Consider the following 54,465-nt stretch of genomic DNA (forward strand, 5'->3'; position numbering starts at 1 on the left):
TCCCACAGGACAACCATTACGAGATATTGTGGATAGGTAAGATCCAGCTCGTCGAGTAGTGGCTTGTAGACGCGCGTAAACGCGTGGTTCGCGGAATAGATTGCAAAGCACAGGAAATTATCGATTTTCATCAACTCTTCGGGAGAGGGGATATTTGCCTTCGCCATCGCTGTCTTTCCGTATTCGCCGAGGCAGCACAGTAAATCGTTCGCGATATAATCGCAAGGTATTGACATCGATGTGCTGGCGCAATAAATATCGTGCACGATTTAATCGTTGCCTAATTAAGAGGCGGGGACGGGCGTCTTATCGCAAAGGTTACATCGCAACGATCCCATTTGCCGCCACGAAGCGAAGGAGCAATTCCATGACAAAGGTTCAAGACAGCGCGACCGCCGTTTCCAGAAGGGAGATGCTGGCGGGAGCACTCGGCGCCGCCAGCGCGGCCGCCGCATTCGCAGCCGCCCGGCCAGCCGCAGCGGACACAGCAAAGCCATCAACAACGGAAGGAGCAAGGACCATGGGAAGCAGGATCACCACGCGCGACGGCGTTGAAATCTATTACAAGGACTGGGGTCCGAAGGACGGGCCGGTCGTCATCCTCAGCCACGGCTGGCCGCTCTCGTCCGACAGTTGGGAAGCCCAGGCCTTCCATCTCGCCAATAATGGGTTCCGCGTCGTCACTCATGATCGCCGCGGCCACGGCCGGTCCAGCCAGCCCTGGGACGGCAACGACATGGATCACTATGCCGACGACCTTGCCGACCTGATCGAGCAACTGGACCTGAAAGGTATCTTTCTAGCTGGATTCTCGACCGGCGGCGGCGAGATTACCCGCTATATCGGTCGTCACGGCACCAGCCGCGTTGCAAAGGCCGGGTTGATTTCGGCGGTGCCGCCGCTGATGGTAAAGACCGACAAGAATCCGGGCGGCCTCCCGAAAGAGGTGTTCGATGGCTTGCAGGCGGCGAGCCTCGCCGACCGCTCGCAGCTCTACAAGGACATCGCTTCCGGTCCCTTCTTCGGCTTCAACCGTCCGGGTGCGAAGCCGTCGCAGGGGATGATCGACAGCTTCTGGCTGCAGGGCATGGCGGGGGGCCACAAAAATACCTATGACTCGATCGTCGCCTTCTCGCAGACCGACTTCACCGAGGACCTGAAGAAGTTCGACGTGCCGACGCTCATCATCCATGGAGACGACGACCAGATCGTGCCGATCGACGCCGCCGCCCGGGCCTCGAAGACGCTCATTCCGCACGCGGATCTGAAGGTCTATCCGGGTGCGCCGCATGGCATCACGGACACCCACAAGGATCAGTTGAACAAGGACCTGCTGGAGTTCGCCCGCTCCTAGGATGGCGCGTGCCAAAATTGTTGTTCGGAGGGCGCCGCAAACCGGCGCCCTCTTTTTTGGTGGGCCCTCAGCCTCTTCAAAGTTGGCCGGTCCGACGAGTTTCTTTCGGCGGACCCGATTGTGCTTGTGAAACAGCGACTTGACATTGATCATGCCATTTCGGACGATGCCGCATGACGATGCACGTCGCAGGGGCGTGCCGGCTGGGGATATCTGAACACCTTGAATGACGCGGCGATCATCGCTCCGCAAAGGGCGTGGGGAAAAGGGCGGCTTGTTGCCAAGTCCGAACGCGGACGCACGCGCATCGCCGAACTCTATCAGGAAGGTTGCGCCAAGATCCGCTTGCCGAAGACCTTCGATGCCTCGATGGAGGCGGTGCTCATCAACTCCTCGGGCGGCGTAACCGGCGGCGACCGGCTCGAATGGGATTTCGAAGCCGGCGAGGGGACCGAGCTCACGCTGACGACGCAGGCCTGCGAGAAGATCTACAAGGCGAGCGCCGGTACGGCCTCAATCGCCACGTGCATATCCGTCGCCGCCGGAGCGCGGGTCGATTGGCTTCCGCAGGAAACGATCCTCTTCGACCGCGCCTCGCTGTCGCGCTCGCTCGAGGTAGAACTGGCGCCCGATGCAAGCTTTCTCGCGGTCGAGGCGGTGCTTCTCGGCCGCAAGGCGATGGGCGAGGCGGTGCATGCCGGGCTGTTTCGCGATCGTTGGCGCGTGCGGAGCGGCGGCAGATTTGTCCATGCCGAGGATCTGGCCCTTGCCGACGACATCGCAGGGCTTGCCGCCCGGCCAGCGACGCTCGGCGGTGCGGCTGCCTTCGCAACCTTGCTTTATGCCGCGCCCGATTGTGAAGCGATGCTTTCGAAGCTGCGTGCAATGCTCGCGCCGGTGGTAATGGCTGGTGCCAGCCACTACAAGGTCGGCGGCTGCGACAAGCTCGTTGCCCGTGTCGCCGCGGTCGATGGATTTGCGCTCAGAAAAATCCTGATCCCGCTCATTTCGCACTTGCGTGAGGACGCATCTGTGCCGAAAGTCTGGACTCTCTGATCCCGCAATCAATCCGGATAGCGACGCATGAATCTCACTCCGCGCGAAAAAGACAAGCTGTTGATTTCCATGGCGGCAATGGTCGCGCGCCGACGACTGGAGCGAGGAGTCAAGCTCAACCATCCGGAGGCCATCGCCCTCATCACTGATTTCGTCGTCGAGGGTGCGCGCGACGGCCGGTCCGTCGCTGAGTTGATGGAGGCGGGCGCCCATGTGCTGACCCGCGACCAGGTCATGGAAGGCATCCCCGAGATGATCCACGACATCCAGATCGAGGCGACTTTCCCGGATGGGACGAAGCTCGTCACCGTTCACGAACCCATCCGCTAGGAGACTATGATGCTGAGCCTGCGCCCGAACTGCGAATGCTGCGATCGCGACCTGCCGCCCGAAAGCCGGGAGGCCGTGATCTGCACTTTCGAATGCACCTTTTGCACTGATTGCGCCGAGGGGAAGCTCGGCGGGACCTGCCCAAACTGCAGCGGCGAACTGGTCCGCCGTCCCGTCCGGCCGGCGGCGATGCTCAAGAAATATCCGGCTTCGAGCGAGCGCGTGCTGAAGCCGCAAGGCTGCGCGCCGGAAAAGGCCGCGTAAGGAGAGACGAGCATGATTCCAGGCGAGATCATCGCAGCCGCGGGCGACATCGAACTCAATGTCGGTCTTCCGACGACCACCATCGAAGTCTCCAATTCCGGCGACCGGCCGGTTCAGGTCGGCAGCCATTATCATTTCGCGGAAACGAACGCCGGCCTGATCTTCGACCGTGGTGCGGCGCGCGGCAAGCGGCTCGATATCCCGGCGGGCACGGCGGTGCGTTTCGAACCGGGGCAGACGCGGCAGGTGACGCTGATCCCGCTTTCCGGCAAGCGCGAGGTTTTCGGGTTCCGTCAACAGGTCATGGGCAAGCTATGAGAGCAGCCGCATCCGCCCTTGGCCTGCTTTTCATTCTCACGACCTTTGCGCTCGCTCAGGAACAGCCTGAGGTGAATTGCCAAGAGGCGGTAGCGCAGATGGATTTGAACATTTGCGCCGATCGGGAATACCAGGCCGCGGATGCGGACCTGAACAAGATCTACAAGCAGGCGATGACCGCGATGCAGCAAACCGACAAGGAGCTCGGTGATATCGACGCGGCTTATATCGGTGCCATCGCGGCATTGAAAAAGGCGCAGCGGGCCTGGATCGGCTACCGCGACGGCCAGTGCGAGCTCGCCGGCTTCGAGGCTCGGGGCGGTTCGATGGAGCCCATGCTCGTCTCGGGCTGCCTCGCAGAGCTGACCCGAAAGCGCACCGCCGAACTCAAGGAACTTCTCGAGGCGCAAGGAAACTGAGTGTTGCTGGGCCGGCGCGTCATGATCGTGGGAAATGGCGAGGTGCCGGAGGGTGCTGCCGCGACGATCGACGCAGCCGACCTGGTAGTCCGCTTCAACGATTGCCGCTCGGTCGGCCGGGGCGGCGCCCGGACCGACATCGTCGCCGTCTGCAACACGGGCCGCCCGGCACTTGCAATGCTCGGCGGTGGCCGCTGGAAGACGAGCGAGCCGGTGCGCCAGGCACGTGAAATCTGGAGCGTGCGTTCCGCTGCTAAGTTCGCGGCGATGCGGGCAGCGCTCGCCAAGACCCATCCGGACCTCGACGATTTCTGTGACGACTACACCGCCGGCTTCGAGGCCTTCACGCGGGCGACCGGCCGACGGCACCGGGTCGTCCCGATCGAAGCGCACGAGCGGCTGGAGCAAGATCTCGCCCGTTTCGCGCCGCCGCCTTACGTCGCTCCATCGAGCGGTCTGGTGGTGATCGCCGACATCCTGTCCGACGTCGCTTCCGCCGGCGACGAGATCGTGCTCGCCGGCTTCGGTCACAGCGGCTGGGAGTGGCATCCCTTCGCCGCCGAGCGGCGTTATGTCGATGCGCATGCCGCCGCAGGCCGCCTCCGCCGCCTCAATCCATTGCCTTCGTCAGACTTGTCCCAAGGAGCCTGAACCATGTCCTACAAAATGTCGCGCGCGGCCTATGCCAACATGTTCGGTCCGACGGTCGGCGACAGGGTGCGGCTTGCCGACACGGAGCTCTTCATTGAGGTTGAGAAGGACTTCACCACCTATGGCGAAGAGGTGAAGTTCGGCGGCGGCAAGGTCATCCGCGACGGCATGGGCCAGAGCCAGGTGACGCGCGAGGGCGGCGCGGTCGATACGGTCATCACCAACGCGCTGATCGTCGACCACTGGGGCATCGTCAAGGCGGATATCGGCCTGAAGGACGGGCGGATCGCGGCAATAGGAAAGGCCGGCAATCCCGATACGCAGCCGGGCGTGAACATCATCGTCGGACCGGGCACCGAGGCGATCGCCGGCGAGGGCAAGATCGTCACGGCCGGCGGCATGGACAGCCATATCCATTTCATCTGCCCGCAGCAGATCGAAGAGGCGCTGATGAGCGGGCTCACCTGCATGCTCGGTGGCGGCACGGGCCCCGCACATGGCACGCTGGCGACGACGTGCACGCCGGGGCCGTGGCATATCGCGCGTATGATCGAGGCCGCCGATGCCTTCCCGATGAACCTTGCCTTCGCCGGCAAGGGCAACGCCTCGCTGCCGGGCGCGCTCGTTGAAATGGTGCTCGGCGGCGCCACCTCGCTGAAGCTGCACGAGGACTGGGGAACGACACCGGGAGCGATCGACTGCTGCCTGTCGGTGGCGGACGAATACGACGTTCAGGTGATGATCCACACGGACACGCTAAACGAGAGCGGCTTCGTCGAGGACACGATTGCGGCGATCAAGGGCCGGACCATTCACGCCTTCCATACGGAAGGGGCGGGCGGCGGCCACGCACCGGACATCATCAAGATCTGCGGCCAGCCGAACGTCATTCCGTCCTCGACCAACCCGACGCGGCCCTACACCCAGAACACGCTGGCCGAGCATCTCGACATGCTCATGGTCTGCCACCACCTGTCGCCGTCGATCCCCGAGGACATCGCCTTTGCCGAAAGCCGCATCCGCAAGGAGACGATCGCCGCGGAGGACATTCTCCACGATATCGGCGCCTTCTCGATCATCTCCTCCGACAGCCAGGCCATGGGCCGTGTCGGCGAGGTGGCGATCCGCACCTGGCAGACGGCCGACAAGATGAAGCGCCAGCGCGGCCGGCTGAAGGAGGAGACCGGCGACAACGACAATTTCCGCGTCAAGCGCTATGTCGCCAAATACACGATCAACCCGGCGATCGCCCATGGCCTCAGCCATGAGATCGGTTCGCTCGAAGTCGGCAAGCGCGCCGACCTCGTCATCTGGAACCCTGCCTTTTTCGGCGTGAAGCCGGATATGGTGCTGCTCGGCGGAACGATCGCGGCCGCGCCGATGGGCGACCCGAATGCTTCGATCCCGACGCCACAGCCGGTCCATTACCGGCCGATGTTCGGCGCCTATGGCCGAAGCCGGACCAATTCCTCCGTCACCTTCGTCTCGCAGGCTTCGCTCGACGCCGGCCTCGCGGGAAGGCTCGGCGTCGCCAAGGAGCTCGTCGCCGTCCAGAATACCCGCGGCGGCATCGGCAAGGCCTCGATGATCCACAACGGCCTCACACCGCATGTCGAGGTCGATCCGGAAACCTATGAGGTGCGCGCCGACGGCGTGCTGTTGACGTGCGAGCCGGCGACCGTGCTGCCGATGGCGCAGCGGTATTTCCTGTTCTAGACATTCCGGACGAACTGGCAGCCATGCGGCCGTCGCATGCCTGCCATGCGCCGCCGCCCGATCGGCGCTTTGATGCTGCACTGCAGCGGAATCTTCGATAGAAGGGGCCTTCCCTTTCGCCGGCTGCTCTTCCTCCCAAGACTTGACGGCCGGCTGCCCACTCGAAGGAGATGATGATGCTCGGCAGAAAAGTTCCCGTTGTAACCTTCCGCACCCGCGTCCGCGACGAATCCGTCGGCGGTTCCAATCCGTTCCGCTGGCAGGATGTCTCGTCGAACGACTATTTCGCCGGCAAGCGCGTCGTCTTGTTCTCGCTGCCGGGCGCCTTCACCCCGACCTGCTCGACCTACCAATTGCCGGATTTCGAGAAGCTGACGCCCGAGTTCCGCGCTCTCGGCATCGACGAAATCTATTGCATCTCGGTCAACGACGCCTTCGTCATGAACGCCTGGGGCAAGTCTCAGGGGCTGGAAAACGTCAAGCTTATTCCGGATGGTTCGGGCGAGTTCACGCGCAAGATGGGCATGCTGGTCGCCAAGGACAATCTCGGCTTCGGAATGCGCTCCTGGCGCTACGCCGCCATCGTCAACAACGGCACGGTCGAGCAGTGGTTCGAAGAGGAAGGCTATTCCGACAATTGCGATAGCGACCCCTATGGCGTCTCCTCGCCGCAGAACATTCTCGAGGCGCTGAAGTCGCAGAAGATCGCTGCCTGATCCGGCATTGTGATCGTATAAGCCCCGCTGCCGCACGCAGGTTGGAAAGTCGTTCGGATTTCCCTCTTGCTGCTGGCGCCGGGGCTTTTTCTTGTTAATGTGAAGCCCGTCAGAGGCACGGAACTCAAATGGTTTACGTCATCGCATATCTGAAGGCGCATGCGGGCAAGGGCGACGACGTCGTGGCCCGTGCCGCACCGCTGATCGAGGCCACCCGCAAGGAGGAGGGCTGCATCAGCTACGATCTCTATCTAAAGCCCGCCGAGCCGAACGCGCTGGTCTTCGTCGAGACCTGGAAGAGCCGGGCGGCCCTCGATGCGCACTTCGCCGAACCGCATCTGAAATCCTTCCAGGCGGCGATGGCCGACCTGCTCGTCGAAGCGCGTATCGAGGTCGTGCATCCGGAAAAGGTCGAGGTCATCTGACGTGCCCTATCGTTCGACGGAGATCCTCTCTCCGGGTGCCGCCGACAAGGCGCCGCTTCACCGGGTGACGCTCACCCACGACCAGCGGCATCTGCGCCGCAAGCTCCTGCATCTCGAAAACGAGGATGTGGTGATGCTCGACCTCAAGGAGCCGGTAATGCTTGCCGACGGCGACTTGCTGGTGCTGGAGGGCGGCGGCTATATCGAAGTGAAAGCGGCTGAGGAGGCGCTCTACGAAATCCTTCCGCGCGACAGGCTGCATCTGGTCGAACTCGCCTGGCATCTCGGCAACCGGCACCTGCCGGCAGCGATCGAGGAGGGGCGGATCTTGATCGCCCGCGATCCCGTCATCCGCGCCATGCTCGAAGGGCTCGGAGCGACGGTAAGCGAAGTGGTCGAGCCGTTCCAACCCTTGCGGGGCGCCTATCACGGCACCGGCCATAACCACCATGGGCACGGTCGCCACCACGACCATGGCTGACGATGCGGCCACGCAGGCTCTATTGCGCCTCGTCACCTGGCTCTCGCCCGCCTTTCCGGTCGGCGCCTTTTCCTATTCCGGCGGATTGGAGCAGGCGGTTCATGACGGCCTCGTTACAAGTGCCGGCGATCTGCGGCAGTGGCTGGAAACGCTGGTGAACCGCGGGCCGATCTGGAACGACGCGCTGCTTCTGGCGGAAAGCTATCGCGGCCATGACGATCCAGCCCGGCTACGGGCGGTCGGCGAACTTGCCGAGGCGCTTGCCGGCTCCCGCGAGCGACACATGGAAACCATGCTTCTTGGCGAGGCGTTCCTTGCCTCCGCCGGCCACTGGCCGCACCCGGTGCTGGAGACGCTCGGATCGACGGCCGCCTATCCGGTGGCGGTCGGTGCTGTCGCCGGTGCGCATCGGACCGGACTTGAGCCGACGATCGCGGCCTTTCTCAACGCAACGGCCTCCAATGCTGTATCGGTTGCCATCCGTTGCGGCGTCATCGGCCAGCGCGACGGCGTCGGCTTGCTTGCCGGGCTGGAGGCGGCGATCGCGGCGGTAACCGTTCGCGCCGCGCGCGGCTCGCTCGACGATCTTGGCTCGGCCGCGATCATGGCCGATATTGCATCGCTCAGACATGAATCCCTGCATTCGCGCCTGTTTCGTTCGTGATGCATGTCGCCAAAAAGTGGCAATGGTTTTGGGCCAACGACATGGGAAGACTCAGGCGCCCGGAAAGGACATAGAAAATGCCATCGAAAAACGGTCCCCTTCGCGTCGGCATCGGCGGCCCTGTCGGGTCCGGCAAGACGGCGCTGACCGACAAGCTGTGCAAGGCGATGCGCGAGAAATATTCGGTCGCCGTCGTCACCAACGATATCTACACGAAGGAGGATGCCGAGGCGCTGGTGCGGATGCAGGCGCTCTCTTCGGAGCGGATCGTCGGCGTCGAGACCGGCGGCTGCCCGCACACGGCGATTCGCGAGGACGCCTCGATCAATCTTCAGGCGATTGCCGACCTTAACTGCCGCATCCCCGATCTCGACGTCGTCTTCATCGAATCGGGCGGCGACAACCTCGCTGCGACCTTTTCGCCCGACCTGGCGGACCTGACCATCTATGTGATCTCCGTCTGCCAAGGGGAGGAAATCCCGCGCAAAGGCGGCCCGGGGATCACCAGGTCGGATCTGCTGGTGATCAACAAGAAGGATCTCGCTCCTTATGTGGGCGCCGACCTCGAAGTTATGGAGCGCGATGCGACACGCATGCGCGCCGAAAAGCCCTTTGTCTTTTCCGACATGAAGCGCGGCGACGGCATCGAACGGATCGTCGAGTTCCTGACGGTGCAGGGCGGGCTCTAAACTCGGGACCTTAGAACTGTTCGAGCGCCTGACGGTCGCGAATTTCGATCACCCGGCCCTTCACCACGACCCGATTGACGAAGCGTGGAGAAGGCGCGCGACAGCGCCTCGGGGGCGAGGCCGAGTTTGCCAGCGAGCACGCACTTCTGAAACGGCAGGCGGAAGGAGAAGCTCTCGGAACTGTTCTGGCAATGGCTCAGAATGTAGTTCGCGACTCGCTGAGGTGCGGTGAGAAGCCGGTCTTCGGCAAGGCAGTCCTCGGCCAGCTTGCCGTGGTGACAAAGAATTTCGAGAAGCGCCTGGGCAACGGCCGGGTCTTCGGCGGCCAGCCGGCGCAGCTTGCCGCCTTCCAGCCGGGCGATGATCGAGTGTTCGGCGGCCTGGGCATTGGCGGTCGCGCGGCGATCCAGGAACATGGCGTTGACGCCGATCAATTCGCCTTTCGGGAAGACTGCGACACCGGCTTCGCGCCCGTACCTTGCCCAGGCGATAGAGGCGGACGAGCCCCGAGAGGACGACCAGCACATCGTCGAGCGGCTCGTTCTGGCGAAATAGCGTGACGTGCGCTTCGTGCGTCGAAACTGTCGCGCCCTCGACAATCGCCTCTATCGCGGATCGCGGCAGCCGCGAAAAGAATCGCGCATTGAGGAGGATGGCCCGGTCGCTGGAGGTCAATCGCAAGGTCTTCATACCGCTCGTCCGAAAAATCGTGACTAAGCTAGCGGTTTCGCGCCGGTCCTAACTTGACCCGTATCAAACAACTTGGCGAGAAGAGGCGCTGCTGCTTGTCCCTGCTCGGAACGGGTGCAGCAGTAGTTCTTAGAAAATACGGCTTACTCGGCGGCGAGTGCCGGATGGCTGATGACCTTGCGGTCGGACTTGCCGCGCCGCTCGGCCTCCAGCGCCTTGACACGCTCCTCCAGGCTTTCGATCGTCGTGCCCTGTTCTGCGGCAAGCTTGCTGAGCGCCTCGCGGTCGAGCGGCAGGTCTTCTTCCTCCTTCTTGCCGACCATGCGGCCGAAGGTCCAGGCGAGAAGACGCGACAGGTCGTCCATGATCAGGAAGAAGGAGGGGACGACGACGAGGCTGAGCACCGTCGAGACGATGATGCCGCCGATGACCGCGATCGCCATCGGCGCCCGGAACGAGCCGCCTTCGCCGACGCCGAGTGCAGAGGGGAGCATACCGGCGGACATAGCGATGGAGGTCATGACGATCGGCCGGGCGCGCTTGCGGCCAGCCTCGATCATCGACAGCGTCCGGTCCATGCCGTGATGCATCATCTCGATGCCGAAATCGACGAGCAGGATGGCGTTCTTGGTGACGATGCCCATCAGCATGAGGATGCCGATCAGGACGGGCATGGAGAGCGCATTCTGCGTGAGGATCAAAGCGGCTGCCACGCCGCCGATCGCCAGCGGCAGCGAGAACAGGATAGTGAATGGCTGGATGACGTCCTTGAACAAGAGGATGAGCACGACCAGCACCATCATCAGACCCAGCAGCATCGCATTGCCGAAGCTCTGCTGCATTTCCGCCTGCACTTCGGCGTCGCCACTTTCGAGGAACTCGACGGTCCCCGGCAGCTTCGCTTCGGAGGCGATCTGCTTGAAGCGGGCCGACGCGGTGTCGAGGGCGACGCCTACGGGCAGATCGGCGCCGAGCTTCACAACGCGGTTGCGGTCATAGCGTTTGATGGAACTCGGCCCTTCTCCATAGTTGATGTCGGCGACGCTCGCGAGCGGGACTGTCGCACCGGACGCCGTCTGTACCCTGAGATTGCGGATCGCAGCCAGATCTGTCCGGAAATCGCGGTTGAGCTGGACCCGGATCGGGATCAGCCGCCCGTCGAGCGCAATCTTCGTCAGTTGTGCGTCGATATCGCCGATCGTGGCGACGCGGATAACTTCCGAGATCTGCGCCGTGGTGATGCCGAGGCGGGACATCTGCTCATCGCGCGGACGAATCTGCAGTTCCGGCCGCGGCAGGGCACCGTCGGGGCTGACATTGGCGAGCAGCGGATCCCTGCGGAGCTTCGCTTCGAGCGTGGCGATGGCCGTCTCCAGATCCGCCTCGTTGTTGGAAAGCAGGTTGAACGACAGGTCGCGCTCGCCGCGATCGTTCAACTTGGTAACGCGGAGATCCGGGATCGATTGCAGCCGCGCGAAGATTTCCTTCTCGATCTGAGATTGCGGCTTGGTGCGGCCAGCCGGCGGCAGCTTCGGCAGATACTCACCGATCAGCGGCGTGCGCCCGATAACGTCGTTGACGACCTTGTTGACAAGCGAGTGATCGAGCTTCTTGAGCAGCACGGTGACGGCGGCGCGGCGCAGTTCGAGATCGCCCTTCGGCGAGGCGCCCCCGAGGACGAAGACGTTCTCGACTCCCTCGATATCCTTGATGCGGTTGTAGATTTCCGTGGTCGTCCGGTCCGTGTCCTCGAGCATCGCATCGGGCGGCAGTTCAATCGACAGGCTGACGCGCGAATTGTCCTCCGGCGGCAGGAAACTACCGGGCACGAAGGCGATGAGCGCGGCGACGGAGCCGATAGTGAGCAGGATTGCCACGACCAGCGTGGAGTAGCGCGTATACCAGCGTTTCGTGGTGAAGTGCACGACCCGCGTGTACTGCCGCATCATGAAGCCGTCATCATCGTGGTGACCGCCGCCGACATCCGTCGGCTTCATCAGATAGGCCGCCATCACCGGCGTGATCAGGCGGGCGACGAGCAGCGAGAAGAAGACCGAGACAGCGACCGTCAGCCCGAACTGGATGAAGTATTGCCCCGGAATGCCTGGCATGAAGGAAACGGGCACGAAGACCGCGATGATGGTGAAGGTGGTGGCGATGACCGCAAGGCCGATCTCGTCGGCTGCCTCGATCGCCGCCTTGTAGGGCGACTTGCCCATGCGGATATGGCGCTCGATATTCTCGATCTCGACGATTGCATCGTCGACGAGAATGCCGGTTGCGAGCGTCATCGCCAGGAAGCTCACGAGGTTCAGCGAGAAGCCAAGGAGCTCCATGACCCAGAAAGTCGGGATGGCTGAAAGCGGCAGAGCAACCGCTGAGATCAAGGTGGCGCGCCAGTTGCGCAGGAACAGCATAACGACGATGACGGCGAGCAGAGCACCCTCGATCAGCGTATGTATCGCCGCCTCGTAGTTGCCATAGGTGAAGTAGACCAGATCGTCGACCATCTCGATGGTGACGTCCGGATGCTTGGCGCGGATCTCGTCGAGGGTCTTGGCGACTGTTTCGGCGACGCTCACCTCGCTCGCCCCCTTGGCACGGAACACCGCGAAGGTAACGCCCGGGTGGCCGTTGAAGCGCGAGAAGGACTTCGGCTCCTCGTAGGTATCGGTAACCTTGCCGAGCTCCGACAGACGCACGAAGCGTCCGTTCGGCAGCGAGATCATCGTGTTGGCGAGCTGGGAAACGTCGCGCGCGTCGCCGAGCGTACGGATCGCCTGTTCGCTGCCGCCGACCTGACCGCGGCCCGAGCCGAGATCCATGTTCATGCGGCGGAGCTGGCCGTTGACGTCAGCCGCGGTGATCCCGAAGGAATTCAGCCGGTCGTCATCGAGCTCGATGCGCACTTCGCGGTCGGACCCGCCATAGCGGTCGACCCGACCGATGCCGCTTTGGCCCTGGATGGCGCGCTTGATCGTGTCGTCGACGAACCAGGACAGCTCCTCGAGCGTCATGCCGGGCGAGGAGACGGCAAAGGTCTGGATGGCCTGGCCTTCCACGTCAACCTTGGAGACGATCGGCTCCTCGATCGAGGTCGGCAGGTCGCCGCGGATGCGGTCGATCGCGTCCTTGACATCCTGAACGGCCTGTTGCGTGGGCACTTCCATGCGGAAGATGACTGCGGTGGTGGATGTCCCGTCGGTAATCGTCGACTCGATATGGTCGACGCCGGAGATGCCGGCTACCGCGTCCTCGATTTCCTTGGTCACCTGGGTCTCGAGTTCGGCGGGGGCGGCTCCGCTCTGCGCCACGACGATCGAGACGATCGGGACGTCGATGTTCGGGAAGCGGGTGATCGGCAGCGAATTGAAGGACTGCCAGCCGAGCACGACGAGCACGAAAAACGCCAGAATCGGCGCGACCGGATTGCGGATGGACCAGGCGGAGAAGTTCATGGTCTCTGTTCCCGTCAATTGGTTATCGGCTGGTCGGACTTGACCGGATTGATCCGGTCGCCGTCACGCACGTAGGCGCCGGCCTTGGCCACGGCCTGCTCGCCCGGCTTGAGGCCGGAAAGGATCTCGACAAACTGCCCGTCCTGGATGCCGGTCTCAACCGGAACCAGCCGAACGATGCCGTCTTCGACCTTGCGAACGATGGTCTTGCCGTCTTCCGATGTAACGGCGGTTTGCGGCAGGACGACCGTCTGCTTTTCTTCGACCGTAATGACCGCGCTCGCGTACATGCCGGCGCGCGCCTCGGTCGTGTCGGTGAGGCTGATGTGAACCTTGCCGAGCCGCGTGTCTTGATCGATCGTCGGCGCGATCAGGCGGATCTTGCCCGCGACGGTCGCATTGCTTCCGGCGAGCTTCACCGTTGCGGGTTGCCCGACGGCAAGCTTGACGATATCGGACTCGGCGACATCGGCCTTCATCTCGATCGCACCGTCGCGGATCATTGCGAAGAGCGGTTCCCCATTGCCGCTGGCGATCGCGCCGACCTTGGCGTTCTTTGCCGAGATCACGCCGCTGACCGGGGCCTTTACCTCAGTACGGGCAAGCCTGAGGTCGATATCGTCGATCTGCGCCTGGACAACCTTGATGTCCGCTCTGGCGACGCCCACCGATTGCTCGGCCGAGCGAAGGCGGGCGCGCGTGGCGGCGGCGAGTGCCTTCAGGCGGTCCGCCTCGGCGGTCGAGACCGTGCCGTTCTCCGAAAGCCGTACGGCGCGATCGGCGACGCGCGTCGCCTCTTCGGAATTCGCCGTCGCCTCGGCAAGCTGGGCTTTGAGCTGCGCGAGCGAGGCTTCCGCCTTGGCGAGATTGGCCTCCAGCTGACTTTTCTGCAGAAGCAGCGCGTCGTCGTTGAGGACGACAAGGATGCTACCCTCTTCGACGCGATCGCCGACATCGACATTCAACGAGCGGATGGAAAGCCCGTCGACGAGCGGTGCAACATAGGTTTCCTCGACCGCCTGGATCGACCCGGTGGCAAGGACGCGGTCGCTGATCTTGCGTTCTGCCGCTTCCGTCACGACGATCGATGGCAGTGCCTGCGACGGCTGCGGCTTTGCGGCCTCCTCGGCCGAGACGCCCGAAAACGTGCCGAGCGTGATTGCTGCACATGCGCCGAGAAGAGGAAAGAGTTTCTGAGCCATCGGCATATTGTCCTGACAGAAGTAAATCATGCTGCCTCGCCGCTCATCAAGGGCGAAGCTCCGCCTGCAATCATGCTATTTCCCGCGTGTTCCGCCGGCATTGCCGACCGGTGCGATCCACGCGTTCAAAATGCCCGACCCAGAGCATCAAATCGAAGGTACCGACGCGGGAGAAATTACTCAAGGAAGCGAAACCAGAGAAAACCGGTTCCTCCCTGCGCCTCGTCTCCAGTCAATCGTTCCGGGCTATGTAAGCGCGGTAGCAAATGCTTACAAGAGGCCGGAAACGATGGTGCCTCAATATTTCTCCCTGGTGATCTGCCGGGAGGCTATAGTGGAGCGAGTTAAATGCAAGCTTAACAACTGGGGCGGGTTGCCCAAAAGCGCGCGGCATACCGCCGCGCGCTTCTCGGTCTGACGCAAGCCGCGGCCTATTTCAGCGCTCCGTCGGTGATCTCGTGGGTCCAGGCGCCTTCCGGCTCCTTGGAGATGACCGGATCGGACCCGCCGGAGAGCAGCGACTGGACCGTGCGCTTGTAGTCGGCCTCGTCGAGCGCGCCGTTCGAACCTGCCGTCAGCTTGGCGATTTCGCCCATCATGCGCTTCTGGTGCTTCTCCGTCTGGGCGCCGGTCGAGTCGTTTTCGAGCACGATATCCGCGGCCTCGTCCGGGTTCTCCTCGGCATATTTCCAGCCCTTCATCGAGGCGCGGACGAACTTCACCATCTTCTCCTTGAAGGCCGCGTCCTTGAGCTTGTCCTCGAGGACATAGAGGCCGTCCTCGAGGGTGGCGACGCCCTGGTCCTCGTATTTGAAGGTGACGAGATCCTCCGCCTTGATGCCCGCGTCGATGACCTGCCAGTATTCATTGTAGGTCATCGTCGAAATGCAGGCCGCCTGCTTCTGGATCAGCGGGTCGACGTTGAAGCCCTGCTTCAGGACGGTGACACCGTTCGGGCCGCCATCCGTCGGGATTTTCAACTGCGACATCCAGGAGAGGAACGGGTACTCGTTGCCGAAGAACCAGACGCCGAGCGTCTTGCCTTTGAAATCCTCGGGGGTCTTCACGCCCGATTCCTTGAGACAGGTGAGCATCATGCCGGATTTCTTGAAGGGCTGGGCGATGTTGACGAGCGGCACGCCCTTTTCGCGGGTGGCGAGAGCGGACGGCATCCAGTCGACGATGACATCGGCGCCGCCGCCGGCGATCACCTGCGGCGGAGCGATGTCCGGACCGCCCGGCTTGATGTCGACGTCGAGGCCCTCTTCCTCGTAAAACCCCTTGTCCTTGGCGACGTAGTAGCCGGCGAACTGGGCCTGCGTCACCCATTTCAATTGCAGCGTGACCTTGTCGGCGGCATTGGCATGGAAGGCGGCAAGCGAAAAGGCGCCCGCTGCCAGCAGAGATGCAAGTTTTTTGTTCATGTCAGTTCCCTCTTATCATTGCTTGATTGTCAGGCTCGGCCACTGCGGATGGACGGATGCCAGAAGGTGACGGCGCGCTCGATGAGCGCGACCACCCCGTAGAAGGCGGAGCCAGCCACCGCCGCAACGGCGATTTCGGCCCAGACCATGTCGACGTTCATGCGCCCCACTTCCGTGGAGATCCGGAAACCCATGCCGACAATGGGCGTTCCGAAAAACTCGGCCACAATCGCGCCGATCAGCGCCAGCGTCGAGTTAATCTTGAGTGCGTTGAAAATGAAAGGCCAGGCGGCGGGCAGCCTCAGCTTGACGAGCGTCTGCCACCAAGTCGCCGCATAGGTGCGCATCAGGTCGCGCTCCATCTGGCTGGCGACAGCAAGGCCGGAGACGGTGTTCACCAGCATCGGAAAGAAGGTCATGATGACGACGACGGCCACCTTCGATTGCCAGTCGAAGCCGAACCACATGACCATGATCGGGGCGACGCCGATGACGGGGAGGGCGGAGACGAAATTGCCGAGCGGCAGCAGGCCTTTCTGGAGGAAGGGAGAGCGGTCGATGAGGATTGCCACCAGGAAACCGAGGCCGCAGCCGAGTGCATAGCCGGTCAGCACGGATTTCAGGAAGGTCTGGCGGAAATCGGCAGTCAGCGTCGGTACCGAATTGACGAGCCGCGCCCAGATCATCGACGGCGCCGGCAGCAGCACAGACGGGATGGCAAAGCCGCGAACGATGCCCTCCCACAGGACCAGGATCGTGACGCCGAAAAGGAGCGGCACGGCGGAGCGCGCCGCATTGTTGGCCGCTTCGCTCTCAAAGCGCTGGCGGACCAGCCATTCGTTGACGGCCCAGGCGACCAGCCAGAAGAAAACAGCGCCGGCGAGAGCGGTAAAATTCATGGCTTGGCTCCCATGCGCTTGAGGACGGCCGTGTGCGCGAAGCCGACGATCATCACGAGAACTGCCGCTAGGGCAGCCGCCATGAACAGCGCCGCCCAGATTTGCACGGTCTGGCCGTAATAGGAGCCTGCAAGCAGTCGCGCACCGAGCCCCGCCACGGCCCCGGTCGGCAGTTCGCCGACAATGGCGCCGACGAGCGAGATGGCGACGGCGACCTTCAGCGAGGTGAAGAGATAGGGCATGGAGGAGGGCCAGCGCAGCTTCCAGAAAGTCTGCGCCGCCGAGGCATTGTAGGTGTGCATCAGGTCGAGCTGGATCGTTTCGGGACTGCGCAGGCCCTTGACCATGCCGACCACCACCGGGAAGAACGACAGATAGGTGGAGATCAGCGCCTTCGGTAAGAGGCCGGCGATGCCGATCGCATTCAAGACGACGATGATCATCGGCGCGATCGCCAGGATCGGTATCGTCTGGCTGGCGATCACCCAGGGCATCAGCGAGCGGTCCATGGCGCGATTGTGAACGATGCCGACGGCGAGAAGCACGCCGAGCGCTGCGCCGATGCCGAAGCCGAGCAGGGTGGCCGAAAGCGTGATCCAGGCATGGTAGACGAGGCTGCGCTTCGAGGTGATCGCCTTGTTTACTGTCGTGTCCCAGATTTCGGCGATGACCTGGTGCGGTGCGGGCAGCACCGGCCTTTCCTGCACCATCGTGTTCCTGACGAGGTCGGAAAACGCGATCTCGGTGCCGGCACGCGCCGCCGTGTCGCGCTCGAAGGGCGCGTTGAGGAAGATGGCGGCGACGTACCAGACGGCGATAAGAACCAGGACGACGGTGCCGATCGGCAGCAGTTTGTCGCGGGGGAAGCTCGGCTTATGCATCGGCGCCTCCGCCGCTCAACGGCTCGGCGCGCCAAAGATAGAGAATATCGGGCAAGCCTTCCTCGTTGTCGCCGCTCGTTCGGCGTATCGGCACGAAGCCCTGGCGTTCGTAAAAGCGCTGGGCGCGGGCATTTTCTGCAAAGGTCCAAAGCTTGAGCTCGCCCTTTGCTCGCCTCTTCGCTTCGCTGAGTAGCGCGGCCCCAATTCCCGCGCCCCTGTAGGATGGATCGAGATAGAGCGCCGACACAAATTGCTCCTCGGCGAGGGCGAGAAAGCCTGCAATTTCGCCTCGAGACTCGGCAATGATGATGACCGTGCCCTTCGCAAAGAGCGTTTCCCGGTAATAGCGCTCTACATCGGCGGGCCCGTGGATCCTCGGCATCCAGACCGTAGCATCTACCCAGCGATTGAAGATGTCGGCGCAGGCTTTCATGTCCGCCAAGGTTGCATCCCGACAGCGAACCTGGGCGGCGCAGGCACTATTCATCATAGCTGTGCCCCGCTCTCAGGCCTTCCCGCACCCGGTGGGCAATCTCCAAGAACTCCGGCGTTTCGCGGATGCCGAGCGGCCGTTCCCTCGGCAGCGTCGATTCGATGATGTCGGTCACCCGGCCGGGGCGCGGGCTCATCACGACGATTTTGGTCGAGAGATAGACGGCCTCCGGGATCGAGTGGGTGACGAAACAGATCGTCTTGTTCGTCTGCGCCCAGAGCTTCAGGAGCTGCTCGTTCAAGTGATCGCGGACGATCTCGTCGAGGGCGCCGAAGGGTTCGTCCATCAGCAAGAGGTCAGCGTCGAAGGCGAGCGCGCGGGCAATCGAGGCGCGCTGCTGCATGCCGCCGGAAAGCTGCCAGGGATATTTCTTGCCGAAGCCGGTAAGGTTGACGAGCTCCAGCGTCCGTTCGATCCGCGCCTTCTGCTCGTGCCCGGAATGGCCCATGATCTCGAGCGGCAGGGCGATGTTCTTCTCGATCGTCCGCCAGGGATAGAGCGCGGCCGCCTGGAACACGTAGCCATAGGCGCGATTGTGGCGAGCCTCCTCCGGCGTCATGCCGTTGACGGCGATAGTGCCGGCGGTCGGCTTCTCGAGATCGGCGATGATGCGCAGGAATGTCGTCTTGCCGCAGCCGGAAGGGCCGATGAAGGAGACGAAGTCCCCCTTGGCGACGTCGAGGTTGACGCCCGTCAGCGCATTGACCGGCCCGTCGCTGGTCTGAAACGTCAGGCCGAGATTTCGGGCCGAGACCACGGAGGCGGGATTGGATGTCATGGATGGATTCTCATTATGTCTTGCCTGTGCCAGACTGCTATCCGGGCCAGCAACTTGCAATCGCGGATTTGCCGCGGAAGGCTCCTGTTCAAGGTTTTTCAGCGAATTCTGGAGAACGGTCATGTCTCGATCATCCCATCCTGGCTGTCGCGTCGTGCGGCCGGGCAGCGGCTATGCCGGCAAGCAGGGGCTCAACTATTTCGAAGGCATCGCCGCCGAGACGGTGGGCTCCACCGGCATCTGCATGCATTTGTTGACCATGCCGCCCGGTGCGCGCGCCAAGGCGCATCTCCACGAGAGCCATGAGACGGCGATCTACGTGCTTGCCGGCGAGGCGCATACCTGGTTCGGCGAGCGGCTCGAGGAGCATGTGATCGTCAGGGCCGGCGAGATGTTCTACATCCCGGCCGGCGTGCCGCATCTGCCGGCCAATCTTTCCGACAGTCCCTGCACGGCGGTCATCGCCCGGACAGATCCGAAGGAGCAGGAGAGCGTCGTGCTGCTGCCGGAACTCGATGGACTGGTTCCGGCCGATCCTCTCACACGTGGCGGATGACGAACGCAGCATCCGAAATCCGTCACACGCCGGTCGCCGGAATGCCCGTGCGCTGCACGGCGCGCGGTGCGGTCACTTCCTTCCAGGTCGACAGCGCCGTGCTGACCGCCGGGAAGGGGTCGCGCCGGACGAATTCGCCGTGGCCTTCCTGCGTTTTCACCGCCCCTTCCTCGATCGCCACGACGCCGCGCGTCAGCGTGAAGCGCGGCAGGCCGGTGACCGTCTTGCCCTCGAAGACATTGTAGTCGATCGACGATTGCTGATTGTTCGCCGAGATCGTCTTCGAGCGCTTCGGGTCCCAAACGACGAGGTCGGCATCGGCGCCGACGAGGATCGCGCCCTTCTTCGGATAGATGTTGAGGATCTTGGCGATGTTGGTGGACGTCACCGCAACGAATTCGTTCATGGTGATGCGGCCAGTATTGACTCCGTAGGTCCAGAGCATCGGCATGCGGTCCTCAAGACCGCCGGTGCCGTTCGGGATCTTGGTGAAATCGCCGACGCCGAAGCGCTTCTGCGCCGTCGTGAAGGCGCAATGATCGGTCGCCACCACCTGCAGCGAACCGGAGGCAAGGCCGGCCCACAGGCTATCCTGATGCTGCTTGTTGCGGAAGGGTGGCGACATCACCCGGCGGGCCGCATGATCCCAGTCTTTGTTGAAATACTCCGTCTCGTCGAGCGTCAGATGCTGGATCAGCGGCTCGCCGAAGACGCGCATGCCCTTGGCGCGGGCCCGCCGGATCGCCTCATGCGCCTGCTCGCAGGAGGTGTGGACGATATAGACGGGACAGCCGGCCATGTCGGCGATCATGATGGCGCGGTTGGTGGCCTCGCCCTCGACCTCGGCCGGCCGCGAATAGGCGTGCGCCTCGGGGCCGCTATTGCCCTCGGCAAGCAGCTTCGCCTGGAGCTGGGCGACGACGTCGCCGTTTTCGGCGTGGACCAGTGGCAGGGCGCCGAGCGCGGCGCAGCGCTGGAAGGACGAGAACATCTCGTCGTCGTCCACCATCAGGGCGCCCTTATAGGCCATGAAGTGCTTGAAGGTGTTGATGCCCTTGTCCTTGACGATCGCCTCCATCTCGTTGAAGACCTGCTCGCTCCACCAGGTGATCGCCATGTGGAAGGAATAGTCGCAATTGGCGCGGGTCGACTTGTTGTCCCACATGGTCAGCGCCTCGAGCAGCGACTGGCCGGGCGAGGGAAGCGCGAAATCGACGACCATGGTCGTGCCGCCGGCAAGCGCCGCACGGGTGCCGCTCTCGAAATCGTCGGAGGAGTAGGTGCCCATGAAGGGCATTTCGAGATGCGTATGCGGATCGATGCCGCCCGGCATGATGTAGCAGCCGGTCGCATCCAGCGTGTCGGTGCCGGTGAGATTGGGGCCGATTTCGACAATCTTGCCGCCTTCGACCTTGATGTCGGCCTTGTAGGTCAGGTCGGCGGTAACGACGGTTCCACCCTTGATGACAGTGCTCATTGGTTATCTTCCTCTGGATGGTGCTTCGGCAGCCGGGGCCACCAAGTAAAAAGGGCGGAACTTGTCGTCCCGCCCGCAAACTCACTCGACGACCTCGGCCGTTTCCAGAACAGCGTGGAAGAGAACGTCCGCGCCGGCGGCGGCCCATTCCTTGGAAATGTCTTCCGCCTCGTTGTGGCTGAGTCCATCGACGCACGGGCACATGATCATCGTGGTCGGGGCGACCTTTGCCGCCCAGCAGGCATCGTGGCCGGCGCCGGAGATGAGGTTCATATGGCTGTAGCCGAGCTTCTCGGCGGCGCCGCGGACAGTGGACACCAGCTTCGGATCGAAGGTGACCGGGTCGAAATGGCCGACCGCCTCGATCGAACAGCCGACGCCGAGCGGTTCGCAAATCTTCGGCGCTTCGGCTTCGATCCGGGCGCGCATCCCATCGAGCTTGGCCTGGTCCGGCGAGCGGATGTCGACGGTGAAGACGACCTTGCCCGGCAGCACATTGCGGGAATTGGGCGAGAAGAACATTTGGCCAACCCCGCCGACGGCGCCCGGTTGGCTTTCCATGGCGACGGTCTGCACCATTTCGAGGATACGCGCCATGGCGAGGCCGGCATTGACACGCATGTTCATCGGCGTTGAGCCGGTATGGGCCTCCTTGCCGCTCAGCGTGAACTCCAGCCACCACAGGCCCTGACAGTGGGTGACGACGCCGATCTGCTTGTTCTCGGCCTCGAGGATAGGTCCCTGCTCGATGTGATATTCGAAATAGGCATGCATCTTGCGGGCGCCGACCTCCTCGTCGCCCACCCAGCCGATGCGCTTCAATTCGTCACCGAAGCTCCTTCCCTCCGGGTCCTTGCGGGCATAGGCGTAATCGAGCGTATGGACGCCGGCGAAGACGCCGGAGGCGAGCATTGCCGGCGCGAAGCGGGCGCCTTCCTCATTGGTCCAGTTGGTGACGACGATCGGATGCCTGGTCTTGATGCCGAGGTCGTTCAGCGTGCGGATGACCTCGAGGCCGCTCAGGACGCCGAGCACGCCGTCATACTTACCGCCGGTCGGCTGCGTGTCGAGATGGGAACCGATATGGACGGGGAGGGCATCCGGGTCGGTGCCCGGACGGGTCATGAACATGGTGCCCATCTTGTCGACACCCATGGAGAGCCCGGCCTTTTCGCACCAGGATTGGAACAGCCGGCGGCCCTCGCCGTCGGCGTCCGTCAAGGTCTGGCGATTGTTGCCGCCGGCAACGCCGGGGCCAATCCTCGCCATTTCCATCAACGAATCCCACAGGCGGTCGGCATTGACGCGCCTATTCTCGCCAGGTGCAGCCATGGCGCTCTCCTCTTTTGCCGGCTAGGCCCTCCCCGGGGATAGCCATGTTCCCGTCGGTCAAATCGGAGCTTTCCTTTGCGCCCTTCGATCAGCCGTTGCCTTTGTCGGCAATCTGACTGATAATTTGACCGGTTGGTAAACATTACAACTTCCGTGGCGGCACTCAAGCCGGAAAAAGAAAAAAACCAGTTTGTTGCCCAAATAAATGGCGCGTCCGAAATTTGGGCAAAACGCGACGGTGCGGGCATCGGCAGGGGGAGAGATGGTACTTCCGAGAGCGGCGAAAACCCAGAGGCGCACGCGTATCCAGGAGGAGAAGGAGGAGCGGATCCTCGAAGCCGCGCTTGAGGTCTTTTCCGCGAGCGGCTTCCGCGGTTCGACCATCGACCAGATCGCCGAGGTGGCGGGCATGTCGAAGCCCAACCTGCTCTATTATTTCCGGACGAAGGAAGCCATGCACCGCGCCTTGATCGACCGCGTCCTCGATACCTGGCTCGATCCGCTGCGCGAATTCAACGCCGAGGGCAACCCTGTCGCCGAGATCCGCAGCTACATTCGCCGCAAGCTCGAAATGGCGCGGGATTTCCCACGGGAAAGCCGATTGTTCGCCAATGAGGTGCTGCAGGGCGCTCCTCATATCGAGGACGAGCTGAAGGGGCCGCTGAAGCAATTGGTCGACGAAAAGGCCGAGGTTATCCGGGCCTGGGCGAAGGCCGGCAAGATCGCCAATTGCGATCCCTATCACCTGATCTTTGCCATCTGGTCGACGACGCAGCACTACGCCGATTTCGACGTACAGGTGCGGGCGGTGCTCGGCCAGGAGCACGCAGGCGAGGGGCGCTTCGAAGATGCGGCGCGCTTTCTCGAGCGGCTGTTCGTCGACGGGCTACAGGTGCGCGAGTAGCGGTCGACATTGAATTGCAATGGCGGTGCCGTCCCTCATCCCGCTGCCGACCTTCTCCCCGCAAGCGGGGCGAAGGGGTATGCCGCGCCGCCTCAAGTCCGCTCTCCCCGGGCGCCGGAGAGGTGCTAGTTTTTGGTTAAACCCGAGGAGAGGGCCAGAACCGGCTCTTGTGCTCACGTTGGCCAATATAGCTATCCCTGTGCCGGGATGATCTTGGCAATGCGCGCGGCATCGTCGACGATCCAGGTCTCGAGCGTCGCCTTTCGGCCGCGCAGGCTGATATCCAATCGCCTGTCGCCCTCGAGACTGAGGCCGGCGCGTTTGACGAGTTCGACGGAGACGGCAAGCTCGGCATCGTGCTCCTTGGCCAGGCCCTCGAGCCGGCTCGCGGTGTTGATGGTGTCGCCGACCGCCGTCAGCGAGGTCGCCTGACCATAGCCCATCTCGCCGACGATGGCCGGTCCGGCATGGAGGCCGATCGCGAGCCGGAGCGGCCGTTCGAGCTCGTCCCCGAAGGTCTGGTTGAGCGCGCGAATACCCGTCGACAGCCGCGAGGCGGCGGCGAGCGCCTGGCGGCATGCTTCGGGCAGCGGCGACTTCAGCCCGAAGATCGCCAGCGCTCCGTCGCCGATGAATTTGTCGATGACGCCGCCGGAACTCTCGACCGCCTCGCCAACCATCTCGAAGTAGCGGTTGAGCAGGAATACCGTATCGTAGGGCAGCTTGTGCTCGGCAATGCGGGTGAAGTCGCGCAGGTCGCAGAAGAGCACGGCCACGCGCCGCTCGCGCCCGCCGCCGTTCTGCCGGGCAAGCTGCGTCTTGATCCCGAGGCTGTCGGTGTCGAGGATGGGGACGACGGTGACGTTGTGAGTGGGCCGGAACTGGCAGGCCAGCCGGACATTGTCGGGGGCACCGATCCGGCCAAGCGTGGCACGTTCCGCGGCCTCGGGCGCCGGCTGCCCGTCGAGACCCTCGATGACCCGCACCCGGCAGGTCGAGCATCGGCCGCGGCCGCCGCAGACCGAGACATGCGGGATGCCGGCGGCGCGGCTTGCCTCAAGCACGCTGAATCCGATCCCGACCGCCGCCACGCGCCCATCCGGATAGCGGACGCGGATACGGCCCCGCGCCGGCAGCGCGCGCAGCGCCAGGGTCCCGCCGATCAGGCCGGCAAAGCCGCCATAGAAGGCGAGCCGGATGTTTTCGGCGAGGGCCGGATCGAGGCGCGGCCGCTCGCTGACATAGGCCCGGTCGCCATAGCCGCCATGCTCAGCATAGTCGCGACCGAGAGAACGGGCGCCGTTGACGAAGCCGAGCAGCGCGAAGATCGGCACGAGCAGAGCAACGGTATAGAGCAGGAACTCGTAGCGCGGAAACCAGTCACGCCCGCGCATCCAGAACCAGGCGCCGAGGCAGGCGTGGCTCCAAACAAAAAGAAGAGCAATCGTCTGTCGGGTCGTGCCGATCGAACTCGACCAGAGGGCGCGCAGGATGGCCGGGTAGTCGGCATCGACCCCGGTCAGGAGCGGCTCAACCCGGGTGGCGACCACATGGGGGATCAGCAGGAAAGGCAGGCTCAGGCCGAAGATGATCTTCACGGCCTCTCCGACCGGCATCCTCAGCGTCTGGCGGCGATAGAGACTGTCGAGTGCCATCAGGAAGTGCAGGAGTAGCGCGCCGTAGAGCAGGACGGTTCCGGGTACGCTCTGCCAAACGATCGTGAAGACCTGCCGGCCGGCTTCCATCGCGCCGATCGAGATCAGGCCGAGGGAGTGATTTGTGAAATGCGTTAGCACGAAGACGCTGAGCACGGCGCCGGAAATCAGGTGCGTCTTCTTGCGTGTATTGGCGGAAAGGATCGTCAAACAGTCTGCCCGGGGTCTGCCGGCGGCGACCGGCCGCTGCTGGTTTTCCCCTTATCGACCAGTTTGCCGGTGGCGACAACTTACGTTTTCTACACAATCTGTTTCGCGTTCGTGTTCGCTCGGCGATACCACGCCAGGGGCTTGGCCCGACAAATCTATTCCATGATGCGCGGCAGTCCGGCGGCGAGAGCATCGATCGCCAGGCGCAGTTTCGGCAGCAGGTGCCGTGTTTGCGGCCAAACGGCATGGACCTTGAAAACGAGACCCGGCCGATCCGTCAGAACCCGGACGAGCTCGCCGCGCTGTACGCGCTCGCGCACCAACCAGCATGGCAGCCAGGCAAGGCCCAGTCCCTCGGCCGCCGCATCGGCGATCGCCGCGAGATCGTCGAGCCGCAGCCGGGTTTTCGGCAGGATGGTGTCTGCGGCACTGCCTTCGGCGGGGAACGACCATGGCCGCTGTTGGCCTGCGCGGCAGTAGACCACGGCGTCGTGATCTGCGAGGTCCGCCACGGTCTGGGGCGCACCGGATGCCGCGAGATAGGCCGGCGAGGCACAGACCGTCATGCGCTGTTCGGCGATCACCCGCGTCATCAGGCCGGAATCATTGCCCAATACATTGTTGCGGATCGCGAGGTCGAAACCGTCGTCGAGCAGGTCGACCACGCGGTCGTTGAAGGAGAGTTCGAGCTCAAGCCGGGGGTGAATGCGGACGAGGTCGCGAAAGACGGGAGCCACGCATTGGCGGCCGAAGAGCACCGGCATGGAGATCCGCAACCGGCCGCGAATCTCCTGTTTGCCGGATTCAAGTAGGGCTTCGGCCGTCCTGATCTCGCCGAGTGCTTTCTGGCAGCTCTCATAGAAGAGCTGTCCTTCGTCGGTCAGGCTCTGCGCCCGTGTCGTGCGGTGAAAGAGGCGGGTGGCGAGGCGTTCTTCAAGGCGGGCAATCGTCTTACCGACCGCGGAGCGCGAGAGGTTCAACCGTTCTGCCGCCGCAGAGAAGCCGCCGGCCTCCGCCACCTCGACAAACACCGAGATGCCATTCAGATGTTCCATTTAATTGTATCCGCCTAGGAACCAATCTCGGGAAATCTTATCGCAACTGGCGATCCTGGTTCAACACTATGCTTGTCCAATCACAACCGAAAGGAACGAGCATGTCGAAATGGATGCAGGAGTGGAGCACGGAGACGGTCGGCCCATACAACCTGAAGATCACCGAGCGCAGGATGCCGGAAACCGGCGAGTTTGATGTGCTCGTCCGCACGACGGCGGTGTCGCTCAACTACCGCGACAAGCTGATGCTGGAAAGCGGCATGGGGCTGGATCTCACCTTTCCCTTCGTGCCGGCTTCGGACATGAGCGGCGTCGTCGAAGCGGTCGGCAAGGGTGTGGCCCGCTTCCGCCCCGGCGACCGCGTCATCTCCACCTTCGCCCCTGGATGGCTCGATGGCTTGCGGCCGGGAAGCGGCAGAACGCCGGCCTACGCCACACTTGGCGGCGTGCATCCGGGTGTCCTGTCGGAATATGTCGCTTTTCCGCAAGACTGGTTCGTCGCCGCGCCGAAAAGCCTCGATGCCGCCGAGGCGAGCACCTTGCCGTGCGCCGGCCTCACCGCCTGGTTCGCGCTGGTCGAGAAGGGCCACCTGAGACCCGGCGACCGCGTCGTCGTGCAGGGCACGGGCGGCGTCGCACTCTTCGGGCTGCAGATTGCCAAGGCCGTCGGCGCCGAGGTGATCGTGACCTCGAGCAGTTCCGAAAAGCTCGATAAGGCGCTCGCCCTTGGCGCCGACCACGGCATCAATCGCCGGAGCGAAGATTGGGTAGAGTGCGTCTATGAGCTCACCGGCGACCATGGCGCCGACCACATTCTGGAGATCGCCGGCGGCGCCGGCCTCGGCCAGTCGCTGAAGGCGGTCGCGCCGGACGGGCGTATATCGGTGATCGGCGTGCTCGAAGGCTTCGAGGTTTCCGGCCCGGTTGCGCCGCTGCTCCTGAAATCGCCGGTGCTGCAGGGTATCAGCGTCGGGCATCGCCGGGCGCTCGAAGATCTGGTTGGTGCCGTCGACCGCTTGCGGCTGAAGCCGGTCATCGACAAGCGCTACAAGTTTACCGAAGTCGGTGAGGCGCTCGCGCATCTCGATCGCGGCCCTTTCGGCAAGGTGGTGATCGAGTTCTGATCGCGCCACAATGAACATGGCCGGCGGCGATTGCCGGCGGCCATGCTGTCCTGTCGACTGTGCTTACTCGGCCGCCTGGCGCGCCATCGGGTTGTTCGGGTGAGTCGTCCAGTTGGCGTAATTGGGGTCGACCGGCTTGCCGGTGCGCTTATCGAGTTCACCGGCGGCGAGCGGCTCCATGGTGATGCAATTCTGGACCGGACAGACATTGACGCAGAGGTTGCAGCCGACGCATTCCTCCTCGATCACCTCGAAATGGCGCACGCCATTGACGAACTGCGTGATCGCCTGGTGCGAGGTGTCCTCGCAGGCGATGTGACAGCGGCCGCATTTGATGCAGGCATCCTGATCGATCTTCGCCTTGGTGACGTAGTTGAGGTTGAGATATTGCCAATCGGTGACGTTCGGCACGGCGCGGCCGCAGATGTCGTCGAGCGTCCGGTGGCCCTTGGCATCCATCCAGTCGGACAGGCCGGTGATCATTTCCTGGACGATCTTGAAGCCATAGGTCATCGCCGCCGTGCAGACCTGCACGTTGCCGGCGCCGAGCGCCAGGAATTCGGCCGCGTCGCGCCAGGTGGTGATGCCGCCGATGCCGGAGATCGGCAGGCCGTAGGTTTCCGGATCGCGGGCGATCTCGGCGACCATGTTGAGGGCGATCGGCTTCACCGCCGGGCCGCAATAGCCGCCATGGCTGCCGCGTCCGTCGATCGAGGGCTCCGGCGAGAAGGTGTCGAGATTGACCGAGGTTATCGAGTTGATCGTGTTGATCAGCGACACGGCGTCGGTGCCGCCGGCCTTGGCGGCGCGGGCCGGCTTGCGGACGTCGGTGATGTTTGGCGTCAGCTTGGTGATCACCGGCATGCGCGTGTACTGTTTGCACCAGCGCACCACCATCTCGATATATTCGGGCACCTGGCCGACGGCGGAACCCATGCCGCGCTCGGACATGCCGTGCGGACAGCCGAAGTTGAGCTCGATGCCGTCGGCCCCGGTTTCCTCGACCAGCGGCAGGATCGCCTTCCAGGCATCCTCGACGCAGGGCACCATGATCGAGGCGATCAATGCCCGGTCCGGCCAGTTCATCTTCACCTGCTTCATCTCGCGCAGGTTCACGTAAAGATCGCGGTCGGTGATGAGCTCGATATTGTTCAAGCCGAGCAGGCGGCGGTCGGCGCCCCAGATCGCGCCATAGCGCGGGCCATTGACATTGACCACCGGCGGCCCTTCCTCGCCGAGCGTCTTCCAGACGACGCCTCCCCAGCCCGCCTTGAAGGCGCGCTCGACGTTATAGGCCTTGTCGGTCGGCGGCGCCGATGCGAGCCAGAACGGGTTCGGGGATTTGATGCCGACAAAATTGTTGCGAAGATCAGCCATTGTTCTCGTCCTCTCGATCCTGTTCAGGCGACGGCGCTCGCCAGCGGCGCGTCCGCAGCGAAAGCCCGGTTGATCGATTCGGCGCTATCGCGTCCCATCGCCACGGCGGAAACCGTCAGGTCCTCGCCGCCGAGCACACAGTCGCCGCCCGCCCAGACCCTGGCGAACGAGGTGCGGCCTTCTGCATCGACGACGATGCGTCCGCTCTCCATCTGCAAGGCACCGAGGCCGGAGGCCTGAAAACTCTGGCCGATTGCCTTGAAGATCTGCTCGGCGGCAATAATACCCGTTTCCCCGGTCGTCGTCAGCTTGCCTTCCTCAAGGGCCGTGTATTCGAGTTCGATGCCGGCGACCTTGCCGTCCTTCACGGCGATGCGCTTCGGCTGCAGCCAGTGGCGGATGGTGACGCCCTTGGATGCCGCGAGATCCTGCTCGAACTCGGAGGCGTTCATGTGCTCCTTGCCGCGGCGATAGCAGATCGTCACTTCCTCGGCGCCAAGCAGCTTCGCCTGGACGGCAGCATCGATCGCGGTCATGCCGCCGCCGAGCACCACGACGCGGCGGCCGACCGGAACGTCGGCCTTGGTCTTCGACTGACGGAGTGCGGCGATGAAGTCGACGGCATCCTCCACGCCTTCGGCGTTCTCGCCCTCGATCCGCAGTGCGTTGACGCCGGCGAGGCCGAGGCCGAGGAAGACGGCGTCATATTGCTCGGTGAGGTCGGCCAGGGAGAAATCGCGGCCGAGGGCCTCGCCGTGTCGCACCTCGATGCCGCCGATCGACAGGACGTAATCGACTTCCCTCTGGGCGAAATCGTCCACCGTCTTGTAGGCGGCGATGCCGTATTCGTTGAGGCCGCCGGATTTCTCACGCGCATCGTAGATCACCACGTCGTGGCCCTTGACGGCCAGTCGGTGGGCGCAGGCCAGGCCCGCCGGCCCTGCGCCGACGACGGCGATGCGGCGTCCCGTTGCGGCCGCGCGCGCATAGAATTGCTTGTTCTCCTTCATGGCGACATCGGTCGCGTAGCGCTGCAGGCGGCCGATCTCGACCGGCCGCTCCTCCGCCGTGTTACGTACGCAGGCCTGTTCGCAGAGTGTTTCGGTGGGACAGACGCGGGCGCACATGCCGCCGAGGATGTTCTGGTCGAAGATCGTCTTGGCCGAGCCGATCGGATTGCCTGTCGATATCTGCCGGATGAACAGCGGGATATCTATGGAGGTGGGACAGGCCGTCATGCACGGCGCGTCATGACAGAAGTAACAGCGGTCAGAAGCAACCAGCGCCTCGTGCCTGTCGAGCGGCGGATGCAGATCGGAGAAATTGGTTTCGTACTCCGCGAGCGGCAGCCGCCCGTAGAGAATCCCAGATTGCGTCGTTCCCATTTTTAGCTCCCAATGTATTCTCAGGATGGGGAACGGTAACACGCTTTATTTTTTTATCAAACGGTAAAATTTTGGGTGCGCTTTCCGCGAATTCCCGGTGTTGCGGGCGTTTTTGCCGGCAGCGACACGTTACGCCTTTGTTTGACAGTACACGGCAAATAATGGCAGCAAATCGGGGGAAGGAGACTCGCTGGCGATGGCGCGCAGGGCGGAGAGCAACAACAGGCTGGACGATGCGGCCCGGGCGGGCTGGCTCTACTACGTGGCCGGCCGGACGCAGGACGAGATCGCGTCGATCATGGGGATTTCGCGCCAGTCGGCGCAGCGCCTCGTGTCGCTCGCCATGGCCGAACGGCTGATCAAGGTGCGGCTCGATCATCCGATCGCCGCCTGCCTCGAAGCAGCGGCGCGGCTCAAGGAGAAATACGAGTTGCGGCATGTCGATGTCGTGCCGAGCGATCCCGGATCCAATTCGACGACCGTAGGGATCGCTGAAGCCGGGGCGGCAGAAATCGAGCGCTGGCTGAAATCAACCGAGCCGGTCGTGCTTGCGATCGGCACCGGCCGGACGCTGAAGGCGACGATCGACCAGTTGCCGTCGATGGAATGTCCGCAGCACCGCATCGTCTCCCTCACCGGCAATATCCGCCTCGACGGTTCGGCCGCCTATTACAACGTCATCTTCAGCATGGCCGACACCATCAATGCGCGGCATTTCCCGATGCCCTTGCCGGTGCTCGTCTCGTCGGCCGAGGAGCGCGAAGTGCTGCACAAGCAGAGCCTCGTCAGAATGGCTCTGGAGCTTGGCGCCGAGGCCGATGCCGCCTTTGTCGGGGTCGGCGAGCTCGGGCCGGATGCCCCGCTTTGTGCGGATGGGTTTCTGGCGCGCGACGAGATGGAGCGGCTGACGGCGGCGGGTGCCGCCGGCGAGATCTGCGGCTGGATGTTCGATCATCACGGTGAATTGCTCACCGGCAGCATCAACGAGCGCGTGGCCTCCGTGCCGCTGCCGCCGCGCGAGCGGGCCGCGGTGATCGGCATCGCCAAGGGCAAGCGAAAATACGGAGCCCTGGGAGCGGCTCTCAAGGGACGGATCATCAACGGCCTCATCACCGACGAGACAACTGCCGAGTACCTGCTAGGCGATTGAGTCTACTTCCGGGGAGCAGTCCGGCAGCGGCGTTTTACCGAATGGGCTGCGTCCTCCCGGCCCATCACCACAAAAAAATCCTCAACAAAAATGAACTCTTAGCGCGTTGGCTATTTGGCGGCGGCGAATGCGCATTGACTTTTTTTGCCAATGGGTGAGTAATTGCCCACGAGCAAAGCAAATGCTCAATTTCTTCTGGGAGGAAGTCGATGAATTTGAGAACTTTCCTGCTGGGCACGTGCTCGGCAGTCGCTTTGGCAGGCCTGGCCCAAGCAGAGACCCTGACCATCGCGACCGTGAACAACGGCGATATGATCCGGATGCAGAAGCTGACGGACGCGTTCACGTCGAAAAACCCGGACATTCAGCTCGAGTGGGTGACGCTCGAGGAAAACGTGCTGCGCCAGCGCGTCACGACCGACATCGCCACCAAGGGTGGCCAGTACGACATCATGACGATCGGCACCTACGAAGTGCCGATCTGGGCCAAGCAGGGCTGGCTCCTGCCGCTCGACAACCTCGGTGCCGACTACGACGTCGACGACCTCTTGCCGGCGATCCGCAGCGGTCTGACCATCGACGGCAAGCTCTATGCCGCGCCGTTCTACGGCGAGAGCTCGATGGTCATGTACCGCAAGGACCTGTTCGAGAAGGCCGGCCTCACCATGCCTGAGGCGCCGACCTGGGAGTTCATCGCGGACGCGGCGCGCAAGATCACCGACAAGAACAATGAGATCTACGGCATCTGCCTGCGCGGCAAGGCGGGCTGGGGCGAGAACATGGCCTTCCTTACGGCGACGGCCAACGCCTTCGGAGCGCGCTGGTTCGACGAGAACTGGAAGCCGCAGTTCGACCAGCCGGAGTGGAAGAACGCGCTCGACTTCTACGTCAAGCTGATGAACGATGCCGGCCCGCCCGGCGCCTCCTCCAACGGCTTCAACGAAAACCTGTCGCTGTTCCAGACCGGTAAATGCGGCATGTGGATCGACGCCACGGTGGCGGCCTCCTTCGTGACCAACCCGCACGAGTCGACGGTCGCCGACAAGGTCGGCTTTGCGCTCGCCCCGGATACCGGCCTCGGCAAGCGCGGCAACTGGCTCTGGGCCTGGAACCTTGCCGTCCCGGCGGGTTCGCAGAAGGCGGAAGCGGCGCAGAAGTTCATCGCCTGGGCAACCGGCAAGGACTATCTGAAGCTTGTCGCCGAGAAGGAAGGCTGGGCGAACGTGCCTCCCGGCACCCGCACCTCCCTCTACGAGAACCCGGAATACCAGAAGGCGGCGCCGTTTGCGAAAATGACGCTCGACTCGATCAACGCCGCCGACCCGAAGAACCCGGCAGTGAAGCCAGTGCCCTATGTCGGCGTGCAGTTCGTGGCGATCCCGGAATTCCAGGGTCTTGGCACGGCGGTCGGCCAGGTGTTCTCGGCCGCGCTCGCCGGCCAGATGAGCGTCGATCAGGCGCTCGCCAGCGCGCAGCAGCTGACCACACGCGAGATGACCAAGGCCGGCTACATCAAGTGAGGCTCCCAAGGGGCCGGGGCGCCGTTCGGAAACGGCCGGCGCCCCGGCCACCTCCAGAGCGGGACAAGGGAGGGGCGAACCCCGCCTTCACCCGCGTCCCGCTCTGTCTTTTTTGCCGATGGGCGCGCGTTCGGCAGGCACGATGCGCCTGCCTCTTCTTGGAACACCGTTGAGACCACATGGGGGACGCCATGGCGACCTTGCATACCCGCTCCGCCGCGCGGCTGATGATCGCACCGTCGGTGCTTCTGCTCCTGGCCTGGATGATCGTGCCGCTGGCGCTGACGATCTACTTCTCGCTCCTGCGCTACAATCTGCTGATGCCGGGAATGGAGGAGTTCGCAGGCCTCACCAATTACACCTATTTTCTGACCGATCCAGCCTTTTTCCAGGCGGTCTTCAACACGCTCGCAATCGTGCTCGGCGTGCTCTTCATCACCGTCGTCGGCGGCATCGCCCTGGCGCTGCTGCTCGACCAGCCGATGTTCGGGCAGGGGATCGTGCGGATCCTGGTGATCGCGCCTTTCCTGATCATGCCGACGGTCGCGGCGCTCGTCTGGAAGAACATGTTCATGAACCCGGTCAACGGGCTCTTCGCCTGGCTTGCCAAGCTCGTCGGCCTGCAGCCGTTCGATTTTCTCGCCAATGCGCCGCTCTTCTCGATCATCCTGATCGTCGCCTGGCAATGGCTGCCCTTCGCGACGCTCATTCTGCTGACGGCGCTGCAGTCGCTCGACGAGGAGCAGAAGGAGGCAGCGCAGATGGACGGCGCCGGCGCTTGGAGCCGGTTCATCTATCTCGTCCTGCCGCATCTTTCGCGCGCGATCACCGTCGTCATCCTGATCCAGACGATCTTCCTGCTTTCGGTCTTCGCCGAAATCCTCGTCACCACCAATGGCGGCCCCGGCACGCAGAGCACCAATCTCACCTTCCTGGTCTATGCCCAGGCGCTGCTGCAGTTCGACGTGGGCGGCGCGTCCGCCGGCGGCATCATCGCGGTCATTCTCGCCAATATCGTCGCATTCTTCCTGATGCGCATGATCGGCAAGACGCTGGAGGCTTGATATCATGGCACGCAATGTCTCGACCCAGCGCAAACTGGTCACCACGGCCCTGGCCTGGACGGTCGGCATCCTGATCTTCTTCCCGATCCTCTGGACCTTCCTGACGAGCTTCAAGACGGAGGCGCAGGCGATCGCCTCGCCGCCCGCCTTCCTGTTCTTCGATTGGACGACCGAGAACTATTTCGAGGTGCAGAGCCGCTCGGACTACTTCAAGCACTTCATGAACTCGGTGGTGGTCTCTTTCGGCTCGACGCTGCTCGGCCTGGTGATCGCCATTCCTTCGGCCTGGGCCATGGCCTTCGCACCGACCAAGCGAACCAAGGACGTCCTGATGTGGATGCTCTCCACCAAGATGATGCCGCCGGTCGGCGTGCTGGTGCCTATGTATCTGATCTTCCGCAACACGGGGCTGCTCGACACCCGCACCGGGCTGGTGATGGTGCTGACGCTCATCAACCTGCCGATCATCATCTGGATGCTCTACACCTATTTCAAGGAAATCCCGGGCGAGATCCTCGAAGCGGCGCGCATGGATGGCGCTTCGCTTGCCAAGGAGATCATCTATGTGCTGACGCCGATGGCGATACCGGGCATTGCCTCGACGCTGCTCCTGAACATCATCCTCGCCTGGAACGAGGCGTTCTGGACCTTGAATCTCAGTGCCGCCAAAGCGGCGCCGCTCACCGCCTTCATCGCCTCCTATTCGAGCCCTGAAGGCCTGTTCTACGCGAAGCTGTCGGCGGCCTCGACGATGGCGATCGCCCCCATCCTCATTCTCGGCTGGTTCTCGCAGAAGCAGCTTGTGCGCGGCCTCACCTTCGGCGCGGTCAAATAAGGGTCAGACTCATGGGAAGCATCACACTCAAGAACGTCTCGAAGGTCTTCGGCGCCCATGCCGTGATCCCGTCGATCGACCTCGACATCAATGACGGCGAGTTCGTCGTCTTCGTCGGCCCTTCGGGCTGCGGCAAGTCGACGCTTCTGCGGCTGATTGCCGGCCTCGAGGATGTCAGCGACGGCGCCATCGTCATCGACGGCAAGAACGCCACCGAATTGCCGCCGGCCAAGCGCGGCCTGTCGATGGTGTTCCAGTCCTACGCGCTCTATCCGCATATGAGCGTCCGCGCCAACATCGCCTTCCCTTTGAAGATGGCGGGCGAGGACAAAGCGGTGATCGACAAGAAGGTGGCCGACGCCGCCCGCGTTTTGAACCTCACCGACTATCTCGACCGCAAGCCGCGCCAGCTCTCCGGCGGCCAGCGCCAGCGCGTGGCGATCGGCCGGGCGATCGTGCGCCAGCCGGAGGCCTTCCTGTTCGACGAGCCGCTTTCGAACCTCGACGCGGCGCTGCGCGTCAACATGCGGCTCGAGATCAGCCAGCTGCACCAGCAACTGAAGACGACGATGATCTACGTGACCCACGACCAGGTGGAGGCCATGACGATGGCCGACAAGATCGTCGTCTTGAACCGCGGCCGCATCGAGCAGGTCGGCTCGCCGCTCGAACTCTACCACCGGCCCGACAATCTTTTTGTCGCCGGCTTCATCGGCTCGCCGAAGATGAATTTCATTTCCGGCGGCCCGGCGGCCAGCCATCAGGCCCATACGATCGGTGTCCGCCCGGAGCACTTGGTGCTGTCGAAGGACCACGGCACATGGCAGGGCACGGTCGGCGTGGCCGAGCATCTCGGCTCCGATACCTTCCTGCATGTGAACGCCGACGGCATCGGCACGATGACGGCGCGCGTCAGCGGCGATTTTGCCGTCACGCATGGCGACCCGGTCTTCCTGACGCCGGACCCGCAGCGCCTGCACAGATTCGATGAAAAAGGGCTGGCAATTCGATGAAACGTCTTGAAGGAAAAAGCGCGCTGATCACCGGATCGGCGCGGGGAATAGGCCGCGCCTTCGCGGAGGCCTATGTGCGCGAAGGCGCCACCGTGGCGATCGCCGATATCAATGTCGAGCGCGCAAGACAGACGGCCTCGGAGATCGGACCGGCGGCCTACGCGGTGGAGATGGATGTCACCCGGCAGGATTCGATCGATGCGGCGATCGCCACGGTCGTCCGCCAGGCCGGCGGTCTCGACATCCTGGTCAACAATGCCGCGCTCTTCGACCTTGCGCCGATCGTCGAGATCACGCGCGCAAGCTATGAGCGGCTTTTCTCGATCAACGTCGCCGGCACGCTCTTCACGCTGCAGGCGGCGGCGAAGCAGATGATCGGGCAGGGGCGGGGCGGCAAGATCATCAATATGGCAAGCCAGGCGGGGCGGCGGGGTGAGGCGCTGGTCGCGGTCTACTGCGCGACCAAGGCGGCGGTCATCAGCCTCACCCAATCCGCCGGCCTCGATCTCATCAAGCACCGCATCAATGTGAACGCCATCGCTCCGGGCGTCGTCGAGGGCGAGCATTGGGATGGTGTCGACGCGCTCTTCGCGAAGTACGAGAACCGGCCTCTCGGCGAGAAGAAGCGTCTGGTGGGCGAGGCCGTTCCCTATGGGCGCATGGGCACAGCCGAGGACTTGACCGGCATGGCAATCTTTCTCGCTTCTTCCGAAAGCGACTACGTGGTGGCGCAGACCTACAACGTCGACGGCGGCCAATGGATGAGCTGAGGCTTCGTCCAAGGACGGGTGCTCGAAAGGAACGATAGAATGACGACCAAACTCTCGCTTGCCGCACTCGACGTCATCAGGGCCAAGGCCGGCGTCCCGAACTATGACCGGCACGATCTGCGCGCCGGGATCGTCCATTTCGGCGTCGGAAACTTCCATCGCGCCCATCAGGCCGTCTACCTCGACGATCTCTTCAATCTTGGGCGCGACCACGATTGGGCGATCATCGGTGCCGGCGTCCTGCCGTCGGACGAGGTCATGCGCGCCAAGCTCGAGGCGCAGGATTTTCTGACCACGGTGGTCGAGCAGGACAACAACCGCACCGGCGCGCATGTGACCGGCGCGATGATCGCCTATCTGAAACCGGGCGATATTCCGGCCATCGTCGCGCAACTGGCCAGTCCGCACATTCGCATCGTTTCGCTGACGATCACCGAGGGCGGCTACTTCATCGACCCGGCCTCGGGCGAGTTCAATCCTGGGCACCCGGCGATCGCCGAGGACGCTCGCAACCCGGCAACGCCGAAGACGGTGTTCGGGCTCATCCTGGCCGGCCTTGCCGAGCGCAGGGCGCGCGGCGTTCCGCCTTTCACCGTCATGTCCTGCGACAATATTCCCGGCAATGGCGAAGTTACCCATGCGGCCGTGTCCGGCCTCGCCCGCCTGTCGGATCCGGCGTTCGCCGACTGGATCGACGCCAATGTCGCCTTCCCGAACGGCATGGTCGACCGGATCACGCCGGCGACGGGCCCGCGCGAGATCGGCATCGTCGCCTCTGACTACGGCATCGACGATGCCTGGCCGGTTTTTTGCGAAGAGTTCAAGCAATGGGTGCTGGAGGACAATTTCCCGCAAGGCCGCCCGGCGCTCGAAGAGGTTGGGGTGCAGTTCGTCCCGGATGTCGCACCCTATGAGCACATGAAGATCCGCATCCTCAACGGCGGCCACGCGGCAATCGCCTATCCGGCGGCGCTGCTCGACATTCATTTCGTCCACGACGCGATGGAGGAGCCGCTGATCCGCGCCTTCCTGGCGAAGCTCGAGCACGAGGAGATCATCCCGGTCATTCCGCCGGTACCGGATACGGACCTGAGGGACTATTGCAAGCTGATCGAAACACGGTTCGCCAATCCGAAGATCGGCGACACGGTCGCCCGACTGGCACAGGACGGCTCGAACCGGCAGCCGAAATTCATCCTGCCGTCGACGGCCGATCGCCTGCGGCGCGGCGAGGACGTGGTGGGCCTGTCTCTTGTCTCCGCACTCTGGTGCCGTTATTTCGCCGGCACGTCCGACAGCGGCAAGGCGATCGTCTTCAACGACGCCAACGCCGATCGTTTGCAGGCGGCAGCGCTTGCGGCGAAGGACGATCCGATGGCCTTCCTCGCGCTTTCCGATATTTTCGGCGATGTCGCCCACTCTGATCTTTTCCGCCGCCGCTTTGCCCATGCCTTGAAAACACTTTGGGAAAAGGGTACGCGCGCCACGCTGCAACTTTATCTGGACGATAAACTCGGAGAATAGCGCGATGGCGGGGCACGCCTCCAGACTGGTCATCTTCGACTGCGACGGCGTGCTTGTGGACAGCGAACCGATCTCGCTCAGCGTGCTGGTGGATTCATTGGCGACCGCCGGCGTTTCGATGTCAACGGAGGAGGCGAGCGAGCGCTTCCTAGGCCGCAGCCTCCAGAGCATGTCGGCAATCCTTCATGACGACTACGGCCTTGCGACCGACCACGCATTTCTCGAAGCGATGCGGACGCGGCTCTATGCGCGTTTCCGCCAGGAGTTGAGGCCGATTCCCGGCATACGTGAGGCCGTCGAGCAGCTGGACGCGGCCTGCTGCGTCGCCTCTTCAAGCCAGCCGGAGCGCATTCGTCTGTCGCTGAGCGTGACCGGCCTTGCCGACCTTTTCGAGCCGCATATCTTCAGCGCCACCATGGTGACGCACGGCAAGCCGGCGCCGGACCTGTTCCTGCATGCGAGTGCTGAAATGGGCTACGCGCCGGCCGATTGCATCGTCGTCGAGGACAGTGCGGCTGGCATCGAGGCGGCCAAGGCGGCGGGCATGCGGGTCTTTGCGTTTGCGGGCGCCAGCCACGCCCGCAGCGAGCGGCATCGGCAGCTGCTCGCCGGTCTCGGGCCGGACCTCCTGTTTGACGACATGGGCGAATTGGTACAGTTTGTCCGTCAATAGGCAGGGCAGGGTGGAGCGGCCCGGCGCGCTCTTCAGGCACACTGAAAATCCATCATCATCTCGGGACGGGGTCATCCATTGATGCGCGAATATGTCGTGGCGGTCGATATAGGAACCGGCAGTGCGCGCGCTGGCATCTTCGACAGGAAGGGTGCGCTTCTTGCGCGTGCCGACCGGGCCATTGCCATGAACCGGCCCGAGGAGAACCATGCCGAGCACGATTCCGAGGATATCTGGGCGGCCGTCGGCGAAGCGGTGCGGGCGGCGCGCGAAAGGGCGGGTATAGGCGCCGAGAGCGTTGCGGCAATCGGCTTCGATGCCACCTGCTCGCTGGTGGTCCGCGACCGTGACGGCGCTCCGCTTTCGGTCAATCGGCGGGGCGAGCCACGCTGGGACACGATCGTCTGGCTCGACCACCGGGCGCTTGCGGAGGCGGATTTCTGTACGGCGACCAGGCATCCGGTGCTCGATCATTCGGGCCGGGTGATGTCGCCGGAAATGGAGATGCCGAAGCTGATGTGGCTGAAGAAAAATCTGCCGCATCAATGGGAGAGGGCAGGCTATTTCTTCGACCTGGCGGATTATATGTCCTGGCGGGCAACGGGAAACACGGCGCGGTCGCGCTGCACGCTCACGGCTAAATGGAACTATCTCGCGCACAAGGAACGCGGCTGGCAGCAGGACTATCTCGAGCGGATCGGTCTCGAAGACCTTCTGACGCGCGGCGGCCTGCCCGAGGAGACGCTGCCGGTGGAGCGCGCCGTGGGGAAACTGACGCCGACCGCGGCCGCCGACCTCGGCCTCGATACCGAATGCCGGGTCGCGCCGGGCTTAATCGACGCCTATGCCGGCGCGCTCGGTGTGCTCGGAGGATTCGCCGGCGATACGGCGAAGCTCGAGCGCCAGCTGGCGCTGATCGCCGGCACGTCTAGCTGCATCGTCGCCTTCTCGAAGGAGATGAAGCCGGGTTACGGCATGTGGGGGCCCTATTTCGAGGCGGTGCTGCCCGGCCTCTGGCTTATCGAGGGCGGCCAATCGGCGACGGGCGCGCTGCTCGACCATGTCGTCCGGCTGCATGGCGGCGGGCTGGAGCCGACGACCGAAACCCACAAGAAGATCATCGAGCGCGTCCAGGAACTGCGCGCCGAGCATGGCCACGGCTTCGCCGACCGGCTGCACGTTCTTCCTGATTTCCACGGCAATCGCTCGCCGCTTGCCGATCCGCATGCGCTCGGCGTGATTAGCGGCTTGGCGCTCGATTCCTCTTTCGACGCGCTTTGCCGCCTCTATTGGCGGACCTGCGTCGCCATCGCGCTCGGCATCCGCCACATTCTCGAGATGATGAAGGAGGCGGGCTACGACCTCGATACGCTGCACGTCACCGGCGGCCACGTGCGCAATCCGCTACTGATGGAGCTTTACTCCGACGCGATCGGCTGCCGGGTGGTCGTGCCCGACGCGCCGGATGCCGTTCTGCTCGGGACGGCCATGGCCGCGGCCGTGGCCGGCAACCTCTATCCCGACCTTGCGCATGCGGGGGATGCCATGGCCTCGGGCGGACAGGAGAGGCGTCCGAATCCGGCCCTGCAGGATTTCTACGACCGCGACTATCGCCGCTTGCTGGCGCTCTATCGCCACCGCGCCGAACTGGAATCGATCGAATAGCTGAATCTTCGCTTATCGCGGAACCTTTTTCTCGCTCGCGGATTATTGCGTATAGCCGAGCGGTGACGCACATCGCCCCCAATGTGACGTCGGAGGCATACCGCCGGTTGCCAACTCACATCCCCCTCAGTGAGTTGCATAACCTCAGCCAGTGCCCTTCCCTCGGCACTGGCTGTTTTGCTTCTGAATTCCGGATTTCCAAATGAGCCCTGCCTCGTGTGAGGCCGCCCAGATACGCGGACGCCCTGCCGAAGTTTGCTCCGGCACGGCGTCTGTTTCAGCGAGGAATTGACCCTAAGCGGCCGCCTTGGTCGATTCATTGAAGAACAGTGCCTGGCTGATCAGCGCCTTGACCATTTCGGGGTTGAAAGGCTTCGTCACAAGAAATGTCGGTTCGGGCCTTTCGCCGGTCAGCAGCCGCTCGGGGAAAGCGGTAATGAAAATCACCGGCACGGCACTGGTCTTGAGGATTTCGTTGACCGCGTCGATGCCGGAACTGCCGTCGGCGAGCTGGATATCGGCGAGCACCATTCCCGGTTCGGCCGTCTTGAAGAGAGCGATGGCTTCGTCCTTGGTCCGCGCGATGCCTGTTACGCGATGGCCGAGACTCTCGACCATCTGCTCGATATCAATGGCGATCAGCGGCTCGTCCTCGATGATCATGATGTCGGTCGCCACCTGGCGCGAAATCTCCTGCGAGGCGCGGTCGAGCAGAGAGGTGAGCTTGGCGGTGTCGACGTCGAGAACTTCCGCGGCCTCCTGGGGCGTAAAGCCCTCGACCGAGACGAGGAGGAACGCCTGGCGGGCGACCGGCGACACGGCCCCAAGATTGACGGAGGCGCGCTGCTCCCAGGCAAACGGCGAGACGGGTTCCGGGACGAGCACCGACGAGGAGCCGAAGAGCGAGGTGAAGAGGCGAAACAGCGCGACTCTGTCGCTGCTGGCCTCGGGGAAAATGGAAGTGTCGGCGATCAGCGCTTCGAGCACCGCTGCGACATAGGCGTCCCCGGATGTCTGAGATCCGGTCAAAGCGCGCGAATAGCGGCGCAGATAGGGAAGAAATGGCGCGATGCGGGTGGACAATGTCATGCAGGACTCCCTCAATCCGTGTCTTTTGATCTTTGTTCCGCTGCGGAAACGTGCCGAGGAAAAAAAGGTTCCGGAGTGGAACATTTCATTTTTTCGTCGCGTTATGGGGCAGGCGAAGTTTCTAGGGCGGCAGTCATACGATGAGATATAATTCAGGGGCAGGGCGGACGGTGAGCATGCGTCCGAAGTCTGACGATCCGAATGCGCAGATCGCGGCGAAGCTCAAAGCGCTTTATCTTTCGGTACAGGAGGAGGGAATTCCGGCTCGCTTCCTCGACCTTCTGGAAAAACTTGAGGCCGTGGAACAACGATCCATGCTGGATGGCAAGGAGTGAGCGCCGGAATGTCGGAAAATCAAGAGTTCAAGCGTGAGATGCTTGCGGCGCTGCCGAGCCTCCGCGCTTTCGCCATGTCGCTGATCGGCCGCCACGACCGGGCCGACGATCTCGTGCAGGACACCATCATGAAGGCTTGGGCCAAGCAGGACCACTTCGAGATGGGCACCAACATGAAAGCCTGGCTCTTCACCATCCTGCGCAACGAACTCTATAGCCAGATGCGCAAGCGCGGCCGTGAGATCCAGGATAGCGACGGTCATTTCACGGAAACGCTGGCGCACCATCCGGAGCAATACGGATCGCTCGACCTGCAGGATTTCCGCCGCGCCCTCGACCAATTGCCGCCGGACCAGCGCGAGGCGATCATTCTCGTCGGCGCTTCTGGCTTCTCTTACGAAGAGGCCGCGACGATATGCGGTTGCGCGCTCGGCACGATCAAGAGCCGCGTCAACCGTGCACGCCAGCGCCTCCAGGAGATCCTCCAGATCAAGGGCGAGAACGACTATGGGCCGGACGAGACCTCGGCGCCCATTACTTCGCGTGCCTTCGTGTCCTGACAGACCCTCATCGCCCTCGGCACTTCCTTCCTTATTTCTGCTTTGCTATGCGCGTTTACTCGAAGCAAGGATTGCGGCAGCCTCTGGAATTGTCGCATAATTCCCAATCGGTCTTGCCGGCGGGAGCGGGATTGGAGTTCGGGCCGAATGCACGAGAGGGCAGACGCAATGCTTCCCGCAGTGGCTGACACGCTTGGTTCGCGCGAGCGGCTCAGTGTCCTGCATGCGGCCGCACCGGACATGACGGTCGCCGACAGCGACTTCGAACCGCTGGCCAGGCTCGCCGCCAGTCTGTTCGACGCGCCGATCGCCCTTGTCACGCTCGTCGATCACGAATGGGAATGGTTTAAGGCGGCTGTCGGGACGACGGAAACTCGGGCGCGCACCGAGGAGTCCTTCTGCGCCCATGCGATCGGCGACCGTGGCCCGTTTCTCGTGCTCGACGCGTCGGCCCACCCGGTCTTGCGGCACAATCGAAAGGTCGCGCAAGCACCTTTCTTGCGTTTCTATGCAGGCGCTCCGATCGTTCTCGGAGGGCAGGCGGTGGGCACCGTCTGCGTGCTGGATGGAACACCCCGCGCCGAAATCGCGGCGAAACAGCTCGATGCGTTGCAGGAAATCGCCGACGCGGCTGCGTCGCTCCTCAAGTTGAAGGACGAGGCGCGTCGGCGTGCGCTGAAGGAGGCCGCGCTATCGCGCGAAGAACAGCGGCTCGCCATGGCGCTCGACGCCGCCAATGTCGGCAGCTGGCTCTGGGATATCCGCTCCGGAACCGTGGCGGGCAACGGTGCGATGATGCGCATGTTCGGCCTGCCGCCGGAACGGACCCTGACCGCCAAGGCGGTCTTCGGCGCGATCCATCCGGACGACCGAGGTGCAACCTTCTCGAAGCTCAGGCAGGCGATGGCCGCCAACGAGGAATATGACGGCATGTTCCGGATTCGGGCGAACGGGCGCTGGCTGCTCGGCCGAGGCCGGGTGCACGATCGCGACAGCAGAGGTATGGCGCTGACCTTTCTCGGCATGACCATCGACGTCTCCGAACAGCAGGCGTCCGTGCAGCGGACGAGGCTGCTGCTGAAGGAATTGAACCACCGGGTCAAGAACACGCTGGCAATGCTGCAATCGCTGGCGCGCCAGACCCTTCGTCAGACGAGTGACCCGGCCGAGTTCATGACCGCCTTCGCGGGCCGGCTACAGGCGATCTCCGAGGCGCATGGGCTGCTTTCGGACTACGAATGGGGGACGATCCGCCTTGCGGAGCTGATTTCCAAGCAGCTGAAACCCTATGTCAGCGACTATGCCGAGCAGGTGGAGATCCACAAGGACGAAGTCCTGCTCGGACCGGACCAGGCGGTTGGTCTCGGCCTGGTGCTGCACGAGCTGGCGACCAATGCCGTTAAATACGGGTCGCTCTCCGTACCAAAAGGCAAGATCGTGCTGACGGCGCGCAGCGTCGTCGAGGAAGGCAGTGCCGTGCTGCATTTGACCTGGACGGAAGTCGGCGGACCGCCGGTCCGGGAACCGCGCCGGCGCGGCTTCGGCTCGCTGCTGATCGAGCGGAGCCTCGACAAGATTATCGGCAGTTCCGTAAAGGTCGAGTATCTGCCGGCCGGCGTTACCGCGCTGATCCGCCTGCCGCTCTGAGATAACCGTTGGGCGCGCCGGAAATCAACGGCGGTCGCTGCGCCGCCGCCCTTTGCCGAGCCCCAGCAGGAGTCCTACGGCGATCGCCGTACCGACGCCGATCAGCGGCTGCTTACGCAGGATGCTGGTCGCCGCGGCAAGTGCCAGGTTCGTCTGAAGCAAGGAGCGGCGACGCCGTTCGTCGACGAGACGCCGGTCGCGTGCGTTTCGTACAGCCATGAGCGCGACAATCATCAGGGCGACTGCCAGAAGCGCCACGGCGATCGCCACAGAGGCGATGATTGGCGAATAATACTCGGCGAGAACGAGTGCGATCGCCACGAGGGCGAAAACATAGGCGGTGACGAGAAGCACCGCGACGATCCCCCATAGAGCCGCATTGCGCTTGAAGCGCGAGGCCGCGGCACCGAAATCGACTGCAAGCAAGGCGGTGAGAACGGCGCCTAGGGACTGCATGCCATTGTCTCCCCTTCACAACACGCCGAAAGCGCCGAAGCCCGCTAGCGGCGCAGAAGGGCTGCAGCGATCAGGCCGATTGCCGCTGCGGCGCCGAGCGTGGCGAGCGGATGTTCGCGCACCGCGCGGCGGACCTGTTTTTCCGTGTCCGCATAGCGGCCGCGCAGATCCGACAGCAGCTCCTCACCGCTCTCCAGCAGGTCCTGCAACTCCGATTCGGCTTGCTTGCGGGTGCTGCGCGCTTTAGCTTTGGCTTCTCGCGAGGCCGCCACACCCCGATCGGCGATCAGCGCCATCAGTTGCGCAACGTCTTCCCGAAGATCATGAAGCTGGTCCTCGATCGATGTATCGACCGCACCGCCGTTGCGCTTCCTGCTGCCTGAACCTGAAAAGAGACCCGTGGCCATCCTGTCGCTCCCTTCGCTTCGCTGCGATGCCGGCTGAAGGCCGGCGCATTCTCGGCGGCGCACCGGACGTGGCACGCCGGGGATCAACGCATGAGGGAGGAATTTGTTTCGATAAATCTTGACGTTGCTCTCAGCGCCGAGGTCAAAGCGATGCCGTTTGCGGCAGAACGAAGGGGACATCGCGTGCCGGCGCGATGCCGACCCGCATCCGGCATCCGAAGACCGCTTCCATGGTCTCGTCGGTGAGGACCTCCTTCGGGGCGCCGAGGGCGCGGATGCGGCCGGCCTTCATCATCACCATCTGGTCGGCAAACATTGCGGTCAGGTTGAGGTCGTGCATCACCGCGATGACGCCGCCGCCGCCCTCGCAGAATTGGCGCGCCAGCTGCATGATGGTCAGCTGGTGGCGGATGTCGAGGCTCGAGACCGGCTCGTCGAGCAGGAGGTAACGAGGCTCGCCGTCGCCGACCGGCGCGGCGATCTGGCAAAGCACGCGGGCAAGCTGGACGCGCTGCTGCTCGCCGCCCGAAAGCTCCTCGTAAAGGCGGCCGGAAAAGCCGGCGAGGTCGACGGCTTCCAGCGCCTCATCGACGGTGCGGCCACTGCCGGCGATATCGGCACCGCCGGTTGACAGACCCAGACCAACGATCTCCCGGACCGTGAACGGAAAGGAGATGACCGTCGATTGCGGCAGGACGCCTCTTTTCAGGGCGAGTTCAAAGGGCTTCAGCTGGGCGATGTCATGATTGTTGATGGTCACCTTGCCCTTGGACAGGTGCAGCTCGCCGGAGATCGCCTTCAAGGTCGTCGTCTTGCCGGAGCCGTTCGGACCGACGATCGCCGTCATTCTCCCCGGAACGGCTTCGAACGAGACGCCGTGGAGCACGGGCCGGCCGGCGAGGCGGGCGGAGAGATCGGAGGCGCGGATCATCTTAGGTCAAAGTCCCATGTTCGAGCGCCCGCGGAGCAGAACCCACAGGAAGAACGGCGCCCCGACGAAGGCGGTGATGATGCCGATCGGCAGTTCGGCGGGGGAAACGATGGTGCGGGCCAGCATGTCGGCGAAGATCAGCATGGTGCCGCCGAGCAGAGCCGAAGCTGGCAGAAGGTAGCGGTGATCCGGGCCGATGACGAGCCGCAGCAGATGCGGCACGACGATGCCGACAAAGCCGATACCGCCGCTGACCGCCACAGATGCGCCGGTCGCCGCGGCGACGCTCAAAATGGCGATGTTCTTGAGGCGCTGCACTGGCACGCCCATGTGGAAGGCGGCCGCCTCGCCGAGGGTGATCGCGTTGAGGCCTCTCGCCAGGAAGGGGACGACACAGAGCGACAGGAGGATGATCGGCCCGGCGGTAAGGATTTTCGTCCAATTGGCGCCGGCCAGCGAACCAAGCCCCCAGAAGGTGAGATCGCGGAGCTGCTTGTCGTCGGCGACGAAGACGAGCACGCCCGTTACCGCGCTGGCGAGTGCGCCGAGCGCAATCCCGGCAAGCAGCATCGTCGCCACGGAGGTCTGACCGCTGCGTGTGGCGATGCGATAGAGGAGCATGGTCGTCGCAAGGCCGCCGCAAAAGGCGCCAAGCGGCAGCGCATAGAAGCCGAAGAGCGCAAAGACCGGCCCGAAGGTGGTGCTGCCAAGGACGATAAGCAGGACGGCGCCGAGGCTCGCCCCGGACGACACGCCGACCAGACCGGGGTCGGCCAGTGGATTGCGGAACAGTCCCTGCATGACGACGCCGGAAACGGCGAGCGCGGCGCCGACCAGCATGCCGAGCACGGCGCGCGGCAGGCGGATATCGAGGATGATGATGCGATCGCGCATGCTCAGGGCCTGGTCGCCGGACGCGCCACCGGCGAGCCATCGCAGGACATTGCCAAGCGAAGCGTCGGCGGCTCCCGTCATGATCGAGGTCGCGAAGGTCGCGGCGGCAAGCGCTGCGAGGGCGGCAATAAGTGTGCGCGCCAGACCGGAACGGTCGCCCTTCCGCCACGCATGCACGATCCTTGCAGCCAAGGCAGGCCCCCGCGCGCCGTCCATCGCCTCACTGCGAGGCATTGGTCTTCTTTCCATAGATTGCGGTGTTCAGTTCCCGGATCGCGCTTGCGGTGCGCGGGCCGAAACCGAGCAGATGCAAGCCATCCATGCGGACCAGTGCCTTGCTTTTCGCCGCCGGCGTCAGGCTGAGGGCGGGAAGGGCGAAGAGTTGGTCGGCACTCATCCCATGGGCGCCGCCCCGATCCATCATCAGAATGACGTCCGGCTTCGCCTCGACGATCGCCTCGTCGGTCAGTGGCTTGTAGCCGGGGAACTTCCCGGCGGCATTGACGGCGCCGGCAAGCTCGATGATGCCGCTTGCGGCCGTGCCGGTGCCCGATGCCATGATCTTGCCGTCCTGGGTGCTGAGGATGAAGAGAACCCGCTTGCGCTCGCTTTCCGGGCGTGCGGCGCTGTCGGCGAGTGCGGCGTCCAGATCCTGCTCGACGGATTTCACGAGCGCTTCGGCCTTGTCAGGCACGCCGAGAAAGGCGCCGACGGCGCGTATCTTGGCAAGAATGCCCGCCTCGTCATAGGTCTCGCCAATCGTCGTGAAGGGAATGTTCGCCTGCTTCAGCACGGAAAGCGCCTCGGGCGGGCCACTGCCTTCGATGGCGACGATCGCCGCCGGGTTGACGGCGATTATGCCTTCCGGCGCCAGCTGCCGCATGTAGCCGACATTGGGGAGCTTCGCCGCCGCCTCTGGATAGGTGCTGGTCGAGTCGCGGCCGACGAGCCGGTTTTCCTCGCCCAGCGCATAGATGATCTCGGTGACCGCTCCGCCGATCGAAACGATCCGGGACGTGTCCGGCTTCTCGACCGTCTCGGCCATTGCGGGGCTCACAAGGGACGAGGAGACGGGGGCGAGCGCCGGCAGCAGGAAGGGTGTCGAGAGCGCAAAGGCGGCGAGCGCCAATTCCCAGCGGCGAAGGCGGCGGAAGTCGAAGCGGTGCATGCCTTGTCTCCTCAGGCTGCGACGATGCTGTCGAGGCGCGGCAGGTTCTCGACCAGGCTGCGCCATTCCGGTCTTTCGCCAAAGCCTTCCTTCCGCTTGCCGAAGAACTGAATGACCATTTCGGCCTTGGCATCGAGGGCTTCGAGCGAGGTTACATGGCCGTCCGACGTCGGCTTGCGCACCGCCCAAAGCTCGGCGATGTGATCCGCGCGCAGATGCAGGTGGAAGGCCGGATCCATGACGTTGAGCCACGGGCCCATGGAGGCGATATTCTTGACCGGGCCGGAGTGGATCTGGATGACGCCGCGATTGCCGACGAAGCACATGATGGGCAGCTCGGTCTCGGCACTGCCCCGCATCATCGTCTCGATGCCCCGCGCGTCGAGCTGCCAGGCCAGATCGTCGCCGACTGCATGCAAGGCTTGGCGCCGGCCGATTTTCAGATTGCGCAACATGCCGTGGAACTGATGGGTGTCGGTCAGCTTCGTCCAGTGCTCACGCAGCGCCTGGGTGTCGACGGTGGCGGACGCGTCGTCGCCCGCCGCGGCGCCGGATTCGGCAACAAATTGCTGCGACTGATCTTCGAGGCGGAAGTCCGCGACGATCCTGTCATAGGCTTCAAGATCAGACGTCGGGCGCAGGTGAACCTTGTGAACCGCATTCCCCCATTTGTCGAAGAACTGCAGGCTGCGGCGGATCTCGCCCTTGGCATCGGTCTTCGTGACGGCGAAGCCGTGCGCCCAGGCGGACGGGAAGACCCGCAGATCGATTTCCGATCCGAGAACCAGGCTCGCAGACGGACCTGTCTTGACGTTCTCGTAGATGCCGATTTTCTCGTGGACAGCGGATTCGTTGCGGGTGAGCGCCATGACCTCGCCCAGCTCCCTGGCGCGGCCCAGGAAACGATTGGCGTCGGCATCGATGCGGCTTGCCGTCAGGCCGCATTCCGCGGCGACGAGGGCGGCTTCGGAAATGCCGAGCTGGGCGGCTATGTCGCGCTCGCGCATCGTCGGGTTCGCCGCGCGGTAGGCGCGAATCTCGGAGGGAGTGGGGCGCGTGCTGTCGATCATCGTTGTCTCGCTATTTATTCAGAATCAGCTTGCCCTGCCGGGTGATCCGCATCCGGTAGATCGCGCCGTCATGGGAAATCAGGATCTCGCTGGCGCCGCGGAAGAGCTCGTGGCTTTCCACAATCGGCTGCGAGCGGGTGGTCGCGCTCGGCGCCGGCGAGGAGAGGGGGGTATCGGTGTCGTTCGGTGTCACAGTTTCGGCCAGTTCACGAGGGTGGAAGCGGGTCGATGTCCCCTGTTCGCTCGTGCATTTCCAATTAGTATCTTGACTGCATTACTCATATTTCATTAAGGACGCAATACCGGATACTCACAGTCAAGTTTAGTTGAACGCCTCCGTCGTCTGGCTCAAGGCGGCCCGGATGCGGAGCATGGGTGGTGTTAATGATGGTCTGTCTTTCCCGTTTCGCTTCCTCGACCGCAGCGATGATCCTGTCGATCGCCGGGACGGCCGTGGCACAGGAGCCAACGGCCGTCGGCGGGCTGACGGTCGAGCTCAACGAGGTCGCGCCTTCCGAGAAGGGGTGCAAGCTGACCTTCGTCGCCGGCAACGGCCTGCAGCAATCGCTTTCCAAGGTCTCGTTCGAGTTCGTCCTCTTCGATCAGAAGGGCCTGGTCGAACGCATGGCCGTTCTCGATTTTCGCGACCTGCCTGCCGGCAAGACGAAGGTCCGTCAGTTCGACCTGCCGGGGACGAAATGCGAGGCGGTGAAGAGCCTGCTGATCAACGATGCACCGGCCTGTGTCGGTGAGGGCATCGACAAGGGCGCCTGCATGACGGGGCTCCAGACCGGCTCGAAGTCGGCAGTCGAACTCAAGGGCTGATTGCCCGATCACTGAGGTGCCGTTGGAAGGCAGACTTGGATGAAGCACATCGTGAAATGGACGGGCGCGGTCGGCCTCTCTCTGTTGGCGCATGCCGGCGGAGCGATGCTGCTGGAGCCTAGCAAAGACGACTTCCAGATGGCCGGCGGGGCGGCGACCGAAGTTACGCTGCTCGGCAACGCCTTCGAGGAGACGCTGCAAGCCGGCGACCTCTCGGACGTCGTAGAACCCACCGAAGACACGCCCGAGGAGGTGCAGCCGAGCGAGGTCCAGCCGACGGAGGAGATGGCGGAAGAGATCCCGCCGGCAATGCCAGAGAGCGTCTCCGAGCAGCCGACCGACATTGCGCCGACGGAGGCGGACGTCATCCTGCCGGCAGATCAAATGCCGGTGACCGAGGTCGCCGAGGCGCCGGTCACGGCCACTGTCGCGCCTGTGGAAACCGTGGTTCCGGAACAGAAGCCGGAGCCGGAAAAAATCGAAGAGAAGGTCGAGAAGCCGGAACCGAAGAAGGAGCCGGTGAAGAAGAAAAAAATCGTGCGCAAGAAGGCCGGCGAGCGCGGGGAGCAGGCGAATTCGCAGAGCAAGGGCCAGGCGGACGGCGTGGAGAATGCAAATGCGACCGCGGCCACCGGCGCGAGACAGAGTTCAGTGGCCCGGGAAGCGGGCAATGCCGCAGTCGACAACTACAAGGGGAAGGTCCAGCGCAAGCTGAACAGGGCCATGCGCTATCCGGCCGAAGCCAAGCGCCAAGGGCTGCGCGGCGTCGCGCAGGTGCGCTTTACCGTCACCTCCAGTGGCGGGCTCGCCGGCGTCAGTCTGGCAAGAAGCACGGGGTCGCCGATTCTCGACCAAGCTGCACTTGACACCGTGCGACGCGCCGCACCCTTTCCGGCTATTCCTGCCGCGGCCCGACGTGACAGCTGGCAGTTCACCGTCCCCGTTGAATTCAAACGATAATTCCCCTGGGCACCACGCCGCAGAGGGCTTCGGCAGGCCGAAATTTAATATGATTACTGTACTATGTTTATACTTTACTCAAACAATCAAGTTTTATAAGTTGCCGCCGTCGCACAACCGAGCGGTGTGCCGAACGAATATTTGATGGCGGTCAGCGGAAGGTCCGCACGTCGCCCACAGAACGGAGAAAACGGATGCGCGGCAAGCGGCACCAGAACACAGGCAAGGGCGGCAAGGGAAAGGCGAGGGAGGAAACGCCTGCTGTGCAGCCGAACGGCGGCAAGGCAACGCTGGAGGGGCGGAGCTTCCTCTATGTCGGCGGCCGCGATTGCCAGGTCGCCCATTTGCGGGAGATCGCCAGTTCCTATGGCGCGGAACTCATCCATCACGACGGCGGTTTACGAGAGGCGGTATCGCGCATCGACCGGGTCCTTCCCTCGGTCGACTGCGTCTTCTGCCCCATCGACTGCATCAGCCACGATGCGTGTCTGCGCGTGAAGACCGGCTGCAAGAAGTGGGGCAAGGCCTTCGTGCCGCTGCGCAACGGCTCGAAATCGAGCCTGGAGCGGGCCCTTCAGGACCTGTCCGCCAGCGGCGACAACTGAACCTTTGATGAAAGCGACGGCGCATTTCACAGCCTGATGCGGTCACTCGGAGTATCGATGATGAACGACGAACGTCCCGATCAAATGATGATGATCGGTCTTCACAAGCTAGCCTCGCAGCTCGGCGATGGTCTGGTGCCGGAGCTCTATGAAGTCCTGACGCGCCGCTCGCGCATGCTGGAGGACAACCCCAATGTGGCGGAATTTCCGGCCTGGCAGACCCGCCCTCCGGCCCGTGAACCGTTCGGGCTTGAACCATCGTCGAGCGCCGTTATCCTGCCGTTCCCGCGGAGCGAAGCCGGAGTCCCGGAAAAGAAGGCACGCGAAAGGTAGCCCCACGTTTGTCGCCATGAACCGTTTCCACGTCGCCATCGGTCAGGAAGAGGCATTCGAGGCCGTCTGGAAGGCACGGGATTCAAGCCTTTCGGACATGCCGGGCTTCATCAACTTCCATCTCTTGCGCGGCGAGAGCGTGCCGGAAGAGGGCTACACGCCGTTCATCTCGAAATCGAATTGGGAAAGCAGGGACGCCTTCGTCGCCTGGACGAAATCGGAAAACTTCCGGGCCGCGCACCGCAATGCCACCGACAATCGGGCCATGTATCTGGGGCCGCCGAAGTTCGAAGGATATACGGTTGTCGAGGGCGCCTGAGCGTCTCTAATCGGCTTTGCGAGGCAGCAGCGCTCCGAGCGCCACTGCGAGCCATCCGGCCATCATCGTCACGCCGCCGAGCGGCGCCGACATTGGAAAAAGACCGTGGCCGGCGAAATGGCGCATGGTGAGGTCGGCGGCAAAAAGGGCTGTGCCGAGCGCGAGCAACAGCGCAGCAATCGCCGCCGTCCGGAAGTGCGACCATCCGGCATGAAGCGCGACCAGTGCCGGCGCATGGGCGAGGCACATGGCGGAGGCGCCGCCGATCAGCCGCGGATCTGTACCGTGCGAGGCGGCTGCAGCGGCGGCGACGCCGAAAACCCCCATCAGCCCGGCGATGAAAAGCACGCTTCCACGCATTCCGCGGTTCGGCATTAGACGTTCATTTCTTGTTCTGCATGTGATGGGCGAGCCGGGTGATCGGCTCGAGGATGATGTCGCGGAGCTGCGGGTGGGGGACGGTCTCCTCGAGAGCGCGGGTGAAGCAGAGTAGCCACTCGTCGCGTTCGGCCGGACCGATTTCGGCGATGAAATGCCGCCGGCGCAGCATCGGATGGCCGCGCTTCTCGACATAGATCGGCGGCCCGCCGAGCCAGCCGGTCAGATACTCGTAAAACTTTTCCTCGCTGCCGGAGAGGTCCGGCGGATGCACGGCGCGGCATCGAGCCGCCTCCGGCAGGCTGCCCATCAGCGCATAGAACCGACGCGTCAGGGCGCGAACCGCGGCATCGCCGCCGATCGCCTCGTAGAGCGTCGTGGTTTTCGTTTCCGTCATGAGCGTATCCTTGTCCGACTTCGTATCGCGGCGCCGCCCCGCGCACAACATCCACACGTACCTTGCGGCGTTTCATCGCGTTGCCTCCCCTCGGTTGACAAAACCGTCCAGACGGTATCTTTATGGAGCATGACGAGCGCCTATCAGAGAAAGAAGCAGCCGGAGCGGGTTCGCCAGCAATTGCTGGATGTCGCGGCGCGGCTGTCGTTCGAAGAGGGGATCGCCGCCGTGACGCTCGATAAAGTGTCTCAGGCGGCTGGCGTCAGCAAGGGTGGGCTGCTGCACCACTTCCCCAACAAACTCGCCTTGCTGGACGGCCTGTTCGACGAACTGGTGGCTCGTTTCGACCGGGCGATCGAGGCGGCAATGGCCGATGATTCGGTGGACCGGGGACGTTTCACCCGCGCCTATCTCACTGTCTGTTTTGCGTTGGAAGAGGAAGGCAAGGACTGGCAGGTGCTGGCGATCGCTCTGCTGGCGGAGCCGCATCTGAAGGCGCGCTGGCGGGAATGGGTCGAGAGACGGTCGGCCGAGTTCGCCGCGACAGACAGCTCGCAGGATTGTCTTCTTGCCCGCTTCGCCGCTGACGGCGTCTGGCTGGCGGATCTCCTAGAGAGCCACGCCATCGAAGCATCCACGCGGGCGGCGCTGCTCCGGAAGCTCAAGGCGCTTTCGTTGCAGTGAGGCCGCCCGGACGGGCTGACTTTTTTACACCAATCGATCGGAGACGTGCCGTGAACCCCGCAATGCTCTACACCGTCCTGGTAATCGCCATTGTCTTCGAAGTGCTCGGCACTTCGGCCATGCAGGCGGCGCAACATTTCACGCGGCTGGCGCCGACCGTGCTGATGGTGGTTTGCTATGCCGTCGCCTTCTTCTTCCTGTCCTACACGCTGCGCTATATTCCCGTCGGGATCGCCTATGCGCTGTGGAGCGGCCTCGGCATCGTGTTGATTTCGGTGGTCGGCTACATCACCTTCGGCCAGAAGCTCGACCTGGCGGCGATCCTCGGCCTGGCGCTGATCATCGCCGGCGTGCTGGTGCTCAATCTCTTCTCGAAGTCGACCTTTCACTGACGCCGTTGCCATCGCTTTGGCGGAGCGCTTCGCCCTACGGTGCGACGGTCGAACCAACGGTGTTTTCCACCGATTGGCCGAAGCGTCGCAGTTGCGCGTTGTAATTTTGTCGGGTGCGCGGATCGAAGATCATGATCGGCGTCGAGACGGCGACGCTTGCGGCGCTGCCGACGGTCTGGGCAGTGCCGAGCGCAACGGCGCCAACCCGTTCGCCGAGGCCGACATCGGAATCCGTCACGGTCTGGCCGGCAATCAGCCGGTTGCCGAGCAGCCGCACCACCTCCGGACTTTCGGCGAATTTGCCGTGGTTGAGGCGGTCGCCGCCCTTGAGGGCCGTCAGGTCGAGCACCGTGATGCCCGCCCGCTCTAGCTGGCTGCGATAGGGTTCCACTGAGGGATCGATCTGCCCGAGCCGGTCGATATTACCGGAAATCCGCCGCGAAACGGTCAGTGCCCGGTCGTCGCGGGAGACGAAGAGGGTGAATTTCGGCCGCGACTTGCCCATGGCCTGCATTTGCTTGGTGAAGACATCGACGTCGAGATCGGGCGAGGCGAGAATGACGTCGGTGATCTTGGGGGCGACGCGGCCGTCGCGGATCGCCATCTGCCGGAGCGCCTCGACGGTGAGCCACGACCCCATCGAGTGGGCCATCAGTGTGATCTCGCCGACGGAAGGGTTCTTCGAGGCTCGCTGCAGCAGCTCTTCCAGCGCGTCGCGCGAATAGTTGGTGCTTTCCTTGTCGTAGTTATAGTCGAAGATGCTGGCGCGCGACGGCCACGTGAAGATGACCGGCGCGACATCGGCGCCGGAATCGTGA

General features: G+C 63.5%; 61 protein-coding genes and 1 pseudogene (2 of these 62 cut by a window edge). 36 read left to right on the forward strand and 26 right to left on the reverse strand.

What is annotated here, in order from left to right:
- Positions 1-167 carry the start of a MarR family transcriptional regulator gene (locus tag CO664_RS03550; RefSeq protein ID WP_037414579.1) on the reverse strand. 286 nt of this gene lie to the left of the window's left edge, so the window shows 167 of its 453 coding nt (coding positions 1-167); the start codon lies at positions 165-167; its stop codon lies off the left edge, out of view.
- A gap of 200 nt (positions 168-367) precedes the next feature.
- On the opposite strand from CO664_RS03550, the gene CO664_RS03555 reads away from it, so the two are divergent.
- The 13 genes from CO664_RS03555 to ureG all read left to right on the forward strand — a co-directional run bounded on the left by CO664_RS03555 (position 368) and on the right by ureG (position 9,083).
- Complete coding sequence (locus tag CO664_RS03555; RefSeq protein ID WP_097525141.1) at positions 368-1,354, forward strand: alpha/beta hydrolase; 987 nt, start codon at positions 368-370, stop codon at positions 1,352-1,354.
- 222 nt (positions 1,355-1,576) lie between these two features.
- Positions 1,577-2,410 (forward strand): urease accessory protein UreD, encoded by an 834-nt coding sequence (locus CO664_RS03560; protein WP_097525142.1) that lies wholly within the window; start codon positions 1,577-1,579, stop codon positions 2,408-2,410.
- Positions 2,411-2,437: 27 nt separating this feature from the next.
- A complete protein-coding gene (locus tag CO664_RS03565) occupies positions 2,438-2,740 on the forward strand; it encodes an urease subunit gamma (RefSeq protein WP_026618115.1) in 303 nt (100 codons plus the stop codon).
- Between the two features lie 9 nt (positions 2,741-2,749).
- Entirely contained in the window at positions 2,750-3,004 is a 255-nt protein-coding gene (locus CO664_RS03570) for a DUF1272 domain-containing protein (RefSeq protein WP_097525143.1), read from the forward strand.
- Positions 3,005-3,016: 12 nt separating this feature from the next.
- A complete protein-coding gene (locus CO664_RS03575; RefSeq protein ID WP_097537943.1) occupies positions 3,017-3,322 on the forward strand; it encodes an urease subunit beta in 306 nt (101 codons plus the stop codon).
- Positions 3,319-3,741 (forward strand): lysozyme inhibitor LprI family protein, encoded by a 423-nt coding sequence (locus CO664_RS03580; protein ID WP_097537944.1) that lies wholly within the window; start codon positions 3,319-3,321, stop codon positions 3,739-3,741. Before CO664_RS03575 ends, CO664_RS03580 begins: the two co-directional genes overlap by 4 nt.
- The gene (locus tag CO664_RS03585) at positions 3,742-4,392 is read left to right on the forward strand and encodes a Urease operon accessory protein (protein ID WP_097537945.1); all 651 of its coding nucleotides are present in this window, start codon (positions 3,742-3,744) and stop codon (positions 4,390-4,392) included. It begins immediately after the preceding gene.
- A gap of 3 nt (positions 4,393-4,395) precedes the next feature.
- On the forward strand, positions 4,396-6,108 hold the full coding sequence (ureC, locus tag CO664_RS03590; protein ID WP_097525146.1) for an urease subunit alpha: 1,713 nt from the start codon (positions 4,396-4,398) through the stop codon (positions 6,106-6,108).
- A 176-nt stretch (positions 6,109-6,284) separates the two neighbouring features.
- Positions 6,285-6,824 carry a peroxiredoxin gene (locus CO664_RS03595; RefSeq protein WP_097537946.1) on the forward strand — a complete coding sequence of 180 codons (540 nt, stop codon included), beginning with the start codon at positions 6,285-6,287 and terminating at the stop codon, positions 6,822-6,824.
- A gap of 128 nt (positions 6,825-6,952) precedes the next feature.
- A complete protein-coding gene (locus CO664_RS03600) occupies positions 6,953-7,249 on the forward strand; it encodes a putative quinol monooxygenase (protein ID WP_037414595.1) in 297 nt (98 codons plus the stop codon).
- A 1-nt stretch (position 7,250) separates the two neighbouring features.
- Positions 7,251-7,730, forward strand: a complete 480-nt coding sequence (gene ureE / locus CO664_RS03605) for an urease accessory protein UreE (protein WP_097537947.1) — start codon at positions 7,251-7,253, stop codon at positions 7,728-7,730.
- Positions 7,723-8,394: an urease accessory protein UreF gene (locus tag CO664_RS03610; RefSeq protein ID WP_097538574.1), complete on the forward strand. Its 672-nt coding sequence runs from the start codon at positions 7,723-7,725 to the stop codon at positions 8,392-8,394. Before ureE ends, CO664_RS03610 begins: the two co-directional genes overlap by 8 nt.
- A gap of 77 nt (positions 8,395-8,471) precedes the next feature.
- On the forward strand, positions 8,472-9,083 hold the full coding sequence (gene ureG, locus CO664_RS03615; protein ID WP_097537948.1) for an urease accessory protein UreG: 612 nt from the start codon (positions 8,472-8,474) through the stop codon (positions 9,081-9,083).
- A gap of 10 nt (positions 9,084-9,093) precedes the next feature.
- Here the strand turns inward: ureG and CO664_RS03620 are convergent.
- The 3 genes and pseudogenes from CO664_RS03620 to CO664_RS03630 all read right to left on the reverse strand — a co-directional run bounded on the left by CO664_RS03620 (position 9,094) and on the right by CO664_RS03630 (position 14,433).
- A pseudogene (locus CO664_RS03620) lies at positions 9,094-9,773 on the reverse strand (Crp/Fnr family transcriptional regulator).
- Between the two features lie 143 nt (positions 9,774-9,916).
- Complete coding sequence (locus CO664_RS03625) at positions 9,917-13,231, reverse strand: efflux RND transporter permease subunit (RefSeq protein ID WP_037414600.1); 3,315 nt, start codon at positions 13,229-13,231, stop codon at positions 9,917-9,919.
- A 14-nt stretch (positions 13,232-13,245) separates the two neighbouring features.
- Positions 13,246-14,433, reverse strand: a complete 1,188-nt coding sequence (locus tag CO664_RS03630; protein ID WP_097538575.1) for an efflux RND transporter periplasmic adaptor subunit — start codon at positions 14,431-14,433, stop codon at positions 13,246-13,248.
- 28 nt (positions 14,434-14,461) lie between these two features.
- Here CO664_RS03630 and CO664_RS30095 point away from each other — a divergent pair, with 28 nt between their 5' ends.
- Positions 14,462-14,851: a hypothetical protein gene (locus CO664_RS30095; protein ID WP_141471675.1), complete on the forward strand. Its 390-nt coding sequence runs from the start codon at positions 14,462-14,464 to the stop codon at positions 14,849-14,851.
- A gap of 13 nt (positions 14,852-14,864) precedes the next feature.
- On the opposite strand, the gene CO664_RS03635 is transcribed toward CO664_RS30095, so the two are convergent.
- From CO664_RS03635 to CO664_RS03655, 5 genes are read right to left on the reverse strand one after another with little or no spacing between them, the layout of a single operon-like run.
- Positions 14,865-15,857 (reverse strand): ABC transporter substrate-binding protein, encoded by a 993-nt coding sequence (locus CO664_RS03635; RefSeq protein ID WP_097537949.1) that lies wholly within the window; start codon positions 15,855-15,857, stop codon positions 14,865-14,867.
- 29 nt (positions 15,858-15,886) lie between these two features.
- Positions 15,887-16,756 carry an ABC transporter permease gene (locus CO664_RS03640; RefSeq protein WP_097525150.1) on the reverse strand — a complete coding sequence of 290 codons (870 nt, stop codon included), beginning with the start codon at positions 16,754-16,756 and terminating at the stop codon, positions 15,887-15,889.
- Positions 16,753-17,637 carry an ABC transporter permease gene (locus CO664_RS03645; protein WP_097525151.1) on the reverse strand — a complete coding sequence of 295 codons (885 nt, stop codon included), beginning with the start codon at positions 17,635-17,637 and terminating at the stop codon, positions 16,753-16,755. Before CO664_RS03645 ends, CO664_RS03640 begins: the two co-directional genes overlap by 4 nt.
- Positions 17,630-18,070: a GNAT family N-acetyltransferase gene (locus tag CO664_RS03650; protein WP_234819732.1), complete on the reverse strand. Its 441-nt coding sequence runs from the start codon at positions 18,068-18,070 to the stop codon at positions 17,630-17,632. Before CO664_RS03650 ends, CO664_RS03645 begins: the two co-directional genes overlap by 8 nt.
- Before the next feature lie 46 nt (positions 18,071-18,116).
- Positions 18,117-18,908: an ABC transporter ATP-binding protein gene (locus CO664_RS03655; RefSeq protein WP_037414608.1), complete on the reverse strand. Its 792-nt coding sequence runs from the start codon at positions 18,906-18,908 to the stop codon at positions 18,117-18,119.
- A 121-nt stretch (positions 18,909-19,029) separates the two neighbouring features.
- Here CO664_RS03655 and CO664_RS03660 point away from each other — a divergent pair, with 121 nt between their 5' ends.
- A complete protein-coding gene (locus CO664_RS03660; protein ID WP_176536488.1) occupies positions 19,030-19,464 on the forward strand; it encodes a cupin domain-containing protein in 435 nt (144 codons plus the stop codon).
- Between the two features lie 22 nt (positions 19,465-19,486).
- On the opposite strand, the gene hydA is transcribed toward CO664_RS03660, so the two are convergent.
- Both hydA and CO664_RS03670 read right to left on the reverse strand, forming a co-directional pair.
- Positions 19,487-20,941 (reverse strand): dihydropyrimidinase, encoded by a 1,455-nt coding sequence (gene hydA, locus CO664_RS03665; RefSeq protein WP_097537950.1) that lies wholly within the window; start codon positions 20,939-20,941, stop codon positions 19,487-19,489.
- A gap of 81 nt (positions 20,942-21,022) precedes the next feature.
- Positions 21,023-22,273, reverse strand: a complete 1,251-nt coding sequence (locus CO664_RS03670; protein WP_097537951.1) for a Zn-dependent hydrolase — start codon at positions 22,271-22,273, stop codon at positions 21,023-21,025.
- Between the two features lie 262 nt (positions 22,274-22,535).
- On the opposite strand from CO664_RS03670, the gene rutR reads away from it, so the two are divergent.
- Entirely contained in the window at positions 22,536-23,177 is a 642-nt protein-coding gene (gene rutR / locus CO664_RS03675) for an HTH-type transcriptional regulator RutR (RefSeq protein ID WP_012708997.1), read from the forward strand.
- Positions 23,178-23,368: 191 nt separating this feature from the next.
- Here the strand turns inward: rutR and CO664_RS03680 are convergent, their stop codons facing one another.
- Together CO664_RS03680 and CO664_RS03685 are read right to left on the reverse strand one after the other, a co-directional pair.
- The gene (locus CO664_RS03680) at positions 23,369-25,042 is read right to left on the reverse strand and encodes an adenylate/guanylate cyclase domain-containing protein (protein WP_095677985.1); all 1,674 of its coding nucleotides are present in this window, start codon (positions 25,040-25,042) and stop codon (positions 23,369-23,371) included.
- A gap of 155 nt (positions 25,043-25,197) precedes the next feature.
- A complete protein-coding gene (locus tag CO664_RS03685) occupies positions 25,198-26,097 on the reverse strand; it encodes a LysR family transcriptional regulator (RefSeq protein WP_097537952.1) in 900 nt (299 codons plus the stop codon).
- 101 nt (positions 26,098-26,198) lie between these two features.
- Between CO664_RS03685 and CO664_RS03690 the strand changes: the two genes are divergently transcribed.
- A complete protein-coding gene (locus CO664_RS03690) occupies positions 26,199-27,221 on the forward strand; it encodes an NAD(P)-dependent alcohol dehydrogenase (protein ID WP_097525156.1) in 1,023 nt (340 codons plus the stop codon).
- Positions 27,222-27,284: 63 nt separating this feature from the next.
- Here the strand turns inward: CO664_RS03690 and preA are convergent, their stop codons facing one another.
- Both preA and CO664_RS03700 read right to left on the reverse strand, forming a co-directional pair.
- Positions 27,285-28,598, reverse strand: a complete 1,314-nt coding sequence (preA, locus tag CO664_RS03695) for an NAD-dependent dihydropyrimidine dehydrogenase subunit PreA (protein WP_095677984.1) — start codon at positions 28,596-28,598, stop codon at positions 27,285-27,287.
- A gap of 23 nt (positions 28,599-28,621) precedes the next feature.
- Complete coding sequence (locus tag CO664_RS03700; RefSeq protein ID WP_097537953.1) at positions 28,622-29,983, reverse strand: NAD(P)-dependent oxidoreductase; 1,362 nt, start codon at positions 29,981-29,983, stop codon at positions 28,622-28,624.
- Between the two features lie 196 nt (positions 29,984-30,179).
- On the opposite strand from CO664_RS03700, the gene CO664_RS03705 reads away from it, so the two are divergent.
- From CO664_RS03705 to CO664_RS03745, 9 genes are all read left to right on the forward strand, one after another.
- On the forward strand, positions 30,180-31,133 hold the full coding sequence (locus CO664_RS03705; RefSeq protein ID WP_097525158.1) for a sugar-binding transcriptional regulator: 954 nt from the start codon (positions 30,180-30,182) through the stop codon (positions 31,131-31,133).
- 209 nt (positions 31,134-31,342) lie between these two features.
- Positions 31,343-32,653 carry a sugar ABC transporter substrate-binding protein gene (locus CO664_RS03710; RefSeq protein ID WP_037414644.1) on the forward strand — a complete coding sequence of 437 codons (1,311 nt, stop codon included), beginning with the start codon at positions 31,343-31,345 and terminating at the stop codon, positions 32,651-32,653.
- 191 nt (positions 32,654-32,844) lie between these two features.
- The gene (locus tag CO664_RS03715) at positions 32,845-33,717 is read left to right on the forward strand and encodes a sugar ABC transporter permease (RefSeq protein ID WP_037414697.1); all 873 of its coding nucleotides are present in this window, start codon (positions 32,845-32,847) and stop codon (positions 33,715-33,717) included.
- Between the two features lie 4 nt (positions 33,718-33,721).
- Positions 33,722-34,552 carry a carbohydrate ABC transporter permease gene (locus tag CO664_RS03720; RefSeq protein WP_037414645.1) on the forward strand — a complete coding sequence of 277 codons (831 nt, stop codon included), beginning with the start codon at positions 33,722-33,724 and terminating at the stop codon, positions 34,550-34,552.
- Positions 34,553-34,563: 11 nt separating this feature from the next.
- A complete protein-coding gene (locus tag CO664_RS03725) occupies positions 34,564-35,565 on the forward strand; it encodes an ABC transporter ATP-binding protein (RefSeq protein WP_097537954.1) in 1,002 nt (333 codons plus the stop codon).
- A complete protein-coding gene (locus tag CO664_RS03730; RefSeq protein WP_097525159.1) occupies positions 35,562-36,335 on the forward strand; it encodes an L-iditol 2-dehydrogenase in 774 nt (257 codons plus the stop codon). The genes CO664_RS03725 and CO664_RS03730 overlap by 4 nt, the downstream gene beginning before the upstream one ends.
- A gap of 39 nt (positions 36,336-36,374) precedes the next feature.
- Positions 36,375-37,859 (forward strand): mannitol dehydrogenase family protein, encoded by a 1,485-nt coding sequence (locus tag CO664_RS03735; protein ID WP_097525160.1) that lies wholly within the window; start codon positions 36,375-36,377, stop codon positions 37,857-37,859.
- A 4-nt stretch (positions 37,860-37,863) separates the two neighbouring features.
- The gene (locus CO664_RS03740; RefSeq protein WP_097525161.1) at positions 37,864-38,532 is read left to right on the forward strand and encodes an HAD family hydrolase; all 669 of its coding nucleotides are present in this window, start codon (positions 37,864-37,866) and stop codon (positions 38,530-38,532) included.
- A gap of 81 nt (positions 38,533-38,613) precedes the next feature.
- Complete coding sequence (locus CO664_RS03745) at positions 38,614-40,197, forward strand: FGGY-family carbohydrate kinase (RefSeq protein WP_097537955.1); 1,584 nt, start codon at positions 38,614-38,616, stop codon at positions 40,195-40,197.
- 294 nt (positions 40,198-40,491) lie between these two features.
- On the opposite strand, the gene CO664_RS03750 is transcribed toward CO664_RS03745, so the two are convergent.
- On the reverse strand, positions 40,492-41,286 hold the full coding sequence (locus tag CO664_RS03750; RefSeq protein ID WP_037414659.1) for a response regulator: 795 nt from the start codon (positions 41,284-41,286) through the stop codon (positions 40,492-40,494).
- Between the two features lie 176 nt (positions 41,287-41,462).
- Between CO664_RS03750 and rsiA1 the strand changes: the two genes are divergently transcribed.
- The 3 genes from rsiA1 to CO664_RS03765 all read left to right on the forward strand — a co-directional run bounded on the left by rsiA1 (position 41,463) and on the right by CO664_RS03765 (position 43,828).
- Complete coding sequence (rsiA1, locus tag CO664_RS03755; protein ID WP_234819725.1) at positions 41,463-41,621, forward strand: NepR family anti-sigma factor; 159 nt, start codon at positions 41,463-41,465, stop codon at positions 41,619-41,621.
- A gap of 8 nt (positions 41,622-41,629) precedes the next feature.
- A complete protein-coding gene (locus tag CO664_RS03760) occupies positions 41,630-42,181 on the forward strand; it encodes an RNA polymerase sigma factor (protein WP_037387615.1) in 552 nt (183 codons plus the stop codon).
- Between the two features lie 147 nt (positions 42,182-42,328).
- The gene (locus tag CO664_RS03765) at positions 42,329-43,828 is read left to right on the forward strand and encodes an HWE histidine kinase domain-containing protein (RefSeq protein WP_037414663.1); all 1,500 of its coding nucleotides are present in this window, start codon (positions 42,329-42,331) and stop codon (positions 43,826-43,828) included.
- A 24-nt stretch (positions 43,829-43,852) separates the two neighbouring features.
- On the opposite strand, the gene CO664_RS03770 is transcribed toward CO664_RS03765, so the two are convergent.
- From CO664_RS03770 to CO664_RS03800, 7 genes are all read right to left on the reverse strand, one after another.
- Positions 43,853-44,284, reverse strand: coding sequence for a hypothetical protein (locus CO664_RS03770; protein WP_097525164.1), 432 nt, complete (start codon positions 44,282-44,284; stop codon positions 43,853-43,855).
- Positions 44,285-44,328: 44 nt separating this feature from the next.
- Positions 44,329-44,691, reverse strand: coding sequence for a DUF883 family protein (locus CO664_RS03775; RefSeq protein WP_097537956.1), 363 nt, complete (start codon positions 44,689-44,691; stop codon positions 44,329-44,331).
- 142 nt (positions 44,692-44,833) lie between these two features.
- On the reverse strand, positions 44,834-45,622 hold the full coding sequence (locus CO664_RS03780) for a heme ABC transporter ATP-binding protein (RefSeq protein WP_097525166.1): 789 nt from the start codon (positions 45,620-45,622) through the stop codon (positions 44,834-44,836).
- 6 nt (positions 45,623-45,628) lie between these two features.
- Positions 45,629-46,750 carry an iron ABC transporter permease gene (locus tag CO664_RS03785; protein ID WP_037414677.1) on the reverse strand — a complete coding sequence of 374 codons (1,122 nt, stop codon included), beginning with the start codon at positions 46,748-46,750 and terminating at the stop codon, positions 45,629-45,631.
- Positions 46,737-47,684, reverse strand: coding sequence for a hemin ABC transporter substrate-binding protein (locus CO664_RS03790; RefSeq protein WP_097525167.1), 948 nt, complete (start codon positions 47,682-47,684; stop codon positions 46,737-46,739). The genes CO664_RS03785 and CO664_RS03790 overlap by 14 nt, the downstream gene beginning before the upstream one ends.
- A gap of 11 nt (positions 47,685-47,695) precedes the next feature.
- Positions 47,696-48,754 (reverse strand): ChuX/HutX family heme-like substrate-binding protein, encoded by a 1,059-nt coding sequence (locus tag CO664_RS03795; protein WP_097537957.1) that lies wholly within the window; start codon positions 48,752-48,754, stop codon positions 47,696-47,698.
- Between the two features lie 10 nt (positions 48,755-48,764).
- Positions 48,765-48,947, reverse strand: coding sequence for a hemin uptake protein HemP (locus tag CO664_RS03800; protein WP_083853880.1), 183 nt, complete (start codon positions 48,945-48,947; stop codon positions 48,765-48,767).
- A gap of 194 nt (positions 48,948-49,141) precedes the next feature.
- Here CO664_RS03800 and CO664_RS03805 point away from each other — a divergent pair, with 194 nt between their 5' ends.
- The 5 genes from CO664_RS03805 (at position 49,142) to CO664_RS03825 (ending at position 51,796) form a co-directional block, all read left to right on the forward strand.
- Positions 49,142-49,579, forward strand: coding sequence for a hypothetical protein (locus tag CO664_RS03805; protein WP_037387947.1), 438 nt, complete (start codon positions 49,142-49,144; stop codon positions 49,577-49,579).
- Positions 49,580-49,618: 39 nt separating this feature from the next.
- The gene (locus CO664_RS03810) at positions 49,619-50,539 is read left to right on the forward strand and encodes an energy transducer TonB (RefSeq protein ID WP_097537958.1); all 921 of its coding nucleotides are present in this window, start codon (positions 49,619-49,621) and stop codon (positions 50,537-50,539) included.
- 194 nt (positions 50,540-50,733) lie between these two features.
- Positions 50,734-51,144 carry a DUF2325 domain-containing protein gene (locus tag CO664_RS03815; RefSeq protein WP_097525170.1) on the forward strand — a complete coding sequence of 137 codons (411 nt, stop codon included), beginning with the start codon at positions 50,734-50,736 and terminating at the stop codon, positions 51,142-51,144.
- 60 nt (positions 51,145-51,204) lie between these two features.
- The gene (locus CO664_RS03820; RefSeq protein ID WP_097525391.1) at positions 51,205-51,477 is read left to right on the forward strand and encodes a hypothetical protein; all 273 of its coding nucleotides are present in this window, start codon (positions 51,205-51,207) and stop codon (positions 51,475-51,477) included.
- Positions 51,478-51,493: 16 nt separating this feature from the next.
- A complete protein-coding gene (locus tag CO664_RS03825; protein ID WP_097537959.1) occupies positions 51,494-51,796 on the forward strand; it encodes an antibiotic biosynthesis monooxygenase in 303 nt (100 codons plus the stop codon).
- Between the two features lie 6 nt (positions 51,797-51,802).
- Here CO664_RS03825 and CO664_RS03830 read toward each other — a convergent pair whose 3' ends face one another.
- Positions 51,803-52,171, reverse strand: coding sequence for a DUF423 domain-containing protein (locus CO664_RS03830; RefSeq protein WP_097525172.1), 369 nt, complete (start codon positions 52,169-52,171; stop codon positions 51,803-51,805).
- Between the two features lie 7 nt (positions 52,172-52,178).
- Entirely contained in the window at positions 52,179-52,571 is a 393-nt protein-coding gene (locus tag CO664_RS03835; RefSeq protein WP_097538576.1) for a globin, read from the reverse strand.
- Positions 52,572-52,700: 129 nt separating this feature from the next.
- Here CO664_RS03835 and CO664_RS03840 point away from each other — a divergent pair, with 129 nt between their 5' ends.
- Together CO664_RS03840 and CO664_RS03845 are read left to right on the forward strand one after the other, a co-directional pair.
- A complete protein-coding gene (locus CO664_RS03840; RefSeq protein WP_037414686.1) occupies positions 52,701-53,255 on the forward strand; it encodes a TetR/AcrR family transcriptional regulator in 555 nt (184 codons plus the stop codon).
- A gap of 50 nt (positions 53,256-53,305) precedes the next feature.
- A complete protein-coding gene (locus CO664_RS03845) occupies positions 53,306-53,647 on the forward strand; it encodes an SMR family transporter (RefSeq protein WP_272939086.1) in 342 nt (113 codons plus the stop codon).
- A 34-nt stretch (positions 53,648-53,681) separates the two neighbouring features.
- Here the strand turns inward: CO664_RS03845 and CO664_RS03850 are convergent, their stop codons facing one another.
- Positions 53,682-54,465, reverse strand: the 3' portion of a protein-coding gene (locus CO664_RS03850) for an alpha/beta hydrolase (RefSeq protein WP_176536532.1). It continues 440 nt past the right edge of the window; only the last 784 of its 1,224 coding nucleotides appear in the window; its start codon lies beyond the right edge, outside the window — the gene reads right to left on this strand; its stop codon occupies positions 53,682-53,684.

The organism is Sinorhizobium sp. NG07B (assembly GCF_002532005.1).
Taxonomy (GTDB): domain Bacteria; phylum Pseudomonadota; class Alphaproteobacteria; order Rhizobiales; family Rhizobiaceae; genus Sinorhizobium; species Sinorhizobium fredii_C.

What these genes read in the sequence shown, in the direction of transcription:
- CO664_RS03555 (WP_097525141.1), top strand. Translation starts at nt 368, where the DNA reads ATGACAAAGGTTCAAGACAGCGCGACCGCCGTTTCCAGAAGGGAGATG.
- CO664_RS03565 (WP_026618115.1), top strand. Translation starts at nt 2,438, where the DNA reads ATGAATCTCACTCCGCGCGAAAAAGACAAGCTGTTGATTTCCATGGCG.
- CO664_RS03570 (WP_097525143.1), top strand. Translation starts at nt 2,750, where the DNA reads ATGCTGAGCCTGCGCCCGAACTGCGAATGCTGCGATCGCGACCTGCCG.
- CO664_RS03575 (WP_097537943.1), top strand. Translation starts at nt 3,017, where the DNA reads ATGATTCCAGGCGAGATCATCGCAGCCGCGGGCGACATCGAACTCAAT.
- CO664_RS03580 (WP_097537944.1), top strand. Translation starts at nt 3,319, where the DNA reads ATGAGAGCAGCCGCATCCGCCCTTGGCCTGCTTTTCATTCTCACGACC.
- ureC (WP_097525146.1), top strand. Translation starts at nt 4,396, where the DNA reads ATGTCCTACAAAATGTCGCGCGCGGCCTATGCCAACATGTTCGGTCCG.
- CO664_RS03595 (WP_097537946.1), top strand. Translation starts at nt 6,285, where the DNA reads ATGCTCGGCAGAAAAGTTCCCGTTGTAACCTTCCGCACCCGCGTCCGC.
- CO664_RS03600 (WP_037414595.1), top strand. Translation starts at nt 6,953, where the DNA reads ATGGTTTACGTCATCGCATATCTGAAGGCGCATGCGGGCAAGGGCGAC.
- CO664_RS03610 (WP_097538574.1), top strand. Translation starts at nt 7,723, where the DNA reads ATGGCTGACGATGCGGCCACGCAGGCTCTATTGCGCCTCGTCACCTGG.
- ureG (WP_097537948.1), top strand. Translation starts at nt 8,472, where the DNA reads ATGCCATCGAAAAACGGTCCCCTTCGCGTCGGCATCGGCGGCCCTGTC.
- CO664_RS03625 (WP_037414600.1), bottom strand. Translation starts at nt 13,231, where the DNA reads ATGAACTTCTCCGCCTGGTCCATCCGCAATCCGGTCGCGCCGATTCTG.
- CO664_RS03630 (WP_097538575.1), bottom strand. Translation starts at nt 14,433, where the DNA reads ATGGCTCAGAAACTCTTTCCTCTTCTCGGCGCATGTGCAGCAATCACG.
- CO664_RS30095 (WP_141471675.1), top strand. Translation starts at nt 14,462, where the DNA reads ATGCTGCCTCGCCGCTCATCAAGGGCGAAGCTCCGCCTGCAATCATGC.
- CO664_RS03635 (WP_097537949.1), bottom strand. Translation starts at nt 15,857, where the DNA reads ATGAACAAAAAACTTGCATCTCTGCTGGCAGCGGGCGCCTTTTCGCTT.
- CO664_RS03640 (WP_097525150.1), bottom strand. Translation starts at nt 16,756, where the DNA reads ATGAATTTTACCGCTCTCGCCGGCGCTGTTTTCTTCTGGCTGGTCGCC.
- CO664_RS03645 (WP_097525151.1), bottom strand. Translation starts at nt 17,637, where the DNA reads ATGCATAAGCCGAGCTTCCCCCGCGACAAACTGCTGCCGATCGGCACC.
- CO664_RS03650 (WP_234819732.1), bottom strand. Translation starts at nt 18,070, where the DNA reads ATGAAAGCCTGCGCCGACATCTTCAATCGCTGGGTAGATGCTACGGTC.
- CO664_RS03655 (WP_037414608.1), bottom strand. Translation starts at nt 18,908, where the DNA reads ATGACATCCAATCCCGCCTCCGTGGTCTCGGCCCGAAATCTCGGCCTG.
- CO664_RS03660 (WP_176536488.1), top strand. Translation starts at nt 19,030, where the DNA reads ATGTCTCGATCATCCCATCCTGGCTGTCGCGTCGTGCGGCCGGGCAGC.
- hydA (WP_097537950.1), bottom strand. Translation starts at nt 20,941, where the DNA reads ATGAGCACTGTCATCAAGGGTGGAACCGTCGTTACCGCCGACCTGACC.
- CO664_RS03670 (WP_097537951.1), bottom strand. Translation starts at nt 22,273, where the DNA reads ATGGCTGCACCTGGCGAGAATAGGCGCGTCAATGCCGACCGCCTGTGG.
- rutR (WP_012708997.1), top strand. Translation starts at nt 22,536, where the DNA reads ATGGTACTTCCGAGAGCGGCGAAAACCCAGAGGCGCACGCGTATCCAG.
- CO664_RS03685 (WP_097537952.1), bottom strand. Translation starts at nt 26,097, where the DNA reads ATGGAACATCTGAATGGCATCTCGGTGTTTGTCGAGGTGGCGGAGGCC.
- CO664_RS03690 (WP_097525156.1), top strand. Translation starts at nt 26,199, where the DNA reads ATGTCGAAATGGATGCAGGAGTGGAGCACGGAGACGGTCGGCCCATAC.
- preA (WP_095677984.1), bottom strand. Translation starts at nt 28,598, where the DNA reads ATGGCTGATCTTCGCAACAATTTTGTCGGCATCAAATCCCCGAACCCG.
- CO664_RS03700 (WP_097537953.1), bottom strand. Translation starts at nt 29,983, where the DNA reads ATGGGAACGACGCAATCTGGGATTCTCTACGGGCGGCTGCCGCTCGCG.
- CO664_RS03705 (WP_097525158.1), top strand. Translation starts at nt 30,180, where the DNA reads ATGGCGCGCAGGGCGGAGAGCAACAACAGGCTGGACGATGCGGCCCGG.
- CO664_RS03710 (WP_037414644.1), top strand. Translation starts at nt 31,343, where the DNA reads ATGAATTTGAGAACTTTCCTGCTGGGCACGTGCTCGGCAGTCGCTTTG.
- CO664_RS03715 (WP_037414697.1), top strand. Translation starts at nt 32,845, where the DNA reads ATGGCGACCTTGCATACCCGCTCCGCCGCGCGGCTGATGATCGCACCG.
- CO664_RS03720 (WP_037414645.1), top strand. Translation starts at nt 33,722, where the DNA reads ATGGCACGCAATGTCTCGACCCAGCGCAAACTGGTCACCACGGCCCTG.
- CO664_RS03725 (WP_097537954.1), top strand. Translation starts at nt 34,564, where the DNA reads ATGGGAAGCATCACACTCAAGAACGTCTCGAAGGTCTTCGGCGCCCAT.
- CO664_RS03730 (WP_097525159.1), top strand. Translation starts at nt 35,562, where the DNA reads ATGAAACGTCTTGAAGGAAAAAGCGCGCTGATCACCGGATCGGCGCGG.
- CO664_RS03735 (WP_097525160.1), top strand. Translation starts at nt 36,375, where the DNA reads ATGACGACCAAACTCTCGCTTGCCGCACTCGACGTCATCAGGGCCAAG.
- CO664_RS03740 (WP_097525161.1), top strand. Translation starts at nt 37,864, where the DNA reads ATGGCGGGGCACGCCTCCAGACTGGTCATCTTCGACTGCGACGGCGTG.
- CO664_RS03745 (WP_097537955.1), top strand. Translation starts at nt 38,614, where the DNA reads ATGCGCGAATATGTCGTGGCGGTCGATATAGGAACCGGCAGTGCGCGC.
- CO664_RS03750 (WP_037414659.1), bottom strand. Translation starts at nt 41,286, where the DNA reads ATGACATTGTCCACCCGCATCGCGCCATTTCTTCCCTATCTGCGCCGC.
- rsiA1 (WP_234819725.1), top strand. Translation starts at nt 41,463, where the DNA reads ATGCGTCCGAAGTCTGACGATCCGAATGCGCAGATCGCGGCGAAGCTC.
- CO664_RS03760 (WP_037387615.1), top strand. Translation starts at nt 41,630, where the DNA reads ATGTCGGAAAATCAAGAGTTCAAGCGTGAGATGCTTGCGGCGCTGCCG.
- CO664_RS03765 (WP_037414663.1), top strand. Translation starts at nt 42,329, where the DNA reads ATGCACGAGAGGGCAGACGCAATGCTTCCCGCAGTGGCTGACACGCTT.
- CO664_RS03770 (WP_097525164.1), bottom strand. Translation starts at nt 44,284, where the DNA reads ATGCAGTCCCTAGGCGCCGTTCTCACCGCCTTGCTTGCAGTCGATTTC.
- CO664_RS03775 (WP_097537956.1), bottom strand. Translation starts at nt 44,691, where the DNA reads ATGGCCACGGGTCTCTTTTCAGGTTCAGGCAGCAGGAAGCGCAACGGC.
- CO664_RS03780 (WP_097525166.1), bottom strand. Translation starts at nt 45,622, where the DNA reads ATGATCCGCGCCTCCGATCTCTCCGCCCGCCTCGCCGGCCGGCCCGTG.
- CO664_RS03785 (WP_037414677.1), bottom strand. Translation starts at nt 46,750, where the DNA reads ATGCCTCGCAGTGAGGCGATGGACGGCGCGCGGGGGCCTGCCTTGGCT.
- CO664_RS03790 (WP_097525167.1), bottom strand. Translation starts at nt 47,684, where the DNA reads ATGCACCGCTTCGACTTCCGCCGCCTTCGCCGCTGGGAATTGGCGCTC.
- CO664_RS03795 (WP_097537957.1), bottom strand. Translation starts at nt 48,754, where the DNA reads ATGATCGACAGCACGCGCCCCACTCCCTCCGAGATTCGCGCCTACCGC.
- CO664_RS03805 (WP_037387947.1), top strand. Translation starts at nt 49,142, where the DNA reads ATGGTCTGTCTTTCCCGTTTCGCTTCCTCGACCGCAGCGATGATCCTG.
- CO664_RS03810 (WP_097537958.1), top strand. Translation starts at nt 49,619, where the DNA reads ATGAAGCACATCGTGAAATGGACGGGCGCGGTCGGCCTCTCTCTGTTG.
- CO664_RS03815 (WP_097525170.1), top strand. Translation starts at nt 50,734, where the DNA reads ATGCGCGGCAAGCGGCACCAGAACACAGGCAAGGGCGGCAAGGGAAAG.
- CO664_RS03820 (WP_097525391.1), top strand. Translation starts at nt 51,205, where the DNA reads ATGAACGACGAACGTCCCGATCAAATGATGATGATCGGTCTTCACAAG.
- CO664_RS03825 (WP_097537959.1), top strand. Translation starts at nt 51,494, where the DNA reads ATGAACCGTTTCCACGTCGCCATCGGTCAGGAAGAGGCATTCGAGGCC.
- CO664_RS03830 (WP_097525172.1), bottom strand. Translation starts at nt 52,171, where the DNA reads ATGCCGAACCGCGGAATGCGTGGAAGCGTGCTTTTCATCGCCGGGCTG.
- CO664_RS03835 (WP_097538576.1), bottom strand. Translation starts at nt 52,571, where the DNA reads ATGACGGAAACGAAAACCACGACGCTCTACGAGGCGATCGGCGGCGAT.
- CO664_RS03840 (WP_037414686.1), top strand. Translation starts at nt 52,701, where the DNA reads ATGACGAGCGCCTATCAGAGAAAGAAGCAGCCGGAGCGGGTTCGCCAG.